Annotated in this window: 59 protein-coding genes and 1 tRNA gene (2 of these 60 cut by a window edge); 30 read left to right on the top strand and 30 right to left on the bottom strand. The window is 65.7% G+C overall.

The features are described from left to right. The 4 genes from RM463_RS13380 to RM463_RS13365 form a co-directional block, all read left to right on the top strand. Window positions 1–496, top strand: the final stretch of a protein-coding gene (locus tag RM463_RS13380; protein ID WP_195689883.1) for a heavy metal translocating P-type ATPase. The gene continues 1688 nt to the left of window position 1, outside the view; only the last 496 of its 2184 coding nucleotides appear in the window; the start codon falls outside the window, past its left edge; its stop codon occupies window positions 494–496. A gap of 358 nt (window positions 497–854) precedes the next feature. Further along, entirely contained in the window at window positions 855–1331 is a 477-nt protein-coding gene (locus tag RM463_RS13375) for a hypothetical protein (protein ID WP_195689882.1), read from the top strand. 228 nt (window positions 1332–1559) lie between these two features. Continuing rightward, the gene (locus tag RM463_RS13370; RefSeq protein ID WP_195689881.1) at window positions 1560–2888 is read left to right on the top strand and encodes a glycerophosphodiester phosphodiesterase family protein; all 1329 of its coding nucleotides are present in this window, start codon (window positions 1560–1562) and stop codon (window positions 2886–2888) included. 237 nt (window positions 2889–3125) lie between these two features. Next, window positions 3126–3827: a glutathione S-transferase N-terminal domain-containing protein gene (locus RM463_RS13365; protein ID WP_195689880.1), complete on the top strand. Its 702-nt coding sequence runs from the start codon at window positions 3126–3128 to the stop codon at window positions 3825–3827. Window positions 3828–3900: 73 nt separating this feature from the next. Here the strand turns inward: RM463_RS13365 and RM463_RS13360 are convergent, their stop codons facing one another. Together RM463_RS13360 and RM463_RS13355 are read right to left on the bottom strand one after the other, a co-directional pair. Then, a complete protein-coding gene (locus tag RM463_RS13360) occupies window positions 3901–4239 on the bottom strand; it encodes a hypothetical protein (RefSeq protein ID WP_195689879.1) in 339 nt (112 codons plus the stop codon). An 81-nt stretch (window positions 4240–4320) separates the two neighbouring features. Further along, entirely contained in the window at window positions 4321–4953 is a 633-nt protein-coding gene (locus RM463_RS13355) for an SDR family oxidoreductase (protein WP_195689878.1), read from the bottom strand. A gap of 236 nt (window positions 4954–5189) precedes the next feature. Here RM463_RS13355 and RM463_RS13350 point away from each other — a divergent pair, with 236 nt between their 5' ends. From RM463_RS13350 to RM463_RS13340, 3 genes are read left to right on the top strand one after another with little or no spacing between them, the layout of a single operon-like run. Beyond that, window positions 5190–5810, top strand: a complete 621-nt coding sequence (locus tag RM463_RS13350) for a LemA family protein (protein WP_195689877.1) — start codon at window positions 5190–5192, stop codon at window positions 5808–5810. Next, on the top strand, window positions 5807–6589 hold the full coding sequence (locus tag RM463_RS13345; RefSeq protein ID WP_311430268.1) for a TPM domain-containing protein: 783 nt from the start codon (window positions 5807–5809) through the stop codon (window positions 6587–6589). Before RM463_RS13350 ends, RM463_RS13345 begins: the two co-directional genes overlap by 4 nt. Window positions 6590–6647: 58 nt before the next feature. After that, window positions 6648–7265: a TPM domain-containing protein gene (locus tag RM463_RS13340; RefSeq protein WP_311430267.1), complete on the top strand. Its 618-nt coding sequence runs from the start codon at window positions 6648–6650 to the stop codon at window positions 7263–7265. Window positions 7266–7302: 37 nt separating this feature from the next. On the opposite strand, the gene RM463_RS13335 is transcribed toward RM463_RS13340, so the two are convergent. Together RM463_RS13335 and nfsA are read right to left on the bottom strand one after the other, a co-directional pair. Beyond that, window positions 7303–7872: a nucleoside deaminase gene (locus RM463_RS13335; protein WP_195689874.1), complete on the bottom strand. Its 570-nt coding sequence runs from the start codon at window positions 7870–7872 to the stop codon at window positions 7303–7305. Window positions 7873–7877: 5 nt separating this feature from the next. Next, entirely contained in the window at window positions 7878–8609 is a 732-nt protein-coding gene (gene nfsA / locus RM463_RS13330) for an oxygen-insensitive NADPH nitroreductase (RefSeq protein WP_195689873.1), read from the bottom strand. A 177-nt stretch (window positions 8610–8786) separates the two neighbouring features. On the opposite strand from nfsA, the gene RM463_RS13325 reads away from it, so the two are divergent. The 3 genes from RM463_RS13325 to arfB are packed head-to-tail and all read left to right on the top strand — an operon-like array spanning window position 8787 to window position 10351. Then, window positions 8787–9674, top strand: coding sequence for a sirohydrochlorin chelatase (locus tag RM463_RS13325; protein ID WP_195689872.1), 888 nt, complete (start codon window positions 8787–8789; stop codon window positions 9672–9674). Between the two features lie 34 nt (window positions 9675–9708). Beyond that, window positions 9709–9921, top strand: coding sequence for a DUF3820 family protein (locus RM463_RS13320; protein WP_195689871.1), 213 nt, complete (start codon window positions 9709–9711; stop codon window positions 9919–9921). Between the two features lie 16 nt (window positions 9922–9937). After that, on the top strand, window positions 9938–10351 hold the full coding sequence (arfB, locus tag RM463_RS13315) for an alternative ribosome rescue aminoacyl-tRNA hydrolase ArfB (protein WP_195689870.1): 414 nt from the start codon (window positions 9938–9940) through the stop codon (window positions 10349–10351). Between the two features lie 13 nt (window positions 10352–10364). Here the strand turns inward: arfB and RM463_RS13310 are convergent, their stop codons facing one another. Beyond that, window positions 10365–11072, bottom strand: coding sequence for a DUF3581 family protein (locus RM463_RS13310; RefSeq protein WP_195689869.1), 708 nt, complete (start codon window positions 11070–11072; stop codon window positions 10365–10367). A gap of 219 nt (window positions 11073–11291) precedes the next feature. On the opposite strand from RM463_RS13310, the gene nhaD reads away from it, so the two are divergent. The 6 genes from nhaD to RM463_RS17525 all read left to right on the top strand — a co-directional run bounded on the left by nhaD (window position 11292) and on the right by RM463_RS17525 (window position 18598). Then, on the top strand, window positions 11292–12770 hold the full coding sequence (gene nhaD, locus RM463_RS13305; protein ID WP_195689868.1) for a sodium:proton antiporter NhaD: 1479 nt from the start codon (window positions 11292–11294) through the stop codon (window positions 12768–12770). A 223-nt stretch (window positions 12771–12993) separates the two neighbouring features. Then, window positions 12994–13425, top strand: coding sequence for a hypothetical protein (locus RM463_RS13300; protein WP_195689867.1), 432 nt, complete (start codon window positions 12994–12996; stop codon window positions 13423–13425). Then, complete coding sequence (locus tag RM463_RS13295; protein ID WP_229333210.1) at window positions 13394–14596, top strand: OprO/OprP family phosphate-selective porin; 1203 nt, start codon at window positions 13394–13396, stop codon at window positions 14594–14596. Before RM463_RS13300 ends, RM463_RS13295 begins: the two co-directional genes overlap by 32 nt. A 33-nt stretch (window positions 14597–14629) precedes the next feature. Next, window positions 14630–17494: an EAL domain-containing protein gene (locus tag RM463_RS13290; RefSeq protein ID WP_311430266.1), complete on the top strand. Its 2865-nt coding sequence runs from the start codon at window positions 14630–14632 to the stop codon at window positions 17492–17494. Next, a complete protein-coding gene (locus RM463_RS13285; RefSeq protein WP_311430265.1) occupies window positions 17491–18336 on the top strand; it encodes a PEP-CTERM/exosortase system-associated acyltransferase in 846 nt (281 codons plus the stop codon). The genes RM463_RS13290 and RM463_RS13285 overlap by 4 nt, the downstream gene beginning before the upstream one ends. Further along, entirely contained in the window at window positions 18314–18598 is a 285-nt protein-coding gene (locus RM463_RS17525) for a transposase (RefSeq protein WP_195689865.1), read from the top strand. The genes RM463_RS13285 and RM463_RS17525 overlap by 23 nt, the downstream gene beginning before the upstream one ends. On the opposite strand, the gene RM463_RS13280 is transcribed toward RM463_RS17525, so the two are convergent. From RM463_RS13280 to RM463_RS13245, 8 genes are all read right to left on the bottom strand, one after another. Further along, window positions 18540–19613: a DUF3541 domain-containing protein gene (locus RM463_RS13280; protein ID WP_195689864.1), complete on the bottom strand. Its 1074-nt coding sequence runs from the start codon at window positions 19611–19613 to the stop codon at window positions 18540–18542. The genes RM463_RS17525 and RM463_RS13280 overlap by 59 nt on opposite strands. Further along, complete coding sequence (locus RM463_RS13275; protein ID WP_195689863.1) at window positions 19610–20362, bottom strand: trimeric intracellular cation channel family protein; 753 nt, start codon at window positions 20360–20362, stop codon at window positions 19610–19612. Before RM463_RS13275 ends, RM463_RS13280 begins: the two co-directional genes overlap by 4 nt. A gap of 73 nt (window positions 20363–20435) precedes the next feature. Then, window positions 20436–21635, bottom strand: a complete 1200-nt coding sequence (gene zapE, locus RM463_RS13270) for a cell division protein ZapE (RefSeq protein WP_311430264.1) — start codon at window positions 21633–21635, stop codon at window positions 20436–20438. Continuing rightward, window positions 21632–23020, bottom strand: a complete 1389-nt coding sequence (gene astB, locus RM463_RS13265) for an N-succinylarginine dihydrolase (protein WP_311430263.1) — start codon at window positions 23018–23020, stop codon at window positions 21632–21634. Before astB ends, zapE begins: the two co-directional genes overlap by 4 nt. Further along, the gene (astD, locus tag RM463_RS13260; RefSeq protein WP_195689862.1) at window positions 23017–24486 is read right to left on the bottom strand and encodes a succinylglutamate-semialdehyde dehydrogenase; all 1470 of its coding nucleotides are present in this window, start codon (window positions 24484–24486) and stop codon (window positions 23017–23019) included. Before astD ends, astB begins: the two co-directional genes overlap by 4 nt. Beyond that, window positions 24483–25532, bottom strand: coding sequence for an arginine N-succinyltransferase (astA, locus tag RM463_RS13255; RefSeq protein WP_195689861.1), 1050 nt, complete (start codon window positions 25530–25532; stop codon window positions 24483–24485). Before astA ends, astD begins: the two co-directional genes overlap by 4 nt. Beyond that, window positions 25532–26620 carry an arginine N-succinyltransferase gene (locus RM463_RS13250; protein ID WP_195689860.1) on the bottom strand — a complete coding sequence of 363 codons (1089 nt, stop codon included), beginning with the start codon at window positions 26618–26620 and terminating at the stop codon, window positions 25532–25534. Before RM463_RS13250 ends, astA begins: the two co-directional genes overlap by 1 nt. Before the next feature lie 20 nt (window positions 26621–26640). After that, window positions 26641–27855 (bottom strand): aspartate aminotransferase family protein, encoded by a 1215-nt coding sequence (locus RM463_RS13245; RefSeq protein WP_311430262.1) that lies wholly within the window; start codon window positions 27853–27855, stop codon window positions 26641–26643. 167 nt (window positions 27856–28022) lie between these two features. Here RM463_RS13245 and RM463_RS13240 point away from each other — a divergent pair, with 167 nt between their 5' ends. Beyond that, entirely contained in the window at window positions 28023–28640 is a 618-nt protein-coding gene (locus tag RM463_RS13240) for a class I SAM-dependent methyltransferase (protein WP_195689858.1), read from the top strand. Here the strand turns inward: RM463_RS13240 and RM463_RS13235 are convergent, their stop codons facing one another. From RM463_RS13235 to fabV, 3 genes are all read right to left on the bottom strand, one after another. After that, window positions 28641–29597, bottom strand: a complete 957-nt coding sequence (locus RM463_RS13235) for a GlxA family transcriptional regulator (RefSeq protein ID WP_195689857.1) — start codon at window positions 29595–29597, stop codon at window positions 28641–28643. Between the two features lie 77 nt (window positions 29598–29674). After that, window positions 29675–29884 carry a hypothetical protein gene (locus tag RM463_RS13230; protein ID WP_195689856.1) on the bottom strand — a complete coding sequence of 70 codons (210 nt, stop codon included), beginning with the start codon at window positions 29882–29884 and terminating at the stop codon, window positions 29675–29677. Window positions 29885–29937: 53 nt separating this feature from the next. After that, entirely contained in the window at window positions 29938–31149 is a 1212-nt protein-coding gene (gene fabV / locus RM463_RS13225; protein ID WP_195689855.1) for an enoyl-ACP reductase FabV, read from the bottom strand. Window positions 31150–31323: 174 nt separating this feature from the next. Here fabV and RM463_RS13220 point away from each other — a divergent pair, with 174 nt between their 5' ends. Continuing rightward, a complete protein-coding gene (locus RM463_RS13220) occupies window positions 31324–31713 on the top strand; it encodes a hypothetical protein (protein WP_311430261.1) in 390 nt (129 codons plus the stop codon). A gap of 50 nt (window positions 31714–31763) precedes the next feature. On the opposite strand, the gene RM463_RS13215 is transcribed toward RM463_RS13220, so the two are convergent. After that, window positions 31764–32249, bottom strand: coding sequence for a glutathione peroxidase (locus RM463_RS13215; protein WP_195690001.1), 486 nt, complete (start codon window positions 32247–32249; stop codon window positions 31764–31766). Window positions 32250–32402: 153 nt separating this feature from the next. Then, window positions 32403–32939 carry an NUDIX hydrolase gene (locus tag RM463_RS13210; RefSeq protein ID WP_195689853.1) on the bottom strand — a complete coding sequence of 179 codons (537 nt, stop codon included), beginning with the start codon at window positions 32937–32939 and terminating at the stop codon, window positions 32403–32405. Window positions 32940–33054: 115 nt separating this feature from the next. Between RM463_RS13210 and RM463_RS13205 the strand changes: the two genes are divergently transcribed. Next, window positions 33055–34731 (top strand): acyl-CoA dehydrogenase family protein, encoded by a 1677-nt coding sequence (locus RM463_RS13205; RefSeq protein ID WP_311430260.1) that lies wholly within the window; start codon window positions 33055–33057, stop codon window positions 34729–34731. Window positions 34732–34752: 21 nt separating this feature from the next. On the opposite strand, the gene RM463_RS13200 is transcribed toward RM463_RS13205, so the two are convergent. Both RM463_RS13200 and rnk read right to left on the bottom strand, forming a co-directional pair. Then, window positions 34753–35373, bottom strand: coding sequence for a LysE family translocator (locus tag RM463_RS13200; protein WP_195689851.1), 621 nt, complete (start codon window positions 35371–35373; stop codon window positions 34753–34755). Between the two features lie 10 nt (window positions 35374–35383). Beyond that, on the bottom strand, window positions 35384–35797 hold the full coding sequence (rnk, locus tag RM463_RS13195; RefSeq protein WP_195689850.1) for a nucleoside diphosphate kinase regulator: 414 nt from the start codon (window positions 35795–35797) through the stop codon (window positions 35384–35386). Between the two features lie 236 nt (window positions 35798–36033). Between rnk and RM463_RS13190 the strand changes: the two genes are divergently transcribed. Genes RM463_RS13190 through RM463_RS13180 form a run of 3 tightly spaced genes read left to right on the top strand, consistent with a single transcriptional unit; the run spans window position 36034 to window position 37616 of the window. Continuing rightward, entirely contained in the window at window positions 36034–36183 is a 150-nt protein-coding gene (locus tag RM463_RS13190; protein ID WP_195689849.1) for a hypothetical protein, read from the top strand. After that, window positions 36173–36766 carry an exopolysaccharide biosynthesis protein gene (locus tag RM463_RS13185; RefSeq protein ID WP_195689848.1) on the top strand — a complete coding sequence of 198 codons (594 nt, stop codon included), beginning with the start codon at window positions 36173–36175 and terminating at the stop codon, window positions 36764–36766. Before RM463_RS13190 ends, RM463_RS13185 begins: the two co-directional genes overlap by 11 nt. 25 nt (window positions 36767–36791) lie before the next feature. Beyond that, window positions 36792–37616, top strand: coding sequence for a DUF1206 domain-containing protein (locus RM463_RS13180; RefSeq protein WP_195689847.1), 825 nt, complete (start codon window positions 36792–36794; stop codon window positions 37614–37616). 176 nt (window positions 37617–37792) lie between these two features. Here the strand turns inward: RM463_RS13180 and RM463_RS13175 are convergent. Further along, window positions 37793–37879, bottom strand: a tRNA-Leu gene (locus RM463_RS13175). A gap of 112 nt (window positions 37880–37991) precedes the next feature. On the opposite strand from RM463_RS13175, the gene queA reads away from it, so the two are divergent. The 5 genes from queA to secF all read left to right on the top strand — a co-directional run bounded on the left by queA (window position 37992) and on the right by secF (window position 43643). Beyond that, entirely contained in the window at window positions 37992–39032 is a 1041-nt protein-coding gene (gene queA / locus RM463_RS13170) for a tRNA preQ1(34) S-adenosylmethionine ribosyltransferase-isomerase QueA (RefSeq protein ID WP_195689846.1), read from the top strand. Window positions 39033–39158: 126 nt separating this feature from the next. Then, entirely contained in the window at window positions 39159–40295 is a 1137-nt protein-coding gene (gene tgt / locus RM463_RS13165) for a tRNA guanosine(34) transglycosylase Tgt (protein ID WP_409228709.1), read from the top strand. Between the two features lie 99 nt (window positions 40296–40394). Continuing rightward, window positions 40395–40727 (top strand): preprotein translocase subunit YajC, encoded by a 333-nt coding sequence (gene yajC, locus RM463_RS13160; RefSeq protein ID WP_195689845.1) that lies wholly within the window; start codon window positions 40395–40397, stop codon window positions 40725–40727. A 132-nt stretch (window positions 40728–40859) separates the two neighbouring features. After that, entirely contained in the window at window positions 40860–42710 is a 1851-nt protein-coding gene (secD, locus tag RM463_RS13155) for a protein translocase subunit SecD (RefSeq protein WP_195689844.1), read from the top strand. 9 nt (window positions 42711–42719) lie between these two features. Then, window positions 42720–43643, top strand: coding sequence for a protein translocase subunit SecF (gene secF / locus RM463_RS13150; RefSeq protein ID WP_195689843.1), 924 nt, complete (start codon window positions 42720–42722; stop codon window positions 43641–43643). Window positions 43644–43771: 128 nt separating this feature from the next. Here secF and RM463_RS13145 read toward each other — a convergent pair whose 3' ends face one another. Next, on the bottom strand, window positions 43772–44248 hold the full coding sequence (locus RM463_RS13145; RefSeq protein ID WP_229333208.1) for an META domain-containing protein: 477 nt from the start codon (window positions 44246–44248) through the stop codon (window positions 43772–43774). Then, window positions 44242–44682, bottom strand: coding sequence for a lactoylglutathione lyase (gloA, locus tag RM463_RS13140; protein WP_132041997.1), 441 nt, complete (start codon window positions 44680–44682; stop codon window positions 44242–44244). The genes RM463_RS13145 and gloA overlap by 7 nt, the downstream gene beginning before the upstream one ends. A gap of 98 nt (window positions 44683–44780) precedes the next feature. On the opposite strand from gloA, the gene RM463_RS13135 reads away from it, so the two are divergent. Next, the gene (locus tag RM463_RS13135) at window positions 44781–45317 is read left to right on the top strand and encodes a DNA-3-methyladenine glycosylase I (protein WP_195689842.1); all 537 of its coding nucleotides are present in this window, start codon (window positions 44781–44783) and stop codon (window positions 45315–45317) included. A gap of 113 nt (window positions 45318–45430) precedes the next feature. Here RM463_RS13135 and RM463_RS13130 read toward each other — a convergent pair whose 3' ends face one another. Both RM463_RS13130 and RM463_RS13125 read right to left on the bottom strand, forming a co-directional pair. Further along, window positions 45431–46039 carry an FMN-dependent NADH-azoreductase gene (locus RM463_RS13130; protein ID WP_195689841.1) on the bottom strand — a complete coding sequence of 203 codons (609 nt, stop codon included), beginning with the start codon at window positions 46037–46039 and terminating at the stop codon, window positions 45431–45433. Between the two features lie 190 nt (window positions 46040–46229). Beyond that, window positions 46230–46925 carry a COG3650 family protein gene (locus tag RM463_RS13125; protein WP_195689840.1) on the bottom strand — a complete coding sequence of 232 codons (696 nt, stop codon included), beginning with the start codon at window positions 46923–46925 and terminating at the stop codon, window positions 46230–46232. 180 nt (window positions 46926–47105) lie between these two features. Here RM463_RS13125 and RM463_RS13120 point away from each other — a divergent pair, with 180 nt between their 5' ends. After that, entirely contained in the window at window positions 47106–48020 is a 915-nt protein-coding gene (locus RM463_RS13120) for a LysR family transcriptional regulator (RefSeq protein ID WP_195689839.1), read from the top strand. A gap of 2 nt (window positions 48021–48022) precedes the next feature. On the opposite strand, the gene RM463_RS13115 is transcribed toward RM463_RS13120, so the two are convergent. Continuing rightward, on the bottom strand, window positions 48023–49636 hold the full coding sequence (locus RM463_RS13115; protein ID WP_195689838.1) for an ATP-binding protein: 1614 nt from the start codon (window positions 49634–49636) through the stop codon (window positions 48023–48025). 3 nt (window positions 49637–49639) lie between these two features. After that, complete coding sequence (locus tag RM463_RS13110) at window positions 49640–50353, bottom strand: winged helix-turn-helix domain-containing protein (RefSeq protein ID WP_195689837.1); 714 nt, start codon at window positions 50351–50353, stop codon at window positions 49640–49642. A gap of 345 nt (window positions 50354–50698) precedes the next feature. Here RM463_RS13110 and RM463_RS13105 point away from each other — a divergent pair, with 345 nt between their 5' ends. Continuing rightward, on the top strand, window positions 50699–50914 hold the full coding sequence (locus RM463_RS13105; protein WP_195689836.1) for a DUF3565 domain-containing protein: 216 nt from the start codon (window positions 50699–50701) through the stop codon (window positions 50912–50914). Between the two features lie 61 nt (window positions 50915–50975). Here the strand turns inward: RM463_RS13105 and RM463_RS13100 are convergent, their stop codons facing one another. The 3 genes from RM463_RS13100 to RM463_RS13090 form a co-directional block, all read right to left on the bottom strand. After that, the gene (locus RM463_RS13100) at window positions 50976–51155 is read right to left on the bottom strand and encodes a PLDc N-terminal domain-containing protein (protein ID WP_195689835.1); all 180 of its coding nucleotides are present in this window, start codon (window positions 51153–51155) and stop codon (window positions 50976–50978) included. Between the two features lie 109 nt (window positions 51156–51264). Then, window positions 51265–53589, bottom strand: coding sequence for an ATP-dependent DNA helicase (locus RM463_RS13095; protein ID WP_195689834.1), 2325 nt, complete (start codon window positions 53587–53589; stop codon window positions 51265–51267). Next, a protein-coding gene (locus RM463_RS13090; protein WP_195689833.1) for a VRR-NUC domain-containing protein crosses the window boundary here: on the bottom strand, window positions 53586–54659 show its 3' portion. Its footprint extends 633 nt past the window's final position; 1074 of the gene's 1707 nt are visible here — the last part of the coding sequence; the start codon falls outside the window, past its right edge; the stop codon is at window positions 53586–53588. Before RM463_RS13090 ends, RM463_RS13095 begins: the two co-directional genes overlap by 4 nt.

Here is a 54659-nt window from a genome sequence, read left to right as displayed (position 1 = left end):
CGTGCGCACCGCCAGGGCCATCGGCGACAGCCTGGGCATCGAGGCCCACGGCAAGCTGATGCCCGAAGACAAGGCGCGTCATATCCGCGACTGGCAGGCCGCCGGCAGGGGCCCGATCGGCAAGGTGGGCGACGGCATCAACGATGCGCCGGCCCTGGCCTCGGCTGACGTGGGCATCGCCATGGGCGGTGGCACGGATGTGGCGCTGGAGACCGCCGATGCGGCACTGCTCAAGAACCGCGTGACCGGCATCGCCGAGCTGATCGATCTGTCACGCGCCACTCTCAACAACGTGAAGACCAACGTCGCCCTGGCCCTGGGCCTCAAGGCCATCTTCCTGGCTACCACGGCGCTGGGCTTCACCGGCATGTGGATCGCCGTGATGGCGGATACCGGTGCCACCGTGCTGGTGACCCTGAATGCCATGCGGCTGCTGGGCTATCGCTTCTCGCCGGGGCCCGCCCCGGCGGTGGCCCAACCCGCCGCCGCATCGTGACGTCCGCGTGCTCGAGCAACGGCGGCAAGGGCAGCGCCCTAATCCCCCGCCGTTCAAGGCCTTCGCCCGCTCCCGGCGATAGGCTTCGATGTGCTCGGCCGGGCCCGTCGGCTACGTAGGCAATGTAGGCAATGTAGGCATTGCGGCCGTCGAGCACCGTCTCGAACAGATAGTTCAGCGCCGCGTTCAAGCGGGTGCGGGGCGTGAGCCCGAAGGCGCATCGAGCGAGAGCCCTGGCCAGCGACTGGGCGGACCCGGGCGACGCCCCTGCTCACCTCTCCGCCGAAAACCTCCCTACACTGGAGTGACCCACACCCGCCACCCCTCCACGTGGGCGCTCGACCACCGGTATCTCGCCATGAAAAAGCCCCTGATCACCTTCCCTGCCATCCTCATGTTGTGCCTTCACCCCATGACGGCATTCAGCCAGGACACCGCGCCGGCTTCTGCCGTCACCTACAAGACGGGGGACCCTGCCAACTGGCCAGAAGAGCTGGATGCCGTGGTCGCCGCACCGGACAACCACAAGATCCTCCTGGAGAACGACAGGGTGCGAGTGCTGGAAGTCACCCTGCTGCCGGGCGTGGTGGAGCCCCTACATTCCCATCGATGGCCCAGCGTCCTCTATCTCCAGGCGGCGGGGGAGTTCATCGACCGTGACGCGGACGGCAACATCATCTTCGACACCCGAGAACTGGATGCGCCCCTGACCATCCCGCTGACGATGTGGAAGGCGCCGGAAGCCCCCCACTCGGTGGAGAACCTGAGTGACGAGGTCACGCTGCGCCTGATCCGTGTGGAGATAAAGCCGGAGGCGTCACCAGCCCGAGAATGAATTGAACCGCCCGGCGGCATGCCGGGTGGGCATCGTTCTGGCACAAGGGTCATGACGGCCTGTCGGGGCGTCCATCATGGCCATCGAGCATATCCCGTGGAGTCGTCATCTCTCCACATATCCCGGTTCCACTGGGAACGCAGCCCCGGTCGTGGGCTCTGCTACGCTGAGCGAGTCACTCCACCACTCAAGCGACTCACGAGGCACATCATGAAAAGGACTTACCCCATGAACAGGACCGGCGCGCTGCCACGCATAGGCCTAGCACTTGCCATTGGCATCGTCGTTTCCCTGGCCTCGGCGTCCGCGCTGGCCACCAGCCCACAGAAGATCACCGCCGTGGAAGCGGCCCAGAACATTACCCTGGGACCCCGTCCGCTGTTCCTGATCCAGGACATGGACGAGAGCACCCAGCGCGAACGCCAACTCAAGGAGACCCTGCTGCGCTGTGCCGCCGACACCGATCGTTGGCAGCGCCGGGACTTCTCGATCGGCCATCGAGGGGCGGCCATGCAGTTCCCCGAGCATACCCGGGAATCCTACATCGCCGCGACCCAGATGGGCGCCGGCATCGTGGAGTGTGACGTCACCTTCACCGAGGACAAGGCGCTGGTGTGCCGCCACTCCCAGTGTGACCTGCACGCCACGACCAACATCCTCGAGACCGACCTGGCCGATCAGTGCAGCGTGCCACCGGCCTTCGATCCCGAGACCGGCGCACTGACCAACGCCGAGGCGGTCCAGTGTTGCACCAGCAATATCACCCTGGCCGAGTTCCAGAGCCTCGAGGGGCGCATGGACGGCGTGAACACAGAGGCCGACTCCCTGGCGGCGTATCTCGACGGCACGCCCGGCTGGCGCACCGACCTCTACGCCACCCGCGGCACCCTGATGACCCATGCCGAGAGCATCGAGCTGTTCCAGTCGCTGGGCGTGCGCATGACGCCGGAGCTCAAGGCACCGAGCGTCGCGATGCCCTTCGACGGCATGAGCCAGGCCGACTACGCCCAGAAGATGATCGATGAGTACACGGACGCCGGCGTGCCGGCCGAGGACGTCTTCCCGCAGTCGTTCAACCTGGACGACGTGCGCTACTGGATCGACAACGCCCCCGAGTTCGCCGCTCAGGCGGTCTACCTGGACGACCGTTACGACAACGAGGCCTTCGATCATCGCGACCCGGCGAGCTGGTCGCCGAGCATGGAGGCGCTCGCCGAGCAGGGCGTGAAGATCCTGGCGCCGCCGATGTGGATGCTGCTCGAGGCGCGTCCCGAGGCCGGCGAGAACGAGGAACGCATCGTGCCCTCGGTCTATGCCGAGCGCGCCAAGGCGGCCGGACTCGAGCTGATCGCCTGGAGCTTCGAACGTTCCGGTCCCCTCAGCGAGGACGGCGAGTGGTACCACCAGAGCGTCGATGCGGTGGTCGACAACGAGGGCGACAAGCTGCTGGTGCTGGACGTGCTGGCCAAGGATGTGGGCATCCTGGGCCTGTTCTCGGATTGGCCGGCGACCGTGACCCTCTACGACAACTGCCTCAATCCCGAGCCCGCTTCCTGACGCCGCCACGAGGATCGACATGACGTCACACCGCTCGCCTTCCACCCATCAAGGTCCTCGGGAAGCGCGTCCACCGCTACCTGCTATCTGCCGAGACGCATGTCTTCTTCCGAGTCCTGGGCGTGGTGCTGGTATTGGTCAGCGTGGTCGGGCTTGTCGGCTCACCGGGATGAACCCTATGACGCAGGATGGAAAAGACGTTCCTCAACTTTCGTTGTTCCCACAAGGATTTCCCTCATGACCGACCTGGCTGCCTTCCCCATCACACGCAAGTGGCCTGCCCGGCATCCCGAGCGCCTGCAGCTCTATTCGCTGCCCACGCCCAATGGGGTCAAGGTATCGATCATGCTGGAGGAGACCGGCCTGCCCTACGAGGCGCACCGGGTCAGCTTCGATGGCGATGATCAACGCTCCCCCGAGTTCCTGTCGCTGAATCCCAACGGCAAGATCCCGGCTATCCTCGACCCCGACGGCCCGGAGGGCAAGCCGCTGCCGCTGTTTGAATCGGGGGCGATCCTGGTCTATCTCGCCGACAAGACCGGGCAACTCATGCCCGAGCTCCCCCATGATCGCTATCAGGCCCTGCAGTGGCTGATGTTCCAGATGGGCGGCATTGGCCCGATGTTCGGCCAGGTGGGGTTCTTCCACAAGTTCGCCGGCCGGGAGATCGAGGACAAGCGCCCGCGGGATCGCTATGTAGGCGAATCCCGGCGCCTGCTGGGCGTGCTGGACCGGCAGCTGGCGGGGCGTGACTGGTTGCTGGGCGAGGCCTTCTCGATCGCCGACATCGCGATCTTGCCCTGGGTGCGCAACCTTGGCGGCTTCTACGAGGCGGGGGAGCTGGTGGGTATCGACGACTTCCCGCAGGTCAATCGCGTGCTGGCCGCCTTCCTGGCGCGCCCCGCCGTGCAACGTGGGCTGACGATTCCAGCAGAGTGATGGCGCCCCCTTCGAGGCGCGCTCGCGCTTCAAGTAGCGGCTGCCTTCCTCCTGGCGCCGATATGCGACGCCCTCACCCCCCGCCGCTCAAGGCCTTCGCCCGCTCCCGGCGATAGGCCTCCACGTGCTCGGTCGGGTCGGCGGGAAAGCGGCCGAGCTCGACGGCCAGCTCGAAGAAGCCCGCCCGGGGCAGCTCGCCGCGGCGGCTGACCACCAGGGCGGCGATCAGTGGGCGGCCAGCGGCCACGTCCTCGCGCATCAATGCCTCGAGGGCCAGGGCGACGCGCTGGATGGTGCGCGGCGGTGAAAGACCCAGCGCCTCGGCGGCCTGCTGGTAGGTTATCGGCAGCTGCTCGGCGGGCAGGCGCTCGAGCAGGGCGCGCAGGCGCGGCGGCAGGTCGGGGTCGTGCATCGTCGGGGGCCTGGGTGTCGAGGGCCTGGGTGTCGAGGGCCTGGGTGTCGAGGGCCTGGGTGTCGAGGACATGGCGTCGGCTCAGCGCAGGGCCTCGCCGATCTCCCGCTCGCCGTCGAGCAGCACGAACTCGCGGTCGACCAGCTCTCGTGCCTTGAGCAGGTGCAACAGGGCATGGGCGACGTTGGCGCGTGACACCTGGTTCTCGCCGCCGGTTTCCGCGAGCGAGGTGGCCACCCGCTCGGAGGCTGGCACGTCGGTGAGCCGGCCCGGCTTGAGGATCAGGTGGGGCACGCCGGCAATGCGCAGGTGAGCATCGGCGGCGAACTTGGCCGCCATGTAGGGGCGCAGCTTCTCCGGGGCCTCCATGGGGTTCTCGGCCCGCATGGCACTGACCATCAGGAAACGCTCGATGCCCTGCTCTTGGGCGATATCCACGCTGCGGATGGCCGCGTAGAGGTCGATCAGCAGGGTCTTGTCGGGGCCGGTATGCGGGCCCGACCCGGCGGTGAAGATCACCTGGTCGCAACCGTCGAAGGCATGACGGAAGTCACCCTCCAGGTCGGCGATGACCGTTTCGATGCCGCGCTCTTCGAACCAGGGCTGCTGGGCCGTGTCGCGGATCATCGCCTTGATGGGCTCGCCGGCGGCCTTCGACAGCTCACAGAACTGCCGGCCGATCTGGCCGTTGGCACCGATCACCAGGGTCGTCATGGGCTCTCCTCGGGTAGCGTGAGGTGGACTGAAAAGCGTTCGATGATAAGGGCGTGTCCTCTCCCCTGCATGCGGGCGCGTCCGACGGGAATCAAGGTGGACCCGCCTGCCCGGCATCCGGACCTGTCGCACCGACGACGCCACCGGGCAGAATCTCGGTATGGCATCGCTTCCTTCGCATCCACCTGAGCTGTACCGTAGACGACATAAAATCGCAATCACAGGATGACTCACCCATGCCGACGAGACACCCTCCACTTCCCGACTCTCGCCTCTGGCGTTTCACCCTCGTGCTGGTCATGGCGGTGCTGCTGACGGGCTGCGGCGTCAACAACATCCCCACCTATGACGAACAGGTGAAGTCGGCCTGGGCCCAGGTGGAAAACCAGTACCAGCGGCGCGCGGACCTGGTGCCCAACCTGGTCGAGACGGTCAAGGGCTTTGCCCGACAGGAGCAGGAGACCCTGACCGCCGTGGTGGAGGCTCGTGCCGAGGCGACCTCCATCCAGATCGACGCCGAGTCGCTGGACGACCCCCAGAAGATGCGCCAGTTCGAACAGGCCCAGCAGCAGCTGACCGGTGCGCTGAGCCGGCTGATGGCGGTCTCCGAGCGTTACCCCGAGCTGAAGTCGAATCAGAACTTCCTGAGCCTGCAGTCACAGCTGGAAGGCACCGAGAACCGCATCGCCGTGGCGCGACGCGATTACATCACCGCCGTAGAGCGCTACAACACCGAGATCCGCACCTTCCCCGGCCGCCTCTGGCACAGCGTGCTTTACAGCGACATGGAGATTCGCGAAAGCTTCGAAGCCACGACCGACAATGCGGACCAGGCCCCACAGGTGGAGTTTGAATGAGTCATCTTCTGCGCATTCCGCTACTGGCGCTGCTGCTGACGGCGACCCTTGCTCTTCAGGCACAAGGCCTCCAGGCCCAGGAGATCGACTTCCCTGAACTGACCGGGCGCGTGGTGGACCGAGCCGAGCTGCTGGACCCGGCCACCGAAACACGCCTGAGCGAGCGCCTCGCGGCCCACGAGGAAGCCACCACCGAGCAGCTGGTGGTGGCCACCTTGCCCGACCTGCAGGGCGTCACCATCGAGGAGTATGGCTATCAACTGGGCCGCCACTGGGGCATCGGCCAGGAGGAAAAGGACAACGGCGCCCTGCTGATCGTGGCGCCCAACGAGCGCAAGGTACGCATCGAGGTCGGCTATGGCCTCGAGGGTCGCCTGACCGACGCCCAGTCCTCGGCGATCATCAACCAGACCCTGACGCCGGCCTTTCGCGAGGGTGACTACGCCCGCGGGATCAGCGAAGGCGTGGCGGCGATGATCCGGGTGCTAGGGGGCGAGCCCATGGATACCCGCGCCACTTCCGGCACCACTTCCGGCATCACTTCCGGCACCCCAGCCGACGAGCAGGGCCCGCAGGGGCCGGCATCGATCCTCTTCTTCGTGATGTTCGTGATCGTCATGAGCCTGGTACGTGGTGGTCGCGGCGGCTTGCTGGCCGGCCTGCTACTCGGCGGTGCGCTGGGTGGCGGATCCCGCGGAGGCGGCGGCTTCGGCGACGGGGGTGGTTTCGGCGGTGGCGGTGGCGGCTTCGGTGGCGGCGGCGCGTCCGGCGGCTGGTAACTCCCCCTACCGGTGGCGACACCGACAGGACAATCAGGATTCGGAGATCACGATCCCCATGGCTTTATTGAGTGAAGACGAGCAGCGCCGGGTAACCGAGGCAATTCAGCGGGTCGAACGCGACACCGATGCCGAGCTGGTGACGGTACTGGCGCCGAAGGCGGACAACTACGCCTATATCCCGCTGCTCTGGGCGGGCCTGCTGGCCCTGGTAGTGCCCGGGGCGGTCAACTACTTTCCCGGCTGGTTCTCGGCCTGGGAACTGACTCTGGTGCAGTGGGCCACCTTTATCGTGCTGGGCCTGGTATTCCGCCATCCCGCCATCACCACCCGAATGATCCCGCGCGCGGTTCGCCACTGGCGGGCGGCCAACCTCGCCCGGCGGCAGTTCCTGGAACAGAACCTCCACCATACCGAGGGGGGAACGGGGATGCTGATCTTCGTCTCGGAAGCCGAGCGCTATGTGGAGATCCTGGTCGACCGTGGCATCTCGGCGCGTATCTCTGACGAGGCCTGGCAGTCCATCGTGGCGGCATTCACCCGGCGGGTAAAGGAGGGCGAGACGCTGCAGGGCTTCCTCGAGTGCATCGAGGCCTGCGGCGAGCATCTCAAGGAGCAGGTGCCGGCCACCCACGAGCGCAACGAGCTGCCCAACCATCTGATCGTGCTGGAGTGACCGGCTAGCGGGTGCGGACTGGAGGCGGCCGCAGCGCCTAGTTAGTGGCGCAGAGCCCCTTCCAGTCCTCGAGGTCGAGCTCGGGGCGCTCGGCGCGGAAGCGGGCGTAGAGCTCGATGCCTTGCGAATCCTCGAGAATATCGACCCGCACGCCCCGGCTCTGGAGCAGCGCTTCGGTGCCCGAGGCATTGGTGACATCGCCCACCACGACCCGGCTGAAGCCGCGCATGCTGACCAGCGTGGCACAGATCTCGCAGGGGCTCAGCGAGGTGAAGAGCGTGGTGCGGCTGAAGTCGATTCGCCCGGCATCACGGATGGCGGAGGTCTCGCCATGGTGGTAGGGGTGATTCTCCTGCACCAGGGTATTGTGCCCCTTGCCGACGATGCGCCGGGTGGCGTTGTCGATGATCAGCGCCCCGATGGGGCAGCCGCCCTCATCGAAGCTCTTCTGCGCCAGCAGCACGGCGATACGCATGAAGTCGGCATCGGTGAGGCGGCGGGCGAAGCCCTCATCCATCAGCACCGGCAGGCTGGCGGTGGGCATATGGGCGATGGCGGCACGCGCCGCCTGGGTCACTTCCGTGCGGGTGTCGAGCAGCGTTTGCATGACGGTCACCTCATCTCGAAGCCGCGCTTGACCAGGAAGTCACGCATATGGGGGCGCAGCTTGGTATCGAACAGCGGAGTCAGGTTCTGTGACCAGGTGATGTCCTTGGGACCGCCCTTACGGGACTGGTAGTAGGCGTGCATGGCATCGTCGTAGGCCGCTACCAGCTCGCTGTCATCCTGGTAGCCATCCTCCTTGAGGATCGCCTCCACCGGCAGACGCGGCTTCACGTCGGGGTCGTGGGCCGGGTAGCCGAGGCACATGCCGAACACCGGATAGACATGCTCGGGCAGGTCCAGCAGATCGCTGATCTGCTGAGGGTTGTTGCGAATGCCGCCGATATAGCAGATACCCAGCCCTTCCGACTCGGCGGCCACGGCCATGTTCTGGGCCATCAGCGCGGTATCCACGCTGGCCACCAGCAGCTGCTCGGTCATGCCGCGCACCACCCGCGCCCCGGTGCGTTCGGCGGCATCGGTGGGACGCTTCATGTCGGCACAGAACACCAGGAAGGCCCCACAGGTGGCGATATAGCGCTGACCGCCGGCCAGTTCGGCGATCGCCTCGCGATTCTCCGGCTTCTTCACATGGATAATGCTGTAGGCCTGCACATGACTGGAGGTGGCCGCGGCCTGGCCGGCACTCACCAGCTCCTCCAGCAGCTCCCGGGAAACCGGCTGGTCGGTGAACTTGCGGATGGAGCGGTGGGACTTGAGCAGCTCGATGGTTGGGTTCATGAGTCCTCTCTGCTGATGTCACGTATGACGAGTGGCTTAATAAACGCCGAGTGGCTTAATAGACGCATTGTTCCACGATACGAGCTCCCCTTGTACCGCCTTTCCCCGCCTCGCTTTTCAGCGACGGCGGCGCCGGCTAGGGTGAGGCCTCCCAAGGCGACCATCTCGAGGCCCTGCATGCAACGCATTCTACTCGTCGACAATGGCTCCCTTCGCCCCCAGGCCGTGCTCAACCTGCGCCGCCTGGCCAGCGCCCTGGCCGCGGCAACCGGGGAGCCGGTGGAAGCCGCCTCGCTGCTGCACTCCCACAAGGTCCCGGCCGAGCAGCTGGAGGGCGAGCCGGCGGCGACGCTGGGCCCGCTGGCCGAGCGTCTGGCGGCGGAGGGGGTAACCGAGCTGGTGATCGTGCCCTTCTTCTTCGGCCCCAGCCAGGCGCTGACCCGCTATCTGCCGGAGCGCCTGGCACAAGTGCAGGAAAGGTACCCGAACCTCGGCATCAAGGTAACGGCGCCGCTGGTGGACACCCTCTCGGGGCTCGACCTGCGCCTGGCCCGGCTGCTGGCCGATAACGTGCGTGAGGTCATGGCGCGCCGGACGATGAGCGAAAGCCAGCCGCCGAAGGTGGTGCTGGTCGACCATGGCAGCCCGATGCCCGAGGTCACCGCGGTGCGCAACTATGTGGCCGGGCAGCTCGGCGTGCTGCTGGCCGACGAGGCCGACTGCGTCACCTATGCCTCCATGGAGCGCCGGGATGGCGATGCGTATCGCTTCAATGAGCCGCTGCTGGCCGACCTGCTCGCCGCGAAGGCGCTGGCCGGCAGCGAGGTGATTCTTGCCATGCTGTTTCTCTCCCCGGGGCGCCATGCCGGCGAGGGCGGCGATATCGCCGAGATCTGCGACCAGGCCATGGCCGCCTCCCCCGGCCTGCGCGTGGCCACCACACGCCTGGTGGGTGAGCACGCCGGCATCCTCGAGATCCTCGCCAGCCGCGTGGCCCAGGGACTATCGGGAGATGGGCTGCTTGTGGAACTGCCGGCCATGGGCAAGGCGACCCGATCCCGGTAGCATGGCCGCCCCCCACCATCGACGAGGTGACAACGTGAACCCCGAGGACCTGCTGACCCTGGTCAGGCTGCGCATGCCCTTCGGCAAGTACCAGGGGTCGCTGCTCGCCGACCTGCCGGGGCCCTACCTGGCGTGGTTTGCCCGGGAGGGCTTCCCGGACAGCGAGCTTGGGCGCCTGCTCGCGCTGATGCACGAGATCGACCACAACGGCCTGGGCGGCTTGCTCGAGCCGCTGCGCGGCACCTGACCCGTAGAGATCCCTTATGCTGAAAATTTCCAACAGCGTGGAGCTTGGCGACTGGGAGATCGAGTTGAATGCGATTCGCTCCCAGGGCGCCGGCGGTCAGAACGTCAACAAGGTGGCCACGGCGATCCATCTACGCTTCGATATCCAGCGCTCCAGCCTGCCCGCCTTCTACAAGGAGCGGCTGCTGGCGCTCGGCGACCAGCGCATCAATCAGGAGGGTGTGGTGGTCATCAAGGCCCAGCGCTTTCGCACCCAGGAGCAGAACCGCGAGGATGCCCTGGCTCGGCTGCGCGAACTGATCCGTGAGGCGGTGAAACAGCACAAGGTGCGCAAGCCCACCCGGCCGACCCGCGGCTCCCAGCGTCGCCGGGTGGACAACAAGACCCGCAAGGGCAAGACCAAGGCCCTGCGGGGCAAGGTGAAGGTGTAACGTTAGGCCCCGTTCAAGCCTCGTAGGCGGCCTTGAGGCGATAGAACTCGGCGACGATCTCGTCCATGGCCTCGGCGTCGTAGTCACACAGACCACTGACCACCAGCTTCTTGGAGCCTGTCCCCACCTGCTCGCCTTCGGACTGGATGCTGAACTCGAGCAGGGTGTCGCCACGCTTGCCATTGACCTCCAGCGAGGAGTCGAGCAGCTCGAGTAATGGCGTCAGACCCTCGAGGCGCTCCAGACAGAAGCCCATGCTGTCGTAGATCACCAGCGGCCGGCGCGGATTGAACATCACGCCCTTCTCTTCCATCAGCGGCTTGAGGTAGTGCGGAAAGTTCTTGCCCGAGAACGAGACATAGCAGCGGGTGAAGGCCTCCACTATTGCCTCGTCGTGGGTGGTCGCCCCGCTGCGTGAGACCTCCAGATAGGACTTGCCGGCGTCGTCACAAACGCGAATCTGTCCGTCGGCATGCTCCTGGAAAACCAGTGGAACGCCGTCACCCACCATGCTGAGGAAACGAAACTCCATGCGCTGTGAGAGGCCAAAACGCGCCAGCACCAGGGCGAACAGCAGGTCCCCGGGTACACAGAAGCGGCGTGCCTCCGGGTTATGAATCGGGTTGTAATCGCCGGCGACTCCCTTGGCGAATCGACTGGCCTGCTCCGCCGTGATGGTGAGACGGTCCCCTGCCAGCGTATGAAATTCATCGAGAAACATGCGTCACTGCCTGCGTCGTTGGCGATCCGAAAGCGGCCGGCGGCTGCCGGATGGCAGATGATGCCATAAAACGAGCCAGGAGGGAGGCCGAGGTCGTCTGAATGCACCACTACTCCTTTGGTGGTAAGGCTTTGCGCCTATATTGCGCTGCACTACAGGTGTTAGAATATGCGCGCTTTCTCACCCTTCCCACGAACCTCGTTTTCGGAATCCAACGCCATGTCATCCTACGGATACCCCACCCTACGGCCCCGGCAACCCGCCTGGTGGTCGGGATGTCTCGTGCTTGTCTGTCTACTGTTCAGCCCCGCCGCCTTCGCGGTGACCGGCGAGCTGGATCTCACCAGCTCCGTGGTCGGTGTTATCGCCGTGAGCATTTTCGTCCTCGCCTATGCGCTCGTCATGGGCGAGGAGAAGCTGCACATGCGCAAGTCCAAGCCGGTGCTGGTTGCCGCCGGTATCATCTGGGCGCTGATCGGCTGGGTCTATGTGCAGGCCGGCATGCCCACCGAGGCCGAGCACGCCTTCCGCGAGACCCTGCTCGAATTCACCGAGCTGATGCTCTTCCTGCTGGTGGCGATGACCTACATCAATGCCCTGGATGAGCGCCGCGCCTTCGACGTTCTGCGCAGCTGGATGGTGCGCAAGGGCTTCACCTATCGTCAGCTGTTCTGGATCACCGGCAGCCTGGCCTTCGTGATCTCGCCCATCGCCGACAACCTGACCACCGCGCTGCTGATGTGCGCCGTGGTGACCAAGGTAGCCGAGGGCGACAAGCGCTTTATCAACCTGGCCTGCGTCAACATCGTGGTGGCGGCCAACGCCGGCGGTGCCTTCAGCCCCTTCGGCGATATCACCACCCTGATGGTATGGCAGGCCGGCATGATCCAGTTCCAGGAGTTCTTCGTGCTGCTGGCCCCCTCGCTGGTCAATTTCCTGATCCCGGCGGTGGTGATGACCCTGTTCATCAAGAACCGCAAGCCGGACAGCCTCGAGGAAGAGGTCTGGCTCAAGCGAGGTGCACGCCGCATCGTGCTGCTGTTCCTGTTCACCGTGGCCACCGCGGTGGCCTCTCATACCTTCCTGCATCTGCCGCCGGTCCTGGGCATGATGACAGGCCTCGGCTACCTGCAGTTCTTCGGTTACTTCCTGCGTCGCACCCTGCCCCGCTCGCTGGAGAAGAAGCGCACCCGCTACGCCCGCCGCGGCGACGACAAGAAGCTCGCCCAGCTGGGTAGCGTGGTGCCCTTCGATGTCTTCAACCGCGTCGCCCGCGCCGAGTGGGACACCCTGCTGTTCTTCTACGGCGTGGTGATGTGTGTGGGCGGCCTGGGTTACATGGGCTACCTGAGCATGCTCTCCGAGGCGCTCTACACCGGCTGGGATGCCACCTGGGCCAACATCGCCCTGGGCCTGATCTCGGCGGTGGTCGACAATATCCCGGTGATGTTCGCGGTGCTGACCATGGAGCCGGAGATGTCCCACGGCCACTGGCTGCTGATCACCCTCACCGCCGGCGTCGGTGGCAGCCTGCTCTCCATCGGCTCGGCGGCCGGCGTGGCGCTGATGGGCCAGGCCCGCGGCTACTACACCTTCATGGGCCATCTGCGCTGGGCCCCGGTGATCGCGCTGGGCTACATCGCCAGCATTGCCGTTCACCTGTGGATCAATGCCGAAAGCTTCCAGGTCTTCGGCTAAGCCCCCCGCCCGGCGGCACCGCCGCCGGGCAGCCGCGTTGAGGCGATCGCTTTACATCCTCTTCACGTCATGTAGCTTAATACGTTGAAGCCTGCCCCGGACCTCCGCGGCATTCAGCGCCCTACCCGCCCCATGACGTGACAAGAGTTCCCTTGCAGATGACACTCCTCAGCCATCTCGCCTCGCTGCCGTTTCGCGATGCCACTCGATCCGAGGGCGTGACATGGCGTGGCTGAAGGCTGCCCTGCTGTTCTGTCTGATTGCCCTGGCGGGAGGGAGAGCCATTGCCAGCGAGCAGACGATCCTGCTGGTTGCCCACGGCGATGTCACCACCCAGCATCTCACACGGGATACCACGCGAGGCATCTTCGCCATGCGTCAGCGCACCTGGCCTGATGGCCAGGCTGTACGGGTGTTCGTGCTGCCCAACAACCATCCGGTCCATGAGCGCTTCGTCAAGCAGCGCCTGACCGTCTATCCCCATCAACTGCAGCTGGCGTGGGACCGCATGGTCTTCTCCGGTACCGGCCAGGCGCCGGATCGTGTGAGACACCAGGCCGAGATGGTCGAGCGTATCGCCACCACCCCCGGCGCAATAGGCTATCTGGAAAGGGAGTACCTGGATGAACGTGTCCAAGTCATTTCGATGGATTGAAAGACACCTCGCGCCTCTGCTGGTGACGGCCCTGACGAGCCTGTCGGGACAGGCACTGGCCGACAATGGCGTGCTGGACACTCTGCAGATGCATGGTTTTCTGAGTCAGGCTCTGGTGATCACCGATGACAACAACTTCTTCGGCCCCAGCAGCGAAGGCGAGGGGAGTTTTGAATTCACCGAGATCGGCGCCAACGTCTCGCTCCGTCCCCATGAGAATGTATTAATTGCCGCACAGGCACTGAGTCGACGCGCCGGTGGAGACGGGGACGACGCCCGCCCCGTCCTGGACTACGGTATTATCGACTATCAGGTGCTGTCGAACCAGCAGCGCACTTTCGGCGTACAGGTCGGTCGTTTCAAGAACCCCTTCGGCTTCTATAACCAGACGCGTGATGTGGCGTTTACTCGCCCGAGCATTCTGCTTCCTCAGTCCATCTACTTCGACCGAACCCGATCCCTGGGCCTCTCGGCAGATGGCGCCAGCATTTACGCTGAAGAACGCTTCGATAGCGGCGTAGTCCGATTTAAAGGCGGCGTGGGCACACCCACCACTCGAGATTTGGGCACGCAACTCTTCCCGCCCAGCCTTAACAGTGAAGTAAATGGAGACACATCATCGATTGCGCAGATACTTTACGAACATAGCAACGGTCGTTTTAACGCAGCGGTAAGCACTGCAGACGTAAACCTTGATATCAACCTAGGTCCTAGCAGCGGAAAACTTAACTTCCAGCCGTGGATATTATCCTTACAATATGACACGGGGAGCTGGGCAGTAACTAGTGAATATGCGATTCGCAACCTTGAGCTTAAAGGTAGTGGCTCAATGCGCGAATCGGACCTCACTGGTGAAAGTTGGTATGTTCAATATTCAAAGCGCTTCCATGATGACTGGCAGTGGCTACTTCGTTACGACAGGCTGATCCGAGACAAAGACGACCGATCGGGAAAGAAATACGAAGAGCAGGGCCTAGGCCCCGCACACTCACGATTTGCCGAAGACATCACCATAGGCTTGCAATGGAACGTGAATCCACGCGCCCTTCTCGCGGCCGAATATCATCACATTGATGGTACTGGATGGTTACCACTTCAGGACAACCCGGATAGCTCAAAAACAGAGCGCTACTGGAGCATGCTACTGTTTCAATTCTCGTTGCGTTTCTGACGACCCCATACTCCAGACCTGGACTCCATAGAGATGACTGTTCCTTCATCCCTGCAGCTCCGTCATCGACTCAGTCTGACATGGCGCGTCATTGCCCTGAGCAGTCTATTGCTGGTCTGCCTCGTGGTGCTGTTCACCTGGCTTGGACATCAGAACCTGACGAATCAGTTCCAGGAGAGCCGCAACGAGGATCATGAACGCCAGCAGCGCATGATTCGCCTCGCCCTCCAGCGCTCAGCCGAGAATCTTCGCCAGCTGGCAGGGTTGACCGCGGCCACACCGCACCTGGGCCTCTCGCTCGAGGCTGGCAATACAGACGATATCGACAGGGCGTTGGCCTCCCAGTGGCCAACCCTGCAACTCGAAGCTGGCGTAGACGAGATATGGGTCGCGGACACCCAAGGGCGGCTCCTGGGTCACTGGGGCTCCAGTCGAGAAGAGGACAGCCCTCCGATCCATGCCTGGGTACAACAAGTCATAAGCACGGAAATGCCCCTCACACGGCTTAGTTGCACGAGGAACTGCCAACAGGTAGCCGCCGTTCCGATACTGGTGGAGGGTAAAAGCGTCGGCCTGGTCGTGCTCTCCCGCTCGCTGGCCGATGTGACCCGCCAGATCAGGGAGGTCTCCAACGCCGAGGTTGCCTTGCTGGTCACGGGCCCGCGGGAGGATCAGGAGCTGACCGAGGGGCGCAAGCTTGCGCCCTGGGACGGTTACCTGTTGGCGCTGACACGCCAGAAAGAGAGCCTGCCCCTGCTGCAGCGGGCCTCGCACCTCAGCCCCATCAGTGACCTGCTTCAGCACCCTGTGCAGCTGCAGGACCGGGGGCGAGACCTCGGGCTTAGTGCGGTAAGAATGAACGAGGACACCAGCGGTGGCGGTAACGGCTACTTCCTGCTGATCTCCGATATCTCCTCGCAGATCCAAGCCATCAACCAGGACACACATACCCTGATGGGAGCCGGCCTGATCGGCTGGCTGGCCGCCGAACTGATGCTGCTGCTGATCCTGCTGCGCCCCATGGCACGCCTGCGTCGTATCGCCGGCGTACTCCCAACGCTTGCCAACGGCTGCTTCGACGATGTCAGAGCCGCGATTCCCGCGACCCACTATCGGCTACCAGACGAAATCGACGTGCTGGAAGGCACCACCCTGGCACTCTCTCGCCAGCTCGAGATACTTGAAGTGGAGGTTCAGGAGCGCGGCGACCAATTAGCACAACGCGTCGATGAGCTGGCCAAGGAACGAGACTTCGTCAACAGCCTGCTGGACACCGCCCGTGTCTTCATCATTGCCCAGGACAGCCGGGGGCGGATCACCCTGGTCAACGATTACACTCGAACAATGCTCAACCTCGACGACGCCTCTCTCCTGGGTCGCCATTTCGTCGACTTGTTCGAGGCCGGTCGCCCCTCGCCGGTAAACAACGTCGATATTCCGCAGCAGGAAGAGCGGAGCCTACATATCTCCGGGCAGCGTCCGTACACCATCGCCTGGTACCATGCCCCCCTGCCCTCGGGCGGCGACGAGGGCAAGTCACGAATCTCGGTGGGGCTCGATATCACCAAGCGCAAGGCCGCAGAGGCGCGCCTGACCTGGCTGGCCGAACGCGACCCCCTGACCAAGCTCTATAACCGACGCTACTTCCAGGACGCCCTACAGATGGCGCTCTCGCGCGAGTCGCAAGGTGCAGTGCTGCTACTGGATCTCGACCAGTTCAAGGAGGTCAACGAGCTGAGCGGCCACCATGTCGGTGACCGTCTGCTGCGCGAGGTGGCCAACACTCTCTTGCGAAACCTGGGGCATCGCGGGGCTATCGCCCGCCTGGGAGGCGACGAGTTCTCGCTACTGCTGGAGCATGCCGATGCGGACCAGGCGATTCAGGTTGCCCAGCACATCGACCAGCTGCTCGATAACCTGGGATTCACTGCCACAGGACGACGCCATCGGGTGACCGCCAGCATCGGCATTGCCCTGTATCCCACGCACGGCACGACACCAGCCGACATGATGGCCAGCGCCGACGTGGCCATGTACAAGGCCAAGGAGAGTGGCGTCCAGCAGTGGCACCTGCTCTCGCACTCCGAGAATGCCAAGGACGAATTGCAGGAGCGGGTGCACTGGGTCGAGTGTGTGCGTAGTGCCCTGGCAGAGGACAGCTTCGAACTGATGGTACAACCGATCATGCGGCTGGAGGATCACGACGTAAAACACTACGAGGTTCTACTGCGCATGCGCGATGCCGACGGTAGCCTGATCTCCCCTGCGGCGTTCATTCCTATCGCGGAGCGCAGCGGCCAGATCGTGAAGATCGATCGCTGGGTACTGCGCCACAGCCTGCGGGCGCTCAACCAACTGCAGGAACAAGGCATCTCTCTGGCGGTCAATCTGTCCGGACAGTCGTTGCACGATGTTGGGCTGAAGCAGTATCTGGCCGAGGAACTGGCCGCCAGCGGAGCCGACCCTCATTATCTTATCCTGGAGGTCACCGAGACCGCCGCCGTGACCGACTTTTCCACGGCACGTGGTGTCCTTCAGGCACTACGCGACCTCGGGTGTCGAACCGCCCTGGATGACTTCGGGGTAGGGTTCAGCAGCTTCCACTACCTGGGGCAACTGCCGGTGGACTATATCAAGATCGACGGGTCTTTCATTCGCAGCCTCCTGATCAGCCAGGAGAGCCGAGTCATCGTCCAGGCCATTGCCGATATTGCCGCCGGGTTCGGCAAGCAGGCTATCGCCGAATTCGTCGACCAGGAGGCTCTCCTGCCGATACTGAAGTCCTACGGCATCTCCTACGGACAAGGCTTCCACCTGGGCAGGCCATCACTGCTTAGAGAAACATTCAAGACCACACAGCATGCCTCGCAGGGCGAGCCAAAAGGAGATAGTCGGTGAAAGGTGTCACAACAAAAAACCAGAAAATGGTCATGTCCCACTCCTCTGGTAGCGGTATCGGCATCAACCCCGACCAGCTCTTCGATAACTTTAGCTTAATAATAGCTCATACTGCCTCGCAAAAAGAGCGTGCCTTCTCTCTCCGTCATGCGGTTTTCCATGAGGAACTTCACTATGATATAGGAGAGAAAACAAACAGCCCAATAGAAAAGGACGCGTATGACCATAACTCTATACTATGCCTGCTTCAACACAAGGAAAGCAATATAGATGCAGGCTGCTTGAGGGTGGTCACCATAGACAACAACCCCAACCATCCGGTTAACAACCTGCCACTTGAAGAGTACAGTGGAGACAGCTTAGAAGGCTCCGACTTTCATCCAGCCTTTTATCCAAAAAACCAGCTTTGCGAGGTTTCCAGGCTTGCCGTTCATCCAGGCTTCAGAAAAAAAACCTCCCCCCCCACGGGAACAATAGGCGAGGATATAAGCAATATTGTCTCTAAAAACAACGGAAATCAGACTGCATTAATAAGCTTGAGTCTATTTCTTGCCGCAACCGCCATCGTAGGAATTTCAGGACGCCGACATGTCTTTGCCATGATGGAGCCGAGATTTAACAGATTGCTAAAACTCTCGGGGCTTCGTTTTCAAAAAGCGGGAGAAACCATTGATCACTGCGGATTGAGAGCGGCGTATTATATCGATCAGAAGCAGGCAGAAAGCGACCTCCCAGACAGCATCAAACCTCTGTATACGCGAATAAAAAGCTGCCTGGAGCAGCAGCTTAGCCTTCACGATCGCGACAAGGTCAGGGCCCATGGCCTTTACCAGGAAGTGTAGGGCTTCGCCTGCAAGCCCTGAATTCAAGCAACAGGTGCCCGCCTGGTTGGTCGCTGCCCCAGTGGCCGAGGCGCTGAGGCCGACGCACGGCATGAGTCCGATCACGGCGATGACGATGCTCGCCGAACTGGACATCACCCTCTTCGGCTCGCCCCGTCAACTGATGGCCTACCCGGGCCTGGGAGGCAAACCAGAACCAATCTTTAGAGGGCCGGCCAGGCAGGCCCCGTATACAGTCGCCCTTGCCACCCAAGCACCATGATCGCCAGCACATTGCGGTGCTCGCCCCCCTCCAGGTCGGTGCTGCCGTCCGGCGAGGGAATCATGCCGCTGGCGGGGTCCACCGCCGCGGCCAGGGCATCGCGTACCCGGTCCACAAGAGGGTGCCCCTCGCGGCCCGCGAGCAGGAAGCTCAGCGCCACCTCCGCCTGGATATCCTCGGTGGCATCGCGCATGATCCGCTCGGACTGTTCCGAGAAGGCTTCGAGTATCCAGGCATACGCCTCGGCATCCACCTCCTGCTGGTAGTAACGGCTGGCGCCAATGACGAAATGTGTCAGCCCGTAGAGCCAGTTGCGATACTCGGCGGTCGACAGGAGCGCCAGAGTGTCCGGGGGATAGCGCCGCCGGAAGGCGGCCTCCACCTCCCGGCGCAGATCCATCACGCCGAGCTGGTGAAGGAAGTGCACCTGATTGGCGACCTGGGCGGCATAGACCTCCAGCACTTCAGCGTCCGTCAGGAACGCCTCCCAGGCTAGATCTTCCAGATAGTCCAGCGCCCGCTCATGGCCGGGAACCTCGTCCAGCATGCCGTGGTAGTGCGCCTGCACCAGTCGGAACAGCAGCCCCTTGGCATAGGCGAACTCGCCCCACCGGGTGAACATCTCGGCCCGGGCACGCTGTTTTGCGGTGCGCCGCGGGTACCCCTCGACGCTCTCTCTGGCGAGCCGTTCGATCTGCCCTGGCACTGCGAGCTCGGCAATCTCGGCCTCCAGGCGCCCCGCCAGGTGCAGCATATACTCACGGTTGGCCGGCAGGTAACGCTCCTCGCCGGTCACTCGGTAGAGGCGCTGGGCGTAGTGGCGGCGCTTGCCGCCGGAGAGTTCGGGGAGCACGGCTTCATAGGTCGCCCGGATTCGCTCCGCCGCCAGCCGGTGGCGTTCGGCCGGGCCGGCATCGGGCTGCTGCACGGCACAGGCCGAAAGCTGCAGCGCCAGCACACAGAGGGCAAGCCATGACAGCTGCCGCGCGTGGAGGCTGGGCAGGGGCAGGCTCATGAGCGATTCTTCCTGCGCCGTGACTGCTCGGGACGAATCATGCGGACTCTTACCTTGGGCCGTGGTGGCTCGGCAGGCGGTGCCGGCGGCTCGCCCTTGGCGACCGGCGGAGATGGCTCGGGAGTTCTAGGGATCTCCACCCAGGCGAAGGTCGGCAGTGCCAGATGCCAGTGAATGGCGGCCAGACGGATGCCGAGAGTCGTCAGCAGCGACAGGGCAATGGCCAGGGGGCCGGGAGCCCCGAACGCATCCAGACTCACATAGGCGGTTCCACCGGCGATCGCCGCGGTGGCGTAGATCTCCTCACGCAGCACCATGGGCACACGGCGCGCCAGCACATCGCGCACCATGCCGCCGGCCACCCCGGTCATCATCCCCATCAGTACGGCCACCAGCCCCGACGTCCCCATCTGGAGCGCCTTGTGGGCACCGATCACCACGAACAGCGCCAGCCCGAAGGCATCGGCCACCGGCAGGAAGCCGCGCGAGAGGCGGTGGATATAGTGGAACCCGAGGATGGCGAGGGCCACCGTGGCCAGGATGACCCACAGGTAGGTCGGGTCGGTGACCCAGAATACCGGCCGTACACCGAGCACGAGGTCGCGCAGGGTGCCTCCACCGATACCGGTCACGGCGGCCAGCACCAGCATGCCGAAGGGGTCCATGCTCTTGCGGCAGGCCAGCACCACCCCCGACAACGCAAAGACAATGACTCCCGCCAGGTCCAGCCAGTAGATCAACTCACTCACGGTATGCCCTCTCCCGCTGGTCCGGCCTCAAATGGCCGCACAGCATAGACCATGTCACACGACTCCGAAGGAGTCAGCCTCCTCCTGTGCCGAATCGGGCCAGCTGCATCTCCCGCAATCGGCTGAGGGTGCGCCGGAAGGGAAAGGCCAGGTGCCCCTGGGGATAGAGCCGCTCCATGGCTACCTCCGCCTCCAGATAGAGCGGCGTACGCCTGTCATAGCACTCATCGACCAGGGCGATGAAGCGCCGCACGCCATCGTCCCGGCGCGTCAGTGGTGGCAGCTCACGATCTCCCGCCTCGACACGGCTGACCCCATCCTCGGTTCCCCTGGCGATGCCTCTTATCGGAGGCGCCTCACTCAGGCGGGGCACGTCATCGAGCAGGATATGCGCGAAGCGGTCGACCAGTTCGATGAAGTCCAGCGCCGCCAGGGGTTGCTCGCAGAGCTCCGTATAGCCGCACCAGACGACCGAGTCGCTGCGCCCACGCACCGCGATGGTGCGATGTCCCAGCTCGATGGGGGCCTGGGTCGTCTGCTCGCCGGCCGTCAGCTCGTCGAAGAGAGTGGGCAGCGCCCTGGGACTTCCGCTCTCGACGACCCAGTAGCGCTGATGGCGGCGCCCGGGATGCAGGCGATGGTCCTGGCCCTCGCCGAGATCGACGGTACGCATATGGCGCTCGATGGCGGCAATGGCGGGCAGGAAGCGCTCGCGATTGAAGCCGTCGGCATACAGCTGATAAGGCGCCTGATTGGAGGTGCAGACCAGCACGACACCCTGCTCGAAGAGTGCCGTCAGGAGACCGCCAAGCAGCATGGCATCGGCGATATCGTTGACGAAAAGCTCGTCGAGGCAGAGCACGCGTATCTCGGCCGCCAGCTCCAGGGCCAGGGCGACCAGCGGGTCCGGGGTGCCGCCGAGCTGGAACTGTCGACGATGCACCCAGCGCATGAAGTGGTGGAAGTGCTGCCGTCGAGCGGGCACGCGAAGGCCCTGATGGAAGGCGTCCATCAGCCAGGTCTTGCCGCGCCCCACCGGTCCCCACAGATAGACGCCCGACACCCGGGCCGCCGGTGCCGCGTCATGCACGACATCGAAGCAGGCCTCGAGGGCCTCGGCGGCGAGCCGCTGATACCTGTCCTCGACGAATCCCTGGTGGGCCAGGGCATGCCGATAGGCAGCCAACGGCGTGCTCGTCACGGGCGGCTGGCGGGACGCCTCATCACTCAGCGTCTCATCAGCCAAGGCCTCATTACGCCTCGACTCCGTCACGCCCCCTCCAGCTGGAAGGGGTAGACGCTGCCGATACCCAGCAGCCGGCTGAGTTCGTCGAGTGCGGTCAGTGTCTCCCTGGCCAGGGCAGGATCGGCGAGATCCTCGGGGGTCAGGCGGTCGCGGTAGTGACGCTTCACCCAGCCCACCAGCTCGGCATGCAACCCGTCATCGAGCAGCACAAGGCCGGAGAGCGCGGCACGCTCCTCGGCCGCCAGCACCACCCGCAGGCGCAGGCAGGCGGGGCCACCACCGTTACGCATGCTCTGCTTGACGTCCTTGACCACCACCTCGCCGATGGGGTTGGCCCCCGCCAGCAGATGGTCCTGCAGGGTACGCCAGACACTCTCGTTCTCCCGACACTCGCCGGGCACCACCAGGGTCATGGAGCCATCCGCATTGGAGAGCAGCTGGGAGTTGAAGAGATACGACCCCACCGCATCCTCGAGACTCACCGCTTCCCGGGGGATTCGCAGGGGAATCAGCGGCGTGCTCATGCGCTCGCGCAGCGCCTCCAGGGTGCCCTCCTCGTCCAGGAAGGCCATCTCGTGGTAGAGCAGCACCGGCCCGTTGCCCACCGCGATCACATCGTTGTGGAAGACCCCGGCGTCGATGGCCCCGGGGTGCTGCTGGGCGAATACCGTCTGCGCCGCGGAGAGGCCATGCTGGCGCGCCACCGCCTGGCTCGCCTCCAGGGTCTGACGCGCCGGAAAGCGTCGGGGCGCCGGGTTCTCCTGATGGCCCCAGCCGAAGGCGGTGCGGCCATAGACGTAGAGATGCACTCCCGCCTCGCCATGCTCCCCGGCCAGGCGGGTATGGTTGGCCGCCCCCTCGTCGGAGAAGGCCGGGGTGGCGGGCAGCACCGGATGGTGGGCGAAGCGTGCCGGGTCGCGGAAGATCGCCGCCAGCACGCGCCCGGTGGTGGCGGGCTCGAGATAGCGGTGGAAGCTCGACTGCAGGTTGGCCGGGGTGAAGTGCACGCGGCCATCGGGGGCATCCCGGCTGGGCGTCACGGTGGCGGCGTTGGCGGTCCACATGCTCGCGGCGGAGCATACCGCGCGCAGGAGCTGCGGCGCCTCGCCGGCGGCCCGTGCCAGCACCTGCTCATCACTGCCGCTAAAGCCCAGCGTTCGCAACGCACCCAGGTCCGGGCGCTGCTGGGGCGGCAGCACTCCCTGGGGGTAGCCGGCGTCCATCAACGCCTTCATCTTGGCCAGCCCCTGCAGGGCGCCCTCCCTGGGGTTGGCCTCCAGGCCTCCATGGCGCATCGATGCCACATTGCCCAGCGCCAGGCCGGCATAGTTGTGGGTCGGGCCCACCAGGCCGTCGAAATTGACCTCACGGTAATCCGTGAGACCCTGCTCTGTCTTCAGGTTCTCGTTCACAGGCTCACTCCCGGGGGCAGCTGGTCGGGCAGGTGCAGGTCTTCGCTCTCCATGGAGGCCACCGGATAGGCGCAGTAGTCCGCCGCGTAGTAGGCACTCGGCCGATGGTTGCCGCTATCCCCCACCCCGCCGAAGGGAGCATCGCCGGAGGCGCCGGTGGTCTGGCGGTTCCAGTTGACGATGCCCGCTCGAATGCGCAGCAGGAAGTCATCCCAGTCGGCGGGCGTTCCACCGACCAGTCCGGCGGAGAGCCCGTAGCGAGTGGCATTGGCCAGCTCCAGCGCCTCGTCCCAGCGACGGTAACGGTGCACCCGCAGCAGCGGGCCGAAGTGCTCCTCGTCGGGCACTTCCAGGCCGGTGACATCGATCAGCGCCGGGCTGAGCAGGCTGGTGCCCTCCTCGAGTCGCTCCATGCGCGCCAGCACCGTGCCACCCTGCGCCTCCAGGGCCGCCTGGGCCGCCAGCAGGCCATCGGCGGCGGCCACGCTGACCAGGCCGCCGTAGAAGGGGGCCGGTTCGCTGAAGGGGGCGGCGACCCGCAACCGCGAGATGGCATCCACCAGCGCCTCGACAAGGCGGTCGCCCACCTCCCCCTCGGGCACGATCAGGCGACGCGCGCAGGTGCAACGCTGGCCGCCGGAGAGAAAGGCCGACTGCAGGATGGTCAGCACCGCGGCATCCTGGTCGGGCACGTCCCGGACCACTAGCGGATTGTTGCCACCCAGCTCCAGCGCCAGGATCTTGTCCAGCTGGCCGGCGAACTGACGGTGCAGGATCCCCCCCACCTTGGCGCTGCCGGTGAACAGCAGGCCATCGATACCGGGGTGGGCGGCCAGTGCCTGACCGGTCTCCGCTCCGCCCTGCACCAGGTTGATCACCCCGGCCGGCAGGCCCGCCTCCTGCCAGCACTGCAGGGTCAGGTCGGCGGTCAGCGGCGACTGCTCGCTGGGCTTGAACACGACACTGTTGCCGGCCAGCAGCGCCGGCACCATATGGCCATTAGGCAGATGCCCCGGGAAGTTATAGGGACCGAACACCGCCATCACCCCATGGGGCCGATGACGCAGCACGGCACGCGCCTCTCCCAGGTCACGCTCGCGCTGACCGGTACGTTCCTGACAGGCACGCAGCGAGATCGCCACCTTGCCAATCATGGCACCCACCTCGGTGCGCGCCTCCCACAGCGGCTTGCCGGTCTCGTGGGCGATGGCCGCCGCGAGATCCTCGCGGTGGCTCTCCAGCACCTCCCGGAAACGCTCCACCAGCGCCTGGCGCTCGGCGAAGGAGGTCCTGGCCCAGGCCGGGAAGGCCTCGCGTGCCGCATCCACCGCGGCGGCGACGTCCTCGGCACTGGCACCTCCCCCCTGCCACAGTCGTTCCCCCGTTACCCCGTCCAGCTTGGTAAAGGGCGCAGCGGCGCCCTCGCGCCAGCGTTCACCGATCAGCAGCGACTGGGTCGGCTTCATGATGCATCCTCCTCGGTATCCAGGATTCGCAGAGTCGCGCCTGCCTCCACCTCGAGGCGGGCCGCCTCGGCGGCGGTCAGGTGCAGCGTGCCATCTGCATCGGGGCCGCGCCCCACCCAGGCGGCACGGAAGTGGGCCATCTCGGTCGTCGCGGCCAGCCAGCGCGGACGCTCGCCCGCCTCGCTCAGGCCAGGGTCGATCTCCGCCACACAGCGTCGTGACAGGCGCACTCCCCGCACGTCATCGAGATAGGCCTCAACGGTAGGCCCCCCGTCGAAGATGTCGATATAGCCCTCCCAGCGCAGCCCCTCCTTGTTGAGCATGGCCAGGGCCGGTCGGGTCTGCTCGTGAACCTTGCCGATGCAGTCCCGCGCCTCGTCGGAGAGGAAGGGAGTGTAGATCGGGTACTTGGGCATCAGCTCCCCGATAAAGCTCTTCTGGCCCAGCCCGGTCAGGCGGTCGGCCTCGTCGAAATCCATGGGGAAGAAGTGGCTGCCCAGGCAGTGCCAGAAGGGACTCTTGCCCTGCTCGTCGAAGACGCCGCGCATCTCCGCGAGCACCTTGTCGGGAAAGCGGTCGCGAAACTCCGCCATGAACAGCCAGCGCACCATGGAGAGCAGGGCGCCATTGCGCTCGGCGCGACGGTCGCCGCCGCGATAGGCGGGACGCAGGAACAGCGAGGCCACCTCGGCGTCGCCGGTGTGATCCGAACACAGGAACAGGGTGTCGATGGTGCGATGCAGGTCGAGCTGCACCGATGAGTGGGCCAGGGTGCCCAGACGATAGTGATAGAAGGGCGTCTCGCGGCCCACCTCGCCCTCGATGGCACAGCAGCCGGCGAGTTGACCGCTGACCTCATCCTCGAGCACGAAGAAGTAGTTGCGACGCCCGGGGGGCGTACGCTCCAGGAAGGTGTCGGTGGTGGCGGCAATCTTGGCGGCCAGAAAGTCGCGGTTGTCGGGCAGCGACGTGAAGCCGACGCCGGTCTCCCGGGCCAGCGCCTGGAGCTCTTCCAGGTCACCCTCGGCGATGGGTCGAATACGCATTACAGCTCCCCCTCGTCATAGCCCGGGTCATGAGCCTCGGTAGCCGGGTCCTCGCCGCCGGGCAGGGAAAGCGGCGCGGCCAGCACCGCGCGCCCCTCCTCCACGCCCAGCACCTCGGCATGCTCCGGCGAGAGCATCAGCTGGCCGGTGGGGGATAGCGCATAGCGCGCGACCACACAGCGGAAGTCGGCCAGACGCTGGTTGGCGACCATGGCCGGCTCGGCGTCGGGCAGGGTGTGGGCGGGACGGATTCGCACCGGATGCCAGGCGGCGCGCCGAAAGCTCTGCAGGCGCTCCCGCTCGGCCTTGATCACCGGACCGGCGTCGAAGATATCGACATGTCGGGAGCGCTGGAATCCCTCGCCCAGCATCTCCGCCAGGGCCACCTCGTGGTCGGGATGCTCGCGGCCGATGGCGGCCCGCGCCTGGGGCGTGAGCAGCGACAGATAAAGCGGAAACTGCGGCATCACCTCGGCGATAAAACTCTTCGAGCGAATCCCGGCCAGGGTATTGATCTCCTCATAGTCCCGCACGAAGAAGTGGCGCCCCACGCTGTTCCAGAAGGGCGACTCCCCATCCGCGTCCAGATAACCCGGGAAGGCCATGGCCAGTAGTGTGGCGAAGCGCTCGGGATACTGAGCGATCAGCATCAGGCGTGCTCGGCGCAACAGGCTCTCGGCGCTGGTACCGCGGTAGCGCGGCGCCAGCGAGTAGGCACACAGCAGGCTCGCCTCCGAGACCTCGTGGGATAGCGCCAGGGTCTGCACCTCACGACGCACGTTGAGCTGCTGGGAGGCGTGGATCAGCGTCTCCTGGCGATAGGTGTAGTAGGCATCCTGGGCGCCGGCCTGGGCCCGCACGGTGGCGGTACCCACCACCTCGCCACGAACCAGGTCCTCGAGCACGAAGGTGTAGTGCTCGTCACCGGGGCACTCCACCGACTTGGCAAAGGCCTGACGCGAGCGCGCGATACGCTCCTCGAGACGGTCGCGATGGACCGGGAGGTTGGTAAGCCGCGGCACGGCGCCCCCCGCCAGCCGCTCCAGGGCGGGCAGGTCGGCCGCGGCGATAGGACGCACGACGAGCATGGTGGCGTCTCCTCTCTCGCTCACGAGGCGTCGACCAGGCGTGCCACGGCTCGCTCCAGGCGTGCCATGCCCTCGGCGATATCGGCTTCGGGAATCACCAGCGAGGGCGCCATGCGCAGCACATTGGGCCCGGCGACCAGGGCCATCACGCCCTCCTCGATGGCCAGCGGCAGGATATCCTTGGCCCGGTCACGCCACGCCTCGCTCATCTCGGCACCGACCAGCAGACCCATGCCGCGCACCTCGCGGAACACCCCGTACTTGGCGTTGATCGCCTCCAGGTGCTCACGGAAGAGGTCGTGACGCTGCCTCACGCCCTCCAGCACCTCGGGGGTATCGATATATTCGATGGCCGCAAGTGCCACCGCCGAGGCCAGCGGGTTGCCACCATAGGTGGAGCCATGGGTGCCCATGGTGAAGGCCGAAGCGACGCGATCGGTGGCCAGCATGGCCCCAACCGGGAAGCCACCGCCCAGGGCCTTGGCGCTGGTGAGGATATCCGGGGTCACGCCGAGCTGCTGGTAGGCATAGAGCGAGCCGGTACGGCCTACGCCGGTCTGCACCTCGTCGAAGATCAGCAGGGCGTCGTGGGCATCGCACAGGTCGCGCAGCCCCTGCAGGAAGTCACGCTGACCGGGCAGCACCCCACCCTCGCCCTGCATCGGCTCCACCATCACCGCGCAGGTATCGTCGTTGATCAGGTCACGTACGCTGTCGAGATTGTTGTACTCGCCATGGACGATGCCGCCGGGCACCGGGCCGAACCCCTGGGCGTACTTGGGCTGGCCGCCCACGCTGACGGTGAAGAAGGTGCGCCCGTGAAAGGACTGGGAGAAGGAGACGATACGGTGCTTGTGCTCACCGGCCTGGTCGAAGGCCCAGCGCCGGGCCAGCTTGAGCGCCGCCTCGTTGGCCTCTCCCCCGGAGGAGCACAGGAACACCTTGTCGGCGAAGGTGCGCTCCACAAGGGTACGCGCCAGCTTGAGGGCAGGTTCGTTGGTATAGACATTGGAGAGGTGCCAGAGCCGGTCGGCCTGCTCCTTGAGGGCCTCGACCAGTACCGGGTGGCAGTGCCCAAGCCCGTTGACGGCGATACCGCCGGCGAAGTCGATATACTCACGGCCCTGCTGGTCCCACAGTCGGCTGCCTTCGCCGCGCACCGGAATCACCTGCTGGGGGGAGTAGTTCGGCACCATGTAGTGGTCGAAGTCGGCGCGGGTCGGGGTCTGGCTCATGACATCCTCCTGTGAAGTCGGGAAAGCGCATTCAGGATACGCCAGTCATCGAGTATAGAGAGGCGCGCCATCCACCGCTTTCAGCGTTGGGACGCCAACTTGTGAAAAAGCCCCCCACTCCGGCTGGTTGGGCTAGGCTGGAGACGTTCCCCTGCGAGGAGCCGCGCATGTTCAATACCACTGCCTGGAACCGGCGGCGCTATAGCCTCTATGCCCCCATCTACGACGCCGTGGCCCGGCGCGCCTTCCGCCGTGCACGCCGCATCGCCCTCTCCCAGGTGCACTGGCAGCGCGGCATGCGGGTGCTGGTGGTGGGTGCCGGCACCGGGCTCGATCTCTACTTCCTGCCCCGGGACGTCGAACTCCACGCCAGCGATCTCGCACCGGCCATGGTGCGGCGCCTCGCGCGCCGCGCCGAGTCGCTGGGCATGGACGTCCAGACCACGGTGATGGATGCCGAGCGCCTGGAGTACCCGGACGACCACTTCGATGTGGTGGTGATGCACCTGATACTCGCGGTGATGCCCGACCCGCAGCGGGGACTGGCCGAGGCAAGGCGGGTGATGAAGCCGGACGGCCAGCTCTGCGTGCTGGACAAGTTTCAGGCCGATGATCGCCCCTCCGGCGTGGGTCGCCGGGCCCTCAACGCCCTGACCTCGGCCATCGCCACCGATATTACCCGTCAGGCCCGTCCGCTGCTCAAGGCCGGCGGTTTCGTTATCGAGCAGGATACGCCGGTGATGATGGGCTCGCTGGTTCGCGCCCTGCTGGCCAGGCCGGCCTGATCAGCTCAGGCGCTCCTCTCGCGGCGTCAGGCCGAAGTGATTGCGGTAGGTGGTGGAGAAGTGCGCCGCCGAGGAGAAACCGGTCACCAGGGCGATCTCGCCCGCCGGCCGGTCGCTCTCGCGCAGCAGTCGCCGGGCCCGCTGCAGCCGCAGCCCCATGTAGTAGCGGCTGGGCACCGCCTGCAGGTGCTTCTTGAACAGGCGTTCCAGCTGGCGACGGGAGACCCCCAGATGCTCGGCCAGCTCATGGGTCGTCAGGGGCTCCTCGATATTGGCTTCCATCAGGGTCACGGCATCGACCAGGCTCTGAGGAGCGCCGGCCAGCGGCGCCGATGGCTGGGGCTCGTCGGCCATGCGCACTCGCTCCAGCACGAAGTGCGCCGAGACCCGCTCGGCAAGCTCGCTGCCATGATGCGTCGCTATCAGGGTCATCATCATGTCCATGGCCGCGGTACCACCGCCGCAGGTCAGCCGGTCGCGGTCGATCTCGAACAGCTGACGCGAGAGGCGGATCCTGGGATGAGCGCCCGCCACCGCCTCGAACCGAGGCCAGGGCACCGTGGCACGATAACCGTCGAGCAGGCCGGCGCTGGCCAGCAGCTCGGCACCGCCACCGATGCCCGCCAGGCTGCGTCCCTGGGCGGCCTGCCGGCGTAGCCAGACAAGCAGCGTCGACGCCGGTGCCTCGCCCCAGGGAGCGCAGACCAGCAGCAGGTCGAGGGCGTCATCCTCGGCGATGGCGCGATCGGGAGTCAGCACCTGACGCGAGCCGCTGGGAACCGGACGATCATCCAGCCCCAGGGTGACGAGCGAATAGAGGGGGGTGTCGGCCAGCCGATTGGCCACCGCCAGCGGCTCGGTGGCGCAGGCCTCGGCCAGCAGGGAGAACCCCGGCAGTACCACCACCCCGACCCGACGCTGGGTGGAGGCGATGGGAGTGGCTGGCGTATCGGGCATGCGGGGCTCTCGCAACAACAGGGTCGCCCATTGTAGCCAAAGCCCCGCCTCGCGGCAGCCCTACCGGTCGCGCGCGGCTAGCCGCTCATGCCCACCACCAGTAGATAACCCAGCACGGCAACCGCCAGCACGATGGCCAGCGGCAACAGCCAGGACAGGCCCCGGGCGGGGTCGCGGGCCTCGGGCTGTGTCTCGTCGGGCTCGGGGTGTTCGAAGTCCTCGGGTTCGTTGATTTCCTTGAGACGCTGCAGTTCCTCTTCCGGGGTCTGACTCTCGCGGGTATCCATGGCGCCCTCCGGGTCGGCGAATGTCAGGGCAGGTCGCCGGGGGCGTCCTGCCCTTACAGGGTTACGACATCGAATTCCGCCACGGGATCCACGTCGGCATCGTAGTCGACATCATCCCGCTCGAAGCCGAACAGCTTCAGGAACTCGTGCTTGTACCCAGCATAGTCGGTAATCTCGAAGAGGTTCTCGGTGGTCACGCGCGGCCAGAGCTCCTTGCACGCCTGCTGAACGTCGTCGCGCAGCTCCCAGTCATCCAGGCGCAGACGGCCGGCCTCATCGGTCTCGGCGCTGCCGCCCTGTCCTTCGCCCAGGTAGAGGCGCTCGCCGAACAGCCGGTTGAGCTGATCGATGGTGCCCTCGTGCAGGCCCTTCTCCTTCATTACCTTGTAGACCATGGCGATATAGAGCGGCATGACCGGGATGGCCGCACTGGCCTGGGTCACCACCGACTTGAGCACCGCCACATTGGCGCCGCCGCCGCTGGCCGAAAGACGCTGATTGATCTCGCCGGCGGCGCGATCCAGATCCTCCTTGGCCTTGCCCAGGGCGCCGTGCCAGTAGATCGGCCAGGTGATCTCGGTACCGATATAGCTGAAGGCCACGCTGCGGGCACCGGGGGCCAGCACGCCGGCGCGATCCAGGGCATCGATCCACAGTTCCCAGTCCTCACCGCCCATCACCGCTCGGGTATCCTCGATCTCCTGCTCGGTGGCGGGCTCGACCTCGGCCTCGATGATGGCGTCCTTGTTGGTATCGATGGCGGTGGCGCGATAGGTCTCGCCGATCGGCTTGAGGCTGGAACGCTTGAGCTCGCCCGAGTCGGGCAGCTTGCGCACCGGCGAGGCCAGCGAGTAGACCACCAGGTCGACCTGCCCCAGGTCCTGCTGGATCAGCTCGATCGCCTTCTCGCGGGCCTCATGGGAGAACGCATCGCCGTTGATCGACTTGCTGTAGAGCCCTTCGGCCTTGGCGAACTTGTCGAAGGCGGCGCTGTTGTACCAGCCGGCGGTGCCCGGCTTCTTCTCGCTGCCGGGCTTCTCGAAGAACACACCCAGGGTATCGGCGCCGTAGCCGAAGGCGGCGGTGACGCGGGCCGCCAGGCCGTAGCCGCTGGAGGCGCCGATCACCAGCACCTTCTTGGGTCCGTTCGCCTTGTCGAGGCCGCGGGCCCGGGTCGCCTCGATCTGCTCGAGTACGTTCTTCTCGCAACCGACGGGGTGGGTGGTGGTGCAGATGAAACCGCGTACCTTGGGCTTGATGATCACGTCAGACCTCGCTATTTGTGTGGTGGGCGGCCTTGGCCACCCTGTCATGGAGTGGTAATCGCCCTATTCTAGCCGTTCACGTCCACCGCTGTCCGCCCTTGAGCCCGACCGGTAGCTGGGGCAGGATGCCGTCCTGAAGCTGGTTACCCTTGCCTAGAACCCCGGGAGCAAACGATGGATGCCCAGACCCTGGTCGACGAACGCGGTGAGCTGTGGCTGGCGCTGGCACCGCTATGGCTGGAGCGCGAGCCGGGCGAGCGCGACTATGCGCAGATGCTCGAGGTGATCGAACGCCACGGGCTGACGGTCAACGAACTGGAGTGGGTGTTTCGCATCGAGCTGGCACCGGTCCTGGCGCGCCACCAGGTGTCGGTGGTCGGCGAGTGGCGGCGCTTCGACGAATATGCGCTGATGAAGCAGCTGGTGGCCCACAACCTGCGGCTCAAGGGGTGGCGACGCAAGAGCTGGGCGCTCTTCTCGGGGCTGACGACCATGATGACGCGGCATCGCTGGAACGAGCTGATCGGCCGCCTGATGGTGGAACGCGGCGAGACGCCCCCATGATGACCAGGCCCTCGCAGCGTCAGGCGGGAACGAGCGGATCTCGAGCCCCCTCAGGCCTCATCCAGGGCTAGTTCGATGGCGATGCGTAGCTCAGCCTCACCGTCGCGGGGCGAGAAGCGGCGGATCACCCGACCATCGCGCCCCACCAGAAACTTGGTGAAGTTCCACTTGATCATACCGGTGCCCAGCACTCCGGGTGCCTGGCGCTTGAGCTCGACAAACAGCGGGTCGGCATCACCGCCGTTGACCTTCACCTTCTCCATCAGCGGAAAGCTGACCTGGTAGTCGCGCGCACTCAAGGCGCAGAACTCCTGCGCGGACTCCGGTGATTGGCGGCCAAACTGATTGCAGGGGAAGCCGATCACCATGAAGCCACGCTGGCGATAGCGGCGATAGAGTCGCTCCAGTTCTCGCAGCTGTGGCGTGAAGCCGCAACGACTGGCGACATTGACGATAAGCAGCACCTGGCCACGCAGCGCGCCGAAGTTGAAGGGCTCGCCCTGGGCGGTGAGAGACCGTTGATCGTGGATGGTCATGCGCTGGCCCCGATAGTCGATATCCTTCACGATGCCACGCCGCCCACGGCAGCGCTACCCCGTGATGCCCTGCCTACCCAGCCGGCGGCGGCGCCGCCGCCCCCTCGAGAGCTGCCGTCACGGTGTCCAGATGGGTGAGGTTCACGGGGCGATTCATGCAGTGCCCTCCAGCAGCCCCGCATCACGCAGAATCTCAACGGCCTGTCGGGTATCCGGCGTAATGCCTTCCAGAGCCAGGGCCTCGGCGGGGGGCAGCCAGAACGCCTCGGCCACCTCCTCGGCCTGGAGGGCCAGGGGCCCATCATGCTCGACCAGGTAGAGACTCCCGAAGATATGGTTGCCATCCCGGGCATGCACGAAGTCCCCCGCCGGCACCAGCGTCGCACCGTGGATGCCCAGCTCCTCCTCGAGTTCGCGACGGGCCGCCAGATGAACCGCCTCCCCGGCCCCCACCACGCCACCGGCGGCCAGGTCGAGCCCGCCGGGGAAGACCTCCTTGGTCAGGGTGCGGCGCTGCACGCAGAGCTCGCCGCGAGTGTTGCACACCACCACATAGGTGGCGCGGTGCCAGAAGCGGAACCGACGCATCTCGGCGCGCCAGGCACTGCCGCATGGGCGGTTGCGGGAATCCACCAGCTGGATGCGCTCGCGGGCGATATGCGGCGCCGGCAGACGCGAATCATTGATCATGGCTGTGCTCCCGAAAAAATGCCTTCAGCCTAACCAGTCCCGGACATGACGTCACGTTGACCGCGCGCCCTGCGACTTCCATGCTCAAGCTAGGCCGTCGATGCGGAGACACGTCATGCCCGATCACGCCCCCCGTACTCATCTGGCTACCCACGAGGTCGCCAATCAACCGCCCCCGGTCGGCGACCGCGACCTGCTGGTCGACGATCTTCCTCTGCGTGAGGCCCTGGCCCGGGAGGCGCCGTCCTGGGTCGCCGAGCAGCTGGCCCCGCTGGGTCGCGATATCGGCAGCGAGCGCGTTCGTGACCTGGGTGAGCAGGCCAACCGTCACCCCCCCGAGCTGAGACTCTTCGACCGCCACGGCCGGCGGCTCGATGAGGTGTGCTACCACCCCGCCTATCACCAGCTGATGGGCCTGGCCATCGAGGGCGGCTGGCACGCCGTGGCCTGGCAGCAGGAGGGCCGTGGCGGCCACCAGGCCCATGTCGCCGCCCTCTATCTGATGACTCAGGCCGAGCCGGGGTTCTGCTGCCCGGTGACCATGACCCATGCCGCCATGCCGGTGCTGCGTCACTCGCCCGGCGTGGCGGCCCGCTGGGCACCGGGGCTGCTGGCCAACCACTACGACCCTCGGGCCCTGCCGGCGAGCCGGAAACAGGGTCTGACCTTCGGCATGGCCATGACCGAGAAGCAGGGCGGCAGCGATGTCAGAGCCAATTCCACCCAGGTCCAGCCCAGCGACACCCCTCAGGGAGAACCCGCCGAGGGTGGCTGGCGACTGACTGGTCACAAGTGGTTCTGCAGCGCCCCCATGTCCGACGCCTTCCTGACGCTGGCCCAGACCGGAGCGGGGCTGGGCTGCTTTCTGGTACCGCGCTTCACCCCCGATGGTGAACGCAACGCCATCGAGCTTCAGCGACTCAAGGACAAGTGCGGCAACCGTGCCAATGCCTCGGCTGAGATCGAGTACCACGGCGCCTGGGCCGAGCCCATCGGCGCGCCCGATCGCGGTATCGCCACCCTCCTCGAGATGGTGCAGCAGACCCGCCTGGATGCCGCCACCGCCCCGGTGGGCATGATGCGCCAGGCCCTGGTCGAGGCCTGGCTCCACGCCCAGGGCCGCCACGTCTTCGGCCGGGTACTAGCCGAGCAGCCGCTGATGCGGATGGTGATCGCCGACATGGCGCTGGAGGTGGAGGCCGGTATCGCCCTTGCCCTGCGCACCGCCCGCGCCTTCGACGGCGCGGCCCGGGGCGACGCCAGCGAACGCGCCCTGGCCCGGCTGTTGCCGGCACTGGCCAAGTACTGGCACAACAAGCGGGGCCCGGGGCTCATTGCCGAGGCCATGGAGTGCCTGGGTGGCATCGGCTATGTGGAGGAGGCTCCGCTGGCGCGGCTCTATCGCGAGGCGCCGGTCAACTCGATCTGGGAGGGCTCGGGCAACGTCATCTGCCTGGACGTGCTCCGGGCGCTTGCACGCCACCCCGAGGTGCTGGAGGCGCTATGGCAGGAGCTGGCCTCGGTGCGTGGGCAACAGAGCGAGCTGGACGCCGCCCTGAATGATCTGGAGCGACTGCTCGACGCCCCTCCGCCGGAGCGGGAACCAAGGGTACGCTGGCTCGTCCAGCGCCTGGCCCAGTGCCTGCAGGGGGCATTGCTGCTGCGCCATGCCCCGAATGCGGTCGGCGAGACCTTCTGCCGAACGCGGCTGGGCAGCGAGGTGAGCCCCGCCTATGGCGTGCTGCCCATGGGAGCTCCGGTCGCGGAGATCCTGGCGCGCCTGCCCGGCTAGGCGTTAAGCCGGGTTAGGCATTCAGCCCGGCAGCGCTCCGGCGACGACCCGCGCCGCCAGCGCCAGGAGCATGACGCCGGTGGCGCGATTGATCCAGTGGGCACGCGCCTGAAGCCAGGGCAGTACCCGGGAGTGCGAGAGCCCCAGGGCCACCAGCACGTACCAGCCACCATCGATCAGCATGGCGGTGAGCACGATCACCCCCTGAGCCATCAGGCTCATCCCGGGGCTGATGAACTGGCTGAGCAGGGCGATGAAGAACAGGATCAGCTTGGGGTTGCCCAGCGCCACCAGCACACCATCGCGAGCCGCCTGGCGCCGCGTGGTCGCCACCATCCCCGCCTCCAGCGGGCCGTTGCGCCCGGCTCGCAGCGCTCGTATGCCCAGCCAGGCCAGGTATGCCGCCCCACCCCAGCCAATGATCTGGAACAGCATCGGCTCACGCACGATCAGCGCGCCCAGCCCCCACACGGTGAGCAGCGCATAGAAGCCGACGCCCAGGGCATGCGAGAGCCCTGCCACCACGCCCGGGGCACAGCCACCGCCCAGGGTATGGCGCAGGACCATGGCCAGGCTGGGGCCCGGCGACATGGCTCCCATGGCACACACCGCCGCCAGAGAGAGCCATAGAGAGAAAGGCATCGCGGCGACCTCAGCGGTGGTACTGCTTCTCGCGCTCGGGCTGCCACAGGACGGCATCTATCCGCAGATGCACCTGACCACCGTCGGGCAGCGGCCAGTCGATGATGTCGCCGACTCGCTGGCCGATCAGGCCGGCACCTACCGGCGCCATCACCGAGATGGCATCTTCCACCTCACCCATCGAATGGGGGTAGACCAGGGTGCGCGTCATCTGGCGATCACGCTTCATGTCGGTGAACTGGACGCGGCTGTTCATGCTGACCACATCCTCGGGAATTTCCTCGGGATCCACCACCTCGCCACGCTCGAGCTCTTCCTCGAGAGCATCGGCCACGAAGCGGTCCTTGTCGCTGGCCTCATCGATCAGGCGCTGCAGACGATCGGCATCGAGCCGATTGATGGTAATAGGGGGACGGGACAGCATGACACCTCCTGCACGCTGATAAACGTTCATTGAACGCTTATCCAAGAAACCAACAAAGACAGTCCTTCACCCGCGAGTGGGCGAAGGACTGCAAAGCTCCACCATACGACATCCCGCGACGCCGCAACAGTCCTTGTGTCATCCCGCCCATTCGCGCGCAGTCCATTGTGCATGGCGGGCTGCAGCCTGCCTGGCGAGCGACTAGACTGGAGATCCATTTCAGTATGGAACATATCATGTCGGTTCGACCGTTCGCCTGGCTGATGATCGGCCTGGGCATTCTGCTTCCCATCGTGGGCTGGCAAGTCGCCAGCCCGGCCGGCTTCATCGGCCCGGCACTGATCCTGCTGGGAATCCTGCTGCTGGTGACCCGCCGTGGGCGCTGAGCGTGGGCCCACCAGTCTGAGCGGCCTGCTGGCACGGGTCAGTCAGGCCGGCCAGCATGAAGCCAGCATCAGCCTGGGTGTCATTCTGGAGACGGTCGGGCGTCGCAGTTTCGCCCCCTTCCTGCTGCTCGCCGGCCTGGTAACGCTGGCTCCCCTGGTCGGCGATATCCCGGGTATGCCGACACTGATGGCGAGCCTGGTGTTGCTGGCGGGCAGCCAGCTCCTGCTGGGGCGGCGACGCATCTGGCTACCGCGGTGGCTACTTGAGCGCCGCATCGCGCGCGAGCGCTTTCATCGCCTGCTGGGCTGGCTGGAGCGCCCCGCCGGCTGGACGGATCGGCTACTGCATCAGCGTCTGACCTCGTTGACCCGCCCTCCGGCCCATATTGCCGTGGCCCTGGTCTGCCTGGTGATTGCGCTGGCCATGCCGCCCATGGAGTTCATCCCCTTCAGTGCCAACGGCGCCGGTCTCGCGCTTACCCTGTTCGGCCTGGCGCTGCTCGCCGATGATGGCCTGTTCGCCCTGGCGGGCTACCTGCTCACCGGTGGCACCCTGGCGGTGGTCGTCGTCAGCCTGGCCTGAGCCACACCTGCGATATGGAGACCTCATGACACCTCCCAGCTCCCGCCCCAAGAAGCATCTCAAGCGGGGCCTCTCCGTAGCGGCGCGCATCGGCTATATCGCCAAGGGGGTCGTCTACCTGTTGATCGGGGGCCTGGCCGTGATGGCCGCCACCGGCCTTGGCGGCGGCCATGCGGGCACCAAGGAATCCATCAACCAGCTGATCCAGCGCCCATTCGGAGACATCATGGTGGGACTGCTCGGCGCCGGGTTGTTCGCCTATGCCCTCTGGCGACTGCTGCAGGCCCTGCTCGACACCGAGGACGCAGGCCGCGGTCCCAAGGGAGTCGTCACACGCCTGGGCTTCACGATCAGCAGCCTGACCCACGCCAGCCTCGGGGTCTACTGCATCGACCTGCTGCTCAATGCGGCGATGTCATCGGGTGAAACCGCCGCCCAGGACCGTACGGCCCTGCTGATGAGTCACCAGGGAGGCGTGATTCTGGTCTTCTGTGTCGGCCTGGTATTCCTGGGGGTGGGTCTGCGCCAGCTATGGCGAGCCATCACCCGAAGCTACCTCGACAACTGGCATCATCGCCAGATGTCGACCGGCCAGCGCCGCTTCTTCGAGGGCATTACCCGCTGGGGCCTCCTGGCACGGGGTGTGGTCTTCATGATCATCGGCCTGTTCCTGTGCCTGTCGGCCTGGCAGACCGACCCCAGTCAGGCCCAGGGTCTCGGTGGCGCGCTGACGGTGCTGGCCGCCCGCCCCTTCGGCCCCTGGCTGCTCGGCGTGGTGGCCCTCGGCCTGTTCAGCTACGGCCTCTACTGCCTGATCAACGCCGGCTTTCGGGATACCAGTGTCGACTGATTCATGCACGCCTGGCTCAGGGAGTGGGTGTGAACGCTACTCAGCACCCAATGGCCGAGTCGGCGCAGACCCAATGGCCGTGCCGGCGCAAAAGAGGACGCTGCACGAAGGCGAGGCAAGGTGGAAGAGAAGGGCCAGAAACGCGAACAGCCGCTCGTAAGCGGCTGTTCCATATATGGTACCGGCGGTCGGACTCGAACCGACAAGGGCTTGCACCCGGGGGATTTTGAATCCCCTGCGTCTACCAATTCCGCCACGCCGGCAACGCGCGAAGCATTATACGTGCACCCGGCCGCAGGTCAATCGCGGACCTGACTTCAGGCGACCAAGCCGGTATCCTTGGCGGCTTGCCAGACACCACCGGACCCGAACCGCATGCAGCGCGCCGACTTCCATTTCGAGCTTCCCGACGAGCTTATCGCCCGCTACCCCTCCGAGCAGCGTACCGACTGCCGGCTGCTGTGCGTGGATGGCCCGAGCGGGGAGCTATCCCACCGCCGCTTCCCGGATCTGCTCGAGGTTCTCGAACCGGGCGACCTGCTGGTGTTCAACGACACCCGGGTGATCCCGGCGCGGCTACATGGCCACAAGGCCAGCGGAGGCAGGGTGGAGATGCTGCTCGAGCGCCCCCTGGACGCCCACCGCGGCCTGGCCCATCTGCGCTCCAGCAAGTCACCCAGGCCCGGCACCGAGCTGGTCTTCGAGGGCGACGTCCGGGCCGTGGTGGAGGGCCGCCGCGACGCCCTGTTCGAACTGCGCTTCCTCGGCGAGACGCCGCTGATCGAGCTTCTCGAGCGCCATGGCCATATGCCGCTGCCGCCCTATATCGACCGCGACGACGAGCGCAGCGACCGCGAGCGCTACCAGACCGTCTATGCGCGACGCGATGGCGCAGTCGCCGCACCCACCGCGGGGCTGCACTTCGACGACCCCCTGCTCGAGCGGTTGGCCGAGAAGGGCATCGAGCGCGCCTTCGTCACCCTCCACGTGGGGGCCGGCACCTTCCAGCCGGTACGCGTCGATGATATCCGCGAACACCAGATGCACAGCGAGTGGCTGGAGGTGAGCGAGGAGACCTGCGCCAAGGTAGAGGCCGCCCGCGCGTCCGGCCGCCGCGTCATCGCCGTGGGCACCACTAGCGTACGCTGCCTGGAGAGTGCCTGCGCCAAGAGCACGGATGGCGAGATCGCCGCCTATCGCGGCGAGACCGATATCTTCATCTATCCGGGCTACGAATGGCGCTGCGTCGATGCCCTGATCACCAACTTCCACCTACCGGAGTCCACCCTGCTGATGCTGGTGGCCTCCTTCGCCGGCTACGACACCACCCTCGCCGCCTACCGCGAGGCGGTCGCCGAGCGCTACGCCTTCTTTAGTTATGGCGATGCCATGTTCCTGACCCGCAAGACGCCCTGAGTTCGGCCATGCTGCGTTAAAAGCTGTCTTAAAACACTCATTTACACCAGTAAGCTCCGTGTTCCTCGACAGCGTTTGCCTGCCTGACTTTCCTCCGGACGCCTTGTCCCAGCGTTGAGACTTTCCATGCGAGACGAATGCTTCATGACCTTCGAGCGCCTGGCCAGCGATGGCCGGGCGCGCCGCGGCCGCCTCACCTTTCCCCGAGGCAGCGTCGAGACCCCCGCGTTCATGCCGGTGGGCACCTATGGCACCGTCAAGGGGATGACGCCCCAGTCGGTCGAGGAGATCGGCGCCGAGATCATCCTCGGCAACACCTTCCACCTCTGGCTGCGCCCCGGCATGGAGGTGATCGAGGGCCACGGCGACCTGCACGACTTCGCCCAGTGGCACAAGCCGATCCTCACCGACTCCGGCGGCTTCCAGGTCTTCTCCCTGGGGGCCATGCGCAAGATCACCGAGCAGGGCGTCCACTTCCGCTCGCCGGTGGATGGCGCCAAGGTCTTCATGGGCCCCGAGGAGTCCATGGCGGTGCAGCGCTCGCTGGGCTCCGATGTGGTGATGATCTTCGATGAGTGCACCCCCTACCCGGCTACCGAGAAGGAAGCACGGCTCTCCATGGAGCGCTCGCTGCGCTGGGCAGAACGCTCACGCGATGCCCATGGCACCTCGCCTTCTGCGCTGTTCGGCATCGTCCAGGGCGGCATGTACCCCGAACTCCGCGAACGCTCCCTCGAGGGGCTGATGAAGATCGGCTTCGATGGCCTGGCCATCGGCGGGCTCTCCGTGGGCGAACCCAAGGAGGAGATGATCAGGGTACTCGACTACCTGCCGGGCTGGATGCCCGAGGACAAGCCCCGCTACCTGATGGGGGTGGGCAAGCCCGAGGACCTGGTGGAGGGCGTGCGCCGGGGCGTCGACATGTTCGACTGCGTGATGCCGACCCGCAACGCCCGCAATGGCCATCTGTTCACCGCCACGGGCACCGTGAAGATCCGCAACGCCCGCCACCGCCACGACACCGGCCCGCTGGATGAAGAGTGCGACTGCTATACCTGTCAGCACTTCTCCCGCGCCTATCTGCATCATCTGGATCGCTGCGGTGAAATGCTCGGTTCAATGCTCAATACCATCCATAACCTGCGCCACTACCAGCGACTGATGGCCGGTTTGCGCGGTGCCATTGAAGCGGGTACATTGGCGAACTTCGTGGAAGGCTTCTATGCCCGGCGCGGCCTGCCGGTGCCTCCCGCCCCGAATTGACGGCAACCGGTACCGGTTCTTCAGGGCCCGGTACCGGTTGTCACTGCCTCCCGAGCGAGACAGTCCCCCTTACCTACCCCAATCAGGAGACCCTCATCAATGCTGGATTTCTTCATCGCCCCGGCCTACGCCCAGGATGCCCCCGCCGGTGGCGGCATCGCCCAGATCGTCATGCTGGTCGGCTTCGTTGCGATCTTCTACTTCCTGCTGTGGCGCCCCCAGGCCAAGCGTGCCAAGCAGCACAAGCAGCTTATCGCCGGCCTCGCCAAGGGTGACGAGATCGTCATCGGTGGCGGCATGCTCGGCCGCATCACCAAGGTCAGCGACGACAGCGAGTTCCTGACCATGGAGATCGCCGAGGGCACCCAGGTCAACGTACAGAAGAGCGCCGTTGCCGCGGTGCTGCCCAAGGGCACCATCAAGTCCATCTGACCCGTCTCCTGCCCGGTGCCGGCATCTCGACACGCCGGCGCCGATCTTCGACCGCCGCCGGCCATACCGGTGGCCGCCGTAGTGTGATCGCGTCAGCTCCCCCCTTCGTCAGCAACCTAGGACAGGGCTCGCATGCTCAACCGTTATCCCCTGTGGAAGTATCTGCTGATACTCATCGTCCTGCTCGTCGGCCTGGTCTACTCGTTACCCAACCTCTTCCCCGAGGATCCGGCGATCCAGATCAGCAGCGAGCGCGGTGATGCCACCGTCGATGAGCGCCAGCTCGAGCGCATTCAGTCATCCCTGGCCGATGCCGGCATCGAGATCAAGGACGTCGAAAGCAGTCCGACCAGCACCCTGCTGCGCCTGGGCAATCCCGACGCCCAGCTCGCCGCCCGCGACCGCGTGGCCGCCATGCTCGGCGAAGAGTATGTGGTCGCCCTCAACCTGGCCGAGTCGACCCCGGCATGGCTGCAGTCGCTCTCCGCCTCCCCCATGACCCTGGGCCTCGACCTGCGCGGCGGCGTGCACTTCCTGCTGGAAGTGGACATGGCGGCCGCCGTGAGTCAGCGCCTGGAGGTCAACGCCAGCGCCATGCGCGAGCAGCTGCGCGACGAGCGCATTCGCTACCGTGACACCCGGATCGATGGGCGAACCCTGACGCTGACCTTCACCGATGCCGACGATCGCAACACCGCGCGTAGCCTGATCAGCCGCGAGTTCCCCGACTTCCAGTACGAGAATCTCGGTGATGGGCGCGGCGCCGCCCTGGCCATGACCCTGACCGACCAGGCGGTCAACGCGATTCAGGACTACGCCATCAACCAGAACCTGACCACCCTGCGCAACCGGGTGAACGAGCTGGGGGTGGCAGAGCCGCTGGTACAGCGCCAGGGGCCGGACCGCATCGTGGTCGAGCTACCCGGGGTCCAGGACACGGCGGAGGCCAAGCGCATCGTCGGTGCCACCGCCAACCTGGAGTTCCGCCTCGAGGCGCGCCCCGATACGTCGGACAGCGAGATCGAGACCCTGACGTTCCGCAATGCGCCGTCACGCAGCGCCGACCTGATGCGCGACGTGATCATCACCGGTGACCAGGTCTCCAACGCCAACCGCAGCTTCGACGAGAACGGTCGCCCCCAGGTCAACATCAACCTGGACGGCACCGGCGGTACCCTGATGAACCGCGCCACCCGCACCAATATCGGCCGCAACATGGCGGTGGTCTACATCGAGCACAAGACCCGCGACAGCGTGGAGGTGGTCGATGGCGAGAAGACGGTGGTCCGCGACCCCTACACCGAGCGCGGCATCATCAGCCTGGCCACCATCCAGAGCGCCCTGGGCAACAGCTTCCGCATCACCGGGCTCGATTCTCCCACCGAGGCGGCGGAGCTCTCCCTGCTGCTGCGTTCGGGCTCGCTGGCCGCACCGATCTACTTCGTGCAGGAGCGCACCATCGGTCCCAGCCTGGGGGCGGAGAACATCAAGCGCGGGGTGATGTCGGTGCAGATCGGCCTGCTGCTGGTGGTGCTGTTCATGCTGATCCGCTACAAGGTGTTCGGCATCTTCGCCAACCTGGCACTGGCACTCAACCTGACCCTGCTGGTGGCGGCGATGTCGATGCTCGGCGCCACCCTTACCCTGCCCGGCATCGCCGGCATCGTGCTGACGCTGGGCATGGCCGTGGACGCCAACGTGCTGATCTTCGAGCGAATACGCGAGGAGCTGCGCACGGGACTCTCGGTACAGCAGGCGATACACGCCGGCTACGAGCGCGCCTTCACCTCCATCGTCGACGCCAACATCACCACCCTGCTGGTGGCGGTGATTCTGTTCTCGATCGGCACCGGACCGGTCAAGGGCTTCGCCGTGACCCTGTCGCTGGGCATTCTCACCTCGCTGTTCACCGCCCTGATGGTGACCCGCGCCATGGTGAATCTCGTCTATGGCGGCAAGCCGGTCAAGAAGCTCTGGATATAAGAGGTGATCATGAAAAGCCTGGCCAATCGACAGATCGACTTCATGAGCAAGCGGAAGATCGCCTTCGGGATCTCCGCCCTGCTGATCCTGGCATCGCTCCTCTCGCTGCTGTTCCAGCAGCTCAGCCTGGGCCTGGACTTCACCGGCGGTACCCTGGTGGAGGTACGCTACGCCGTGGCGCCCTCCCTGGATGCGGTGCGCCAGACCCTGGAGGCCGCCGAGTTCCGTGACGTCTCGGTGCAGACCTTCGGCGCCGCCAACGAGGTGCTGATTCGTCTGCAGCAGGCCTTCGATGCCGACGTCGGCGACCGCGTGGTGGAGCTGCTGCGCCATGGTGGCGAGGAGGTCAACCTGGTACGCGCCGAGTTCGTCGGCGCCCAGGTGGGCGATCAGCTGCGCGACCAGTCCGGCCTCGGGTTGCTGGTGGCGTTGGGCATCGTGATGCTCTACGTGGCCTTCCGCTTCCAGTACAAGTTCGCGATCGGCGCGCTGCTGGCCCTGATGCATGACGTGATCATCGTGGTGGGTGCTTTCTCGCTGTTCCAGCTCGAGTTCGACCTGACCGTGCTGGCCGCCGTGCTGGCGGTGATCGGCTACTCGCTCAACGACACCATCGTGGTCTACGACCGCATCCGCGAGAACATCCGCAAGTCACGCATCGACGACATGCCGGCGATCTTCAACGACTCGCTCAACCAGACCCTGTCGCGCACCCTCGCCACCTCCGGCACCACCCTGCTGGTGCTGGTCGCCCTGCTGCTGCTGGGTGGCGACATGATCGAGGGCTTCGCCATCGCCCTGATCATCGGCGTGGTGATCGGTACCTTCTCCTCCATCTATGTGGCCTCGGCACTGCTGCTCGCGATCAAGCTGAATCGCGAGGATCTGATCCCGGCACAGAAGGAGGACCCGGAGGCCGAAGAGCTGCCATAGGCAACATGCCGACAGGCCGCAACGCAAGCGCCCCGCCGAGCCCTTGAACTTCAGCTCGGCGGGGCGCTTCTCTTTTCCACTTCTCGTTTCCGTTTTCTATAGGCCGGGTCACAGGACCCGGGGCCGCCTCAGTTGGCCTCGCGCCAGCCCCCCAGCACCCGCTGGTCGGGACCGAAGAACACCAGGCGATCGTGATCGATCAGGTAGCGGTAGGCGCTCTCCAGCATGGTGGTGACCCGTGCGGCGTCATCCAGCTGGGGGCAGCCGCGACGGGTGGTGGCAAGCTCGGTGACCTCGATGCGCTGGCTATCCCCGAGACGCACCTGGCCATGCATCTCGTTGCAGCCGTCGCTGCCGACCAGGCGACCGTCACGGCCGATCTCGAACCAGGGTGTCTCGGGCATCGACAGCCGCTCGCTGGTGCCCACCAGCAGCAGGTTCCAGCGCTGTTCCACCATCGGGCCGCTCAGGTCACTGCCGACCGGCTCGCCAGGCGCCGGTGCATGACTGCCACAGCCGGCCAGCAGGGCCAGCGCAGAGAGCGCCGCCAGTGACGCCACCGCACGGGCCATGCGCGCCCGGGGCATACGCGTCAGGGTTACCATGTGCCGGTGTTCTCCATGGATGCCCAGGGCTCGCGGGGCGGCAGTGCCTCGCCCTTCTGCAACAGCTCCACCGAAATGCCGTCGGGGCTTCGCACGAAGGCCATATGGCCATCTCGAGGCGGGCGATTGATGGTCACGCCGGCCTCCTGAAGCTTCTCGCAGAGCGCGTAGATATCATCCACGCGGTAGGCCAGGTGGCCGAAGTTGCGCCCGCCGTCGTACTCCTCGGGGTCCCAGTTGTAGGTCAGTTCCAGCTCCGGCGCCTTGAGCTCCGCCGAGCGGGCCTCATCCTCGGGGGCGGCCAGGAAGACCAGGGTGAAGCGCCCCTTGTCGTTCTCCTTGCGACGCACCTCCTTGAGGCCCAGCAGGTCACAATAGAAACGCAGCGACGCATCGAGGTCGCTGACACGCACCATGGTATGCAGGTACTGCATGTGAGACTCCTTGTCGTGTAGCGTAAGCTCTCAGTGTAAACCCCAACAGGAGGGAGGTGTAATGACTCGATGGATTATCCAGAGAGGGGGGCCCGTCCATGAGCGACTACTGTGATCTGGCCCTAGGGCACCCCTTCCACGGTCCCTACCACGACCACGAGTACGGCTTCCCGGTAGGCGACGATGATGACCTCTTCGAGCGCCTGGCGCTGGAGATCAACCAGGCCGGGCTCTCCTGGCTCACGGTGCTGAAGAAGCGCGAGGCCTTCCAACGAGCCTTCGAGAACTTTTCCATCGACAGGGTGGCGAGCTACGGGGAGACGGAACGCCGGCGGCTGCTCGAGGATGCAGGCATCATCCGCAATCGCCTCAAGATCGAGGCGGTCATCCACAACGCCGGCGTTATCCAGGCCCTACGGGCTCGCCACGGCGGCTTTCGTGGCTGGCTCGACCACCACCATCCGCTGAGCCACGGCGACTGGGTCAGGCTCTTCAAGCGCACCTTCAAGTTCACCGGGCCGGAGATCACCGGCGAGTTCCTGATGAGTACCGGCTACCTGCCCGGCGCCCACCGTGATGACTGCCCGGTGCAGGCGCGCATCCTCGCAGCCGCCCCACCCTGGACCCGCATCTGAGCCGGTGCGCCTTCCCTCGCCGCCGACGCACAACCGACACACAGCGGGGCGGCCCGATGACCGCCCCGCTGTATTGTGTCCGGGTGCTTCAGCTTAAGAGCCGGTAACTGGAGTTACAGGCGCTCCACCAGGCCATCGATGGCCTGCCGCGCCTCATTGAGCATGCTATCTCGATGACTCCCGCCCATGTTGAGCCCCTCGGCAAACACGCTGTCCACCTCGGTAATGCCCATCATGCCCAGCATCAGCTTGAGATGCGGGGTCTGGGTATCCTTCTCGGTGCCGGCATACTGGCCGCCACGCGCCGCCAGGATCACCGCCCGCTTGCCCTCCAACAGGCCCTGGGGGCCGTTCTCGGTATAGCGGAACGTTACCCTGGCGCGCATCACGCGATCGAACCACGCCTTGAGCTGGCTGGGGATGCCAAGGTTGTACATCGGTACCGCCAGGACGATCACATCGTGGTCGTGAAGCTCGGCGATCAGGGCATCGGAGCGGGCGACCAGCTCACGCTGTTCATCGCTGCGCTCCGCCACGGGAACCTGCCAGCTACCCAGCTCGGCCAGCCCCAGATGCGGCAGCTCCTCGGCCACCAGGTCGCGATGGGTGACCTCCACTCCATCACGCGCCTCGGCCCTGGCGATGAAGTGGTCGGCGAGGGCCTTCGACTGACCGTTTTCGCCGAGAATGGAAGCGGTAAGCATAAGGACACGAGTGGTCATGGAGGTCTCCCTGGATCAGGTAAAAGTGAATGACATCCATGATAGATGAACGAAGTGAAATAAAAAGCGCATAAAAACGCGCATTACGTTCGAAATAAGCGAAAAATCAACTCTTGTCGGGGGCCTCCTTATCCAGCCGGCCAGCGATCTGACCGGAACGGACAGGCCTCGCCCCCGTGGTTCGCCTCGCTCAGGGGGCGATACCCTGACCACAGCCTCGATACTGCTCGCCCCCCACGTTCAGGGTCACACGGGCCGGGAAGGGCTCGCCGCTCATGTCATCGAAGCAGGCCCGCGCCTCGATTCGCAGCTCGAAGGGGGTATCACCACGACCGCTGGCCAGGACCACCCTCCCCGCTTCGTTATCCATCTGGGTGACACGATAGGGAAGGCGTTGCTCACGACTGCCGTAATCGAGGCTGAGGAGCACTTCGGGTCGGTCGTGGGCAAGGCTTGCCGTCCAGCCCGGTTCATTGCCGCGGGCATGGAACATCACACCGGGGCGCTGTTCGCGAGTCAGCGCCAGGCGACGCATGCTCGCCTGGCACATCAGCCGCCCACGCGGCGACTCGACGACGGCGCCATCGGCCGTGTTCCAGAAGCTCAGCTCCCCCTGCTCGTAGCGCTTCCCACCGGCGACCACGGCTGGCGTGAGCCGCCAGGCGCCATGGGTCGACCACACTCTCAACTCGTCCTCGGCGCCGGCGGTTACCAGCCCCTGGTCCGGCGAACACCGCCAGGCGATAAAGGCCTCGGCATCGCCGGGAAAGAGGGTCGAGGGCAACAGCGGTGCATGCTCATCGGTGGTGATCGGCGCCGGGGCGGTGGCACAGCCTGCCAGCAGCAGTGACAGGCCCAGGGCGGCGAATGCGTGAAGGCGGGACACGGCATCTCCTCTCGGGAATCAGGATTTCATGATGGAGCCAAGCATAACAGCCCCCACGTTCCCCGGCCTCCAACGGTCATGGCTGGAACGATCTGCATGAAGCATATGGCGGATTCCGGCTGGCCATTAGTGGTGAATCAAACTAAGCTTCCAAGTCTTTTAAATGAAAGTGACTCACCCATGCTCGAGCTGCGACACCTCCGCACATTGATCGCCCTGCGCGACGCCGGCTCCCTGGTGGAGGCGGCCGAACGGGTGCACCTGACCCAGTCGGCCCTCTCCCACCAGATCAAGGATCTGGAGGAGCGTCTGGGCAGCCCGCTGTTCGTGCGCAAGACGCGCCCCGTGGAGTTCACCAGGGCCGGGCAGCGACTGCTGACCCTGGCCGAGCAGGTGCTGCCCCAGGTGCGCATGGCCGAGCGCGACCTGGCACGACTCGCCGGCAACGAGCAGGGGCGCCTGCATATGGCCATCGAGTGCCACAGCTGTTTTCAGTGGTTGATGCCTACCATCGACCACTTCCGGGATCACTGGCCGGAAGTGGAGATCGATATCCCCGGCGGACACCACTTCGACCCACTCCCGGCCCTGGCCCGCGAGCAGCTCGACCTGGTGATCACCGCCGACCCCCAGCCCCTGCCCGGGGTGCATTACGAGCCGCTGTTTCGCTATGAGGGACTGCTGGCAGTGGCCCGTCAACACCCTCTGGCCGGCAAGGGCTTCGTCACCCCCGAGGCCCTCGGCGAAGAGACCCTGATCACCTACCCGGTGGAGCACTCACGGCTGGACGTCTTCACCCAGTTCCTCGACCCGGCAGGCATACAGCCCAGGGAGATACGCACCGCCGAGCTGACCATCATGATGATGCAGCTGGTGGCCAGCGGCCGCGGTGTCTGTGCACTGCCCAACTGGGCCCTGACCGAGTACCTGGAGCGCGACTACGTGAAGGCCGTGGCACTCGGCGAGAAGGGCGTGTGGAGCACACTCTTCGCGGCGATTCGGGAGGAGACACGCCAGGCGACATGGATGGAGGACTTCCTGCGTACCGCTCGGGAGACCTCCTTCGCGGTACTCGACGGCATCAAGCCGGCCTGAGGCTACTCGGCCTCGCGGCGCTGGGGCAGCAGCAGGGTGAAGCGTGCCCCCCCAAGCGCGGGACTGTCGTCCACACCGACGCTGCCACCGTGCCAGCTCATCACTTTGTGCACGATGGAGAGCCCCAGGCCATAGCCGCCGGCGCTGCGCGTGCGGCTGTCGTCGAGACGCGAGAAGGGCTTGAAGATCGACTGGCGCTCGGCCAGCGGCACGCCGGGACCATCATCCTCCACATCGATCCTCACCAGGGCAGGCTCTCGCTGCAACCGGATCACCACCCGGGAGCGTGCGTGACGGCAGGCGTTGGCCACCAGGTTCTGCAGGGCGCGCTGAAGGTAACGCGGCTCGGCCAGCACCTCCATGCTGGGGCCCTCGGCAAGCTCGAGCGTCAGCCCCTCATGCAGAAGGGCCAGCGCCTCGATGACCCGTTCGGCCATCTCGCGACACTCCACCGGCACGGCACTCATCTGGCGCCCATTGATGGCCTCGCTGCCCAGCCGGGCATAGGTGAGGATCTCGTCGATCAGGTCATCGAGTTCCTGGATATCCCCATCGGCTCCCTGAAGCTGCCGACGCACCGCCGGGTCCTCGGTCATGTCCTCGACCATCTGAACGGCGAAGCGAATGCGGGCCACCGGGGTACGCAACTCGTGGGATACCGCACGAATCATGTCCTGCTGGGCGCGCAGCAGCGACTGCACCTGCGCCGCCATGCCATTGAGTGCCATGCCGAGACGCCCGATGAAATCGGCACTCTCCACCTTGACCCGGGTATCCAGTCGTCCGGCCGCGATACGCGACGCGGCCAGCTCCAGCCGCACCATGCGCGCCTCGACACCGCGCACGATCAGATAGATGGTCACGCCCAGCACGGCCAGCATGATCAGCACCAGCAGGAGCTGAAGCGACCCAGGCATCGGTTCGAAGGCCTGGACCGGGCCGACCACCAGCCAGCTGGCATCACCACTGAGATCCTGAAGCGCCAGATAGATCGCGACCGACCAGCGCCCAGGCAGCAGCTCGATCACCACCTCACCGGCGGTAAGTCGACGCAGCTGGTAGTCATCCAGGCCTTGAGGAGGCGCCTCCTCCAGAGACACCGACAGGCTACCGCGGGTCAGGTCCTCGAGACTCGAATGGCGTGCAGAGGGGGGCATCTCCGACAGCCATCGGCCAAGCAGCTCGGTCAGGCCACGCAGCTGATGCTCGCTCAGGTTGACGAGATCGACACGCAGCAGGCGCTCCCCCCCGGGCAGCAGCGAAAACAGCCGCCAGCCCTGATCGTCACGCGGCTGCACCAGCACCTTGCCATCGGCCAGGCGGCGCCGCGAGAAGTAGCCTAGTGAGGCCTCCTCCAGCGGCCCGATACTGGCCTGCATGTCCAGGCGTCTGCCTTGCGCCTCGAGCCAGGCCTGGTGCGCCGCGGGTGGCAGCCTCGAGAGTCGTTCGGTCAGCAGACGCATCGGCGCCTCGGCCAGCTGTTCGCGATGGGCTTCTCGGCGTACCTGGTCAACCAGCGCCACACCCAGCAGGCCGAGACCGAAGGTCAGCAGCAGCGCCAGCGCCAGCAGCAGATAGACACGCAGGAAGGTGCTGTCGGCCAGGACTCGGCGCATGGTTCAGGCATCCTTGACGAACAGGTAGCCCTTGCTGCGCACGGTCTTGATGCGGTGCGGCTGGTTGGGATCATCACCGATCTTGGGGCGAATGCGCGAGACGCGCACATCGATGGAACGGTCCTGGCCGTCATACTTGATGCCGCGCAGCTGAGAGAATATCTCTTCACGGGTCAGCACCTTGCCCGCGTTGCTGGCCAGCAGCCACAGCAGGTCAAACTCGGCGCTGGTCAGCTCGATGCGCTCGCCCGCCAGCCACGCCTCGCGGGTCGCGTTGTCGATATCCAGATCGCCGAAGGCAAGGCGCGTTTCACCGCTCTCCTCGACGGGCTCGGAGCGCCGCAACAGGGCACGCATGCGCGCCAGCAGGACCCGTGGCTGCACCGGCTTGGCGACATAGTCATCGGCCCCCATTTCCAGCCCGAGCACCTGATCCATGTCATCGGTGCGGGCGGTGAGCATCAGGATAGGCCCGGGATAGTCGTCGCGCACACGCCGGCAGATCGACAGGCCGTCCTCACCGGGCAGCATCAGGTCGAGAATCACCAGGTCCGGCTGCAGGGAAAGAATGCTCTCGACTCCGCGGGCACCATCGGCTTCCAGTGTCACGCGAAAGCCGTTGGCCTCCAGATAGTCGCGGGTCAGACTCGCCAGGCGCTCATCATCCTCGACTATCAGCACATGATCCTGCTCCCTAGGCTGCAGGCTATCAACCATTCTCGTGTACGCTCCATTGATTGCTGTGTAGCAGCCTTGCAAAGTGTCCAGCCGCCTTTTGTCAAAGGATACCTGAAATTACAACTCGCGCCTGCATGAATGCAGCAACACGGGCCGTGCGGCGTGATCCCTGAGAGGCATGGTCCCAGAGAGGTATTGCCTGCCATGGTCCTGGAGCACACACTGAAAGGCCTCGACAGCACAAGACGCGACTCAGGGAGTCCAGCATGAGCAAGAGTGTCATCAAGCGGATCTACGTTCCCACCCATGTGCGCACCCTACCGAGCGGCGAGCGCGTCACGGTGCCGGGTCACTACAAGGCGCCACCGAAACCGCACTGACGCCATGCAACAGCCTATCATCGGCTACCATCGCGACACGGAAGGCCACTGGGTGGCCGAGCTGGCCTGTGGCCATAACCAGCATGTGCGCCACCAGCCGCCCTGGGTGGAGCGCCCCTGGGTCATCACCGCGGCGGGGAGACGCTCGCGCCTCGGCCTGCCGCTCGAATGCGTCAAGTGCGACCGCAACGAACCACGTGACAACCCGCCACCCGCCTGAGGCAGAAAAATATCGGGCCGCCCGAGGGCGGCCCGATGTGCCACTTGCTTTCCTGGCACGGCTATCCCTTGGGGCCGAACAGGAACCAGACGATCAACCCCACCAGCGGGAAGACCAGCAGCACGATGATCCAGATCACCTTGGCCAGGCCACTGGCCGCACTCTTGGCCACCTTGACGATGGCCCAGATGACGATGATCAGCCAGATGAGCCCTAAAAGACCGGTTACTTCGATACCCATGCCAGTACCTCCTTGTCACTTCCATTGATCTGAATTGACCACTTAAGAGGTAGCACAGCCCTGGCTGCGGGTACAGTAACTCCTTGTTAAGGTTTTTCCTGCCCCTGCATCAGTCCGGAACACGCCCTGTCGGCCCGGCCGCCCTGACAAGCGGCTCCCCCCACCAGCGAGGCAGGTGCTGGCGTACCTCGTCGCGAGCGAAGCGATCATCCATCAGCACCAGCGTGCCACTATCCTCGGGGTCGCGAATCACCCGGCCCGCCGCCTGCACCACCTTGACCATCCCCGGGACCCGGTAGGCGTACTCGTCGCCGCGCCCGTAGCGAGCCTGCAGCCGCGTTCTGAGTGCCTCATTGAGGGGGTCCGCCGGCGGGAGCCCCAGGGTCGCCACAAAGGCCCCCACCAGTCGCTCACCGGGCAGGTCGATGCCCTCACCGAAGGCGCCTCCCAGCACCGCGAACCCGATGCCACGACCATCGTCGGTGAAGCGTGACAGGAAGGCATCGCGTGCCGTCTCGCTCATGCGTCGCTCCTGGGCCCAGGCGGGGATCCGGGGATGACAGGCGACGAAATGGGCAAAGACCGCCTCCAGATAGGCGAAGCTGCTGAAGAAGGCCAGATAGTGGCCGGGGCGCCTCGCATGCTGCGCGGCGATCTCAGCCACGATGGGATCAAGCGAGGCTTCCCGGTCTTGCAGCCGCGTCGAGATATCGGCGCGAACGGAGACCTCCAGCTGGCTGGCGGCAAACGGGGATGGGACCTCTCGCCAGACGCTGCCCTCGGGCAGCCCCAATAGATCACGCTGGTAATCGGCCGGCCCCAGGGTCGCCGAGAACAGCACCACACAGTGCGCCGCGGCGAAGCGCGGCGCGAGGAAATCCGCCGGAATCAGGTTGTGCAGTGCCAGCCGCGCCCTTCCCCGCCCCTCGCGAGTCAGCTCACACAGCGTGTGATCGCCAAGGCGTTCGGCCAGGCGCAGGAACGCCAGGGACTCGAACAGCAGCTCCTGCCACTCTGCCCCCAGTTCCGGATGCTCTCCCAGGGCCTCGGCGAGCGCGGAGGCCAGCGTCTGGAGGCTGCCCAGCAGGGAGGGCGGCAGGGTCTCCAGATGCCGTACAGCGGGTCGACCAGGCCCACCGCCTTCTCCGAGCCCCGCCTCGCGCACCAGAATCTGCCACTGCCGCTGCAGCCTCCCCAGCGGGGCCTTGAGTCGCTCCGGGGCGCTGCGCTTGAGTCTTCCCAGGTCGCGCTGAGCCAGGGACACGCTGTACATGCCTCGCGCCCGGGCGATCAGGTTGTGGGCCTCGTCCACCAGCACCCCGACGCGCCAGCCCTGCTCCCGCGCCAAACCGTGGAGCAGCGCATGATCATCGAACCAGTGATTGACATCGCCGACGACCACATCGCTCCAGCGCGCCATCTCCTGTCCGAGATAGTAGGGGCAGACCCCATGCTCGACGGCCAGCTCACGCAATGACTCGCGGTCCAGCCAGCGTCGCTCGGCCGCCGCCTCGCGTGCCGCCGGCAGGCGGTCATAGAAGCCGGCAGCCAGCGGGCAGGCCTCGCCATGACAGGCGCGCCCCGGGTACTCACAGGCCTTCTCCCGCGCGGTCAGCTCCAGCACGCGCAGTGCCAGGCTGCCCTGCTTCGGGTGGGCGCCCAGCCGTGTCAGCGCCTCGAGAGCCAGGCGTCGCCCCGGCGTCTTCATGGTCAGGTAGGCGAGTCGGTCCAGTCCGTGTCGCGGCATCGCCGTGAGCAGCGGGAAGAGCGTACCCAGCGTCTTGCCGATACCGGTAGGGGCCTGAGCCATCAGCACCCGACCGGTGGCGGCGGCCTTGTAGCTCTCCTCGGCCAGATGCCGCTGCCCGGGGCGGAAGTCGGCGAAGGGAAAGCCGAGCTCGCACAACGCAGCGTCACGCTGGCGGCGATGCTGCGCTTCCCGTTCGGCCCAGGCACGATAGCGTCGGCAGCGCTCCGCCAGCTCCTGCCACAGTGCGGCGGCGGTGGCATGCTCGCTGAACCGCGTCTCGCGCCCACTGCCCACCTCCAGGTAAACCAGTGCCAGCTCGACCGACTCGAGGTGTCGCTCGGCGCATAGCAGGGCGCCGTAGCTACGCAGCTGGGCACGATGCAGGGCGCGCTGGTTGCTTGCCAGCCGCGCGATATCACCGCGATGGGTCTTGATCTCCTCCAGACGATTGGCTGCCGGGTCGTAACCATCGGCGCGTCCACGCACCACGAGCCCCGCCACCTCGCCGGCCAGCGCCACTTCCGTGAGGTAGTCCGCGCCCCGGCGCCTGGCGATTTCGCGCTGCCCCTCGAGCCCCTCCCGGGCACTGGGCGAGGGAGTGAAGCGATGGTCGAGGTCGCCCTCCCGGGCGGTGACGTCGCACAGGGTGCGCACCCCGACGCGCAGCGGCTGCGGGCCACTCATCTCTCCCTCACCCACTCCAGATGGCAGACCGCTGCCGGTATCTCATGGCGATGGAAGAGAGTCATCCAGCGCCGCTGGTTGTCCTGCAGCCGGTCCCCCGGGCCCTTGACCTCGATCAGCCGGTAGCGCGGCTCACCCGGCGAGGCCTCGAGAAACAGCTGTATCAGATCCGGCAGGCCCGCCCGGTTGGCTCTCAGGTTGCTCAGCAGATGGTCGAAGCAGATACGCAGATGGACGGGGGGAATACAGGCCAGTGCCTGGGTGAGCAGCGCCTCATCGAGCGCTTCCCAGTGCACGAAGGAGTTGGCAAGCCCCTGCTTGTCGCGCCAGGTAGCCAGGATCGTCCGGCGGTATCGACCATTATCCAGCCGTGCCAGACACGCCTCGAAATGGTCACGGCGGCGGGTCACGAAGTCGTCTCGATAGAGGTCCGCGGGGCCGGCCTGGAAGGGGTGAAAGAAGGCACCGGGCAACGGCGTGAAGAGCGCCTCCCAGCAGAGCAGGCCGAACAGGCCGGTCAGCAGGGTGTTCTCCACATAATGGACCGGTGCCGCCTCGCGATGCAGGTGCTCCCGTACCGTCTGCTCGACCCGGCCGGGGCCTGGCAGGCGCAGCGTGAAACGCTCGGGGGCGGGTTCGGGGGCAGGCGTCTCCGGCACCAGGCTCAGGCGGCGGCGCAGTCGCGTCAGCAGCCGGCCCAGGGCCTGGGCCTCCACGTCGTCGCGGGTGACACGCGCCAGCGGCTCGGCCAGGATCAGCGCCTGACGCCAGCGCCCCTGACGCTCGGCCAGTCGCAGGTAGCGAATCCGCCCCTCCCCACTGGCCTCGGGTGCCGGCCAGCCGGCTCGTCGGTAGAGTGTCGATGCCAGTTCGGCCATCCCGTCACGCTCCGCCCGACGCCCCAGCGCGAGGCACAGGCGCGCGTCTCGCGACGCCAGCCAGGAGTTGCCGGGCCTGGCGGGCAGCGCCTCGGCCAGATCCGCAGGCGACTCGCCCTCCTCCAGCCGCCGCCGCAGGTCATGCAGTGCCAGATAGGCATCGACCTGGTCACGCCGGTGAAAGGCCCGGGA

Source organism: Halomonas sp. LES1 (assembly GCF_031846005.1).
GTDB lineage: Bacteria > Pseudomonadota > Gammaproteobacteria > Pseudomonadales > Halomonadaceae > Halomonas.
The sequence above is the reverse complement of the archived record's forward strand: the minus strand, read 5'-3'. Positions and strand labels throughout refer to the sequence as shown.

Coding starts and splice junctions, on each gene's coding strand:
- RM463_RS13335 (WP_195689874.1), bottom strand. CDS start 7,872: ATGCAAACGCTGCTCGACACCCGCACGGAAGTGACCCAGGCGGCGCGT.
- RM463_RS13325 (WP_195689872.1), top strand. CDS start 8,787: ATGCAACGCATTCTACTCGTCGACAATGGCTCCCTTCGCCCCCAGGCC.
- RM463_RS13295 (WP_229333210.1), top strand. CDS start 13,394: ATGAACGTGTCCAAGTCATTTCGATGGATTGAAAGACACCTCGCGCCT.
- RM463_RS13215 (WP_195690001.1), bottom strand. CDS start 32,249: ATGACCATCCACGATCAACGGTCTCTCACCGCCCAGGGCGAGCCCTTC.
- RM463_RS13370 (WP_195689881.1), top strand. CDS start 1,560: ATGAACAGGACCGGCGCGCTGCCACGCATAGGCCTAGCACTTGCCATT.
- RM463_RS13235 (WP_195689857.1), bottom strand. CDS start 29,597: ATGCCCGATACGCCAGCCACTCCCATCGCCTCCACCCAGCGTCGGGTC.
- RM463_RS13200 (WP_195689851.1), bottom strand. CDS start 35,373: ATGCCTTTCTCTCTATGGCTCTCTCTGGCGGCGGTGTGTGCCATGGGA.
- RM463_RS13360 (WP_195689879.1), bottom strand. CDS start 4,239: ATGCACGACCCCGACCTGCCGCCGCGCCTGCGCGCCCTGCTCGAGCGC.
- RM463_RS13240 (WP_195689858.1), top strand. CDS start 28,023: ATGTTCAATACCACTGCCTGGAACCGGCGGCGCTATAGCCTCTATGCC.
- RM463_RS13300 (WP_195689867.1), top strand. CDS start 12,994: ATGGCGTGGCTGAAGGCTGCCCTGCTGTTCTGTCTGATTGCCCTGGCG.
- RM463_RS13365 (WP_195689880.1), top strand. CDS start 3,126: ATGACCGACCTGGCTGCCTTCCCCATCACACGCAAGTGGCCTGCCCGG.
- RM463_RS13375 (WP_195689882.1), top strand. CDS start 855: ATGAAAAAGCCCCTGATCACCTTCCCTGCCATCCTCATGTTGTGCCTT.
- RM463_RS13280 (WP_195689864.1), bottom strand. CDS start 19,613: ATGAGCCTGCCCCTGCCCAGCCTCCACGCGCGGCAGCTGTCATGGCTT.
- yajC (WP_195689845.1), top strand. CDS start 40,395: ATGCTGGATTTCTTCATCGCCCCGGCCTACGCCCAGGATGCCCCCGCC.
- RM463_RS13250 (WP_195689860.1), bottom strand. CDS start 26,620: ATGCTCGTCGTGCGTCCTATCGCCGCGGCCGACCTGCCCGCCCTGGAG.
- RM463_RS13145 (WP_229333208.1), bottom strand. CDS start 44,248: ATGGTAACCCTGACGCGTATGCCCCGGGCGCGCATGGCCCGTGCGGTG.
- RM463_RS13100 (WP_195689835.1), bottom strand. CDS start 51,155: ATGGGTATCGAAGTAACCGGTCTTTTAGGGCTCATCTGGCTGATCATC.
- queA (WP_195689846.1), top strand. CDS start 37,992: ATGCAGCGCGCCGACTTCCATTTCGAGCTTCCCGACGAGCTTATCGCC.
- RM463_RS13095 (WP_195689834.1), bottom strand. CDS start 53,589: ATGAGTGGCCCGCAGCCGCTGCGCGTCGGGGTGCGCACCCTGTGCGAC.
- nhaD (WP_195689868.1), top strand. CDS start 11,292: ATGTCATCCTACGGATACCCCACCCTACGGCCCCGGCAACCCGCCTGG.
- RM463_RS13135 (WP_195689842.1), top strand. CDS start 44,781: ATGAGCGACTACTGTGATCTGGCCCTAGGGCACCCCTTCCACGGTCCC.
- RM463_RS13355 (WP_195689878.1), bottom strand. CDS start 4,953: ATGACGACCCTGGTGATCGGTGCCAACGGCCAGATCGGCCGGCAGTTC.
- RM463_RS13115 (WP_195689838.1), bottom strand. CDS start 49,636: ATGCGCCGAGTCCTGGCCGACAGCACCTTCCTGCGTGTCTATCTGCTG.
- RM463_RS13205 (WP_311430260.1), top strand. CDS start 33,055: ATGCCCGATCACGCCCCCCGTACTCATCTGGCTACCCACGAGGTCGCC.
- RM463_RS13290 (WP_311430266.1), top strand. CDS start 14,630: ATGACTGTTCCTTCATCCCTGCAGCTCCGTCATCGACTCAGTCTGACA.
- secD (WP_195689844.1), top strand. CDS start 40,860: ATGCTCAACCGTTATCCCCTGTGGAAGTATCTGCTGATACTCATCGTC.
- RM463_RS13190 (WP_195689849.1), top strand. CDS start 36,034: ATGTCGGTTCGACCGTTCGCCTGGCTGATGATCGGCCTGGGCATTCTG.
- RM463_RS13220 (WP_311430261.1), top strand. CDS start 31,324: ATGGATGCCCAGACCCTGGTCGACGAACGCGGTGAGCTGTGGCTGGCG.
- RM463_RS13130 (WP_195689841.1), bottom strand. CDS start 46,039: ATGACCACTCGTGTCCTTATGCTTACCGCTTCCATTCTCGGCGAAAAC.
- RM463_RS13180 (WP_195689847.1), top strand. CDS start 36,792: ATGACACCTCCCAGCTCCCGCCCCAAGAAGCATCTCAAGCGGGGCCTC.
- RM463_RS13110 (WP_195689837.1), bottom strand. CDS start 50,353: ATGGTTGATAGCCTGCAGCCTAGGGAGCAGGATCATGTGCTGATAGTC.
- RM463_RS13340 (WP_311430267.1), top strand. CDS start 6,648: ATGGCTTTATTGAGTGAAGACGAGCAGCGCCGGGTAACCGAGGCAATT.
- RM463_RS13245 (WP_311430262.1), bottom strand. CDS start 27,855: ATGAGCCAGACCCCGACCCGCGCCGACTTCGACCACTACATGGTGCCG.
- RM463_RS13310 (WP_195689869.1), bottom strand. CDS start 11,072: ATGTTTCTCGATGAATTTCATACGCTGGCAGGGGACCGTCTCACCATC.
- RM463_RS13105 (WP_195689836.1), top strand. CDS start 50,699: ATGCAACAGCCTATCATCGGCTACCATCGCGACACGGAAGGCCACTGG.
- RM463_RS13230 (WP_195689856.1), bottom strand. CDS start 29,884: ATGGATACCCGCGAGAGTCAGACCCCGGAAGAGGAACTGCAGCGTCTC.
- RM463_RS13345 (WP_311430268.1), top strand. CDS start 5,807: ATGAGTCATCTTCTGCGCATTCCGCTACTGGCGCTGCTGCTGACGGCG.
- tgt (WP_409228709.1), top strand. CDS start 39,159: ATGCGAGACGAATGCTTCATGACCTTCGAGCGCCTGGCCAGCGATGGC.
- arfB (WP_195689870.1), top strand. CDS start 9,938: ATGCTGAAAATTTCCAACAGCGTGGAGCTTGGCGACTGGGAGATCGAG.
- rnk (WP_195689850.1), bottom strand. CDS start 35,797: ATGCTGTCCCGTCCCCCTATTACCATCAATCGGCTCGATGCCGATCGT.
- astA (WP_195689861.1), bottom strand. CDS start 25,532: ATGCGTATTCGACCCATCGCCGAGGGTGACCTGGAAGAGCTCCAGGCG.
- nfsA (WP_195689873.1), bottom strand. CDS start 8,609: ATGAACCCAACCATCGAGCTGCTCAAGTCCCACCGCTCCATCCGCAAG.
- astD (WP_195689862.1), bottom strand. CDS start 24,486: ATGAAGCCGACCCAGTCGCTGCTGATCGGTGAACGCTGGCGCGAGGGC.
- RM463_RS13350 (WP_195689877.1), top strand. CDS start 5,190: ATGCCGACGAGACACCCTCCACTTCCCGACTCTCGCCTCTGGCGTTTC.
- RM463_RS17525 (WP_195689865.1), top strand. CDS start 18,314: ATGGCCTTTACCAGGAAGTGTAGGGCTTCGCCTGCAAGCCCTGAATTC.
- RM463_RS13120 (WP_195689839.1), top strand. CDS start 47,106: ATGCTCGAGCTGCGACACCTCCGCACATTGATCGCCCTGCGCGACGCC.
- RM463_RS13210 (WP_195689853.1), bottom strand. CDS start 32,939: ATGATCAATGATTCGCGTCTGCCGGCGCCGCATATCGCCCGCGAGCGC.
- secF (WP_195689843.1), top strand. CDS start 42,720: ATGAAAAGCCTGGCCAATCGACAGATCGACTTCATGAGCAAGCGGAAG.
- gloA (WP_132041997.1), bottom strand. CDS start 44,682: ATGCAGTACCTGCATACCATGGTGCGTGTCAGCGACCTCGATGCGTCG.